This window comes from Faecousia sp. (assembly GCF_048519415.1).
In the GTDB taxonomy this organism is placed as follows: Bacteria; Bacillota; Clostridia; order Oscillospirales; family Oscillospiraceae; genus JAZOXB01.
Genome location: NZ_DBFZUT010000070.1, coordinates 1 through 45854, shown reverse-complemented (window position 1 = coordinate 45854; position 45854 = coordinate 1). Strand labels below are relative to the sequence as shown.

At 62.6% G+C, this 45854-nt stretch carries 39 protein-coding genes; 26 read left to right on the top strand and 13 right to left on the bottom strand.

All coding sequences use genetic code 11. From position 1 onward, the window contains the following. Window positions 1-605: 605 nt before the first annotated feature. The 15 genes from alaS to ACMKFF_RS07545 all read left to right on the top strand — a co-directional run bounded on the left by alaS (window position 606) and on the right by ACMKFF_RS07545 (window position 20643). Window positions 606-3245, top strand: coding sequence for an alanine--tRNA ligase (gene alaS, locus ACMKFF_RS07615; protein WP_419496560.1), 2640 nt, complete (start codon window positions 606-608; stop codon window positions 3243-3245). Window positions 3246-3261: 16 nt separating this feature from the next. After that, entirely contained in the window at window positions 3262-3600 is a 339-nt protein-coding gene (locus ACMKFF_RS07610) for a histidine triad nucleotide-binding protein (protein ID WP_349134833.1), read from the top strand. Between the two features lie 80 nt (window positions 3601-3680). Further along, window positions 3681-5903 (top strand): DNA internalization-related competence protein ComEC/Rec2, encoded by a 2223-nt coding sequence (locus ACMKFF_RS07605; protein WP_419496559.1) that lies wholly within the window; start codon window positions 3681-3683, stop codon window positions 5901-5903. Window positions 5904-5907: 4 nt separating this feature from the next. Continuing rightward, window positions 5908-6945: a DNA polymerase III subunit delta gene (gene holA, locus ACMKFF_RS07600; protein WP_419496558.1), complete on the top strand. Its 1038-nt coding sequence runs from the start codon at window positions 5908-5910 to the stop codon at window positions 6943-6945. Next, window positions 6938-7522 (top strand): toprim domain-containing protein, encoded by a 585-nt coding sequence (locus tag ACMKFF_RS07595; RefSeq protein ID WP_419496557.1) that lies wholly within the window; start codon window positions 6938-6940, stop codon window positions 7520-7522. The genes holA and ACMKFF_RS07595 overlap by 8 nt, the downstream gene beginning before the upstream one ends. Next, window positions 7519-9396: a ribosomal protection-like ABC-F family protein gene (gene abc-f / locus ACMKFF_RS07590; protein WP_419496556.1), complete on the top strand. Its 1878-nt coding sequence runs from the start codon at window positions 7519-7521 to the stop codon at window positions 9394-9396. The genes ACMKFF_RS07595 and abc-f overlap by 4 nt, the downstream gene beginning before the upstream one ends. Window positions 9397-9539: 143 nt before the next feature. Further along, the gene (locus ACMKFF_RS07585) at window positions 9540-10364 is read left to right on the top strand and encodes an Mrp/NBP35 family ATP-binding protein (RefSeq protein ID WP_349134838.1); all 825 of its coding nucleotides are present in this window, start codon (window positions 9540-9542) and stop codon (window positions 10362-10364) included. A 154-nt stretch (window positions 10365-10518) separates the two neighbouring features. Beyond that, window positions 10519-11862 carry an efflux RND transporter periplasmic adaptor subunit gene (locus tag ACMKFF_RS07580; RefSeq protein WP_419496555.1) on the top strand — a complete coding sequence of 448 codons (1344 nt, stop codon included), beginning with the start codon at window positions 10519-10521 and terminating at the stop codon, window positions 11860-11862. Beyond that, on the top strand, window positions 11852-12544 hold the full coding sequence (locus ACMKFF_RS07575) for an ABC transporter ATP-binding protein (protein ID WP_349134840.1): 693 nt from the start codon (window positions 11852-11854) through the stop codon (window positions 12542-12544). Before ACMKFF_RS07580 ends, ACMKFF_RS07575 begins: the two co-directional genes overlap by 11 nt. Next, window positions 12537-14147 carry a biotin/lipoyl-binding protein gene (locus ACMKFF_RS07570; RefSeq protein ID WP_419496554.1) on the top strand — a complete coding sequence of 537 codons (1611 nt, stop codon included), beginning with the start codon at window positions 12537-12539 and terminating at the stop codon, window positions 14145-14147. Before ACMKFF_RS07575 ends, ACMKFF_RS07570 begins: the two co-directional genes overlap by 8 nt. Window positions 14148-14161: 14 nt before the next feature. After that, the gene (locus ACMKFF_RS07565) at window positions 14162-15424 is read left to right on the top strand and encodes an ABC transporter permease (protein ID WP_419496553.1); all 1263 of its coding nucleotides are present in this window, start codon (window positions 14162-14164) and stop codon (window positions 15422-15424) included. A 126-nt stretch (window positions 15425-15550) separates the two neighbouring features. Then, complete coding sequence (gene coaD / locus ACMKFF_RS07560) at window positions 15551-16036, top strand: pantetheine-phosphate adenylyltransferase (protein WP_419496552.1); 486 nt, start codon at window positions 15551-15553, stop codon at window positions 16034-16036. 190 nt (window positions 16037-16226) lie between these two features. Next, a complete protein-coding gene (locus tag ACMKFF_RS07555) occupies window positions 16227-16523 on the top strand; it encodes a metal-sensing transcriptional repressor (RefSeq protein WP_349134793.1) in 297 nt (98 codons plus the stop codon). Between the two features lie 36 nt (window positions 16524-16559). Next, window positions 16560-19097 (top strand): heavy metal translocating P-type ATPase, encoded by a 2538-nt coding sequence (locus tag ACMKFF_RS07550; RefSeq protein ID WP_419496551.1) that lies wholly within the window; start codon window positions 16560-16562, stop codon window positions 19095-19097. Between the two features lie 565 nt (window positions 19098-19662). Continuing rightward, on the top strand, window positions 19663-20643 hold the full coding sequence (locus ACMKFF_RS07545) for a M23 family metallopeptidase (protein ID WP_419496550.1): 981 nt from the start codon (window positions 19663-19665) through the stop codon (window positions 20641-20643). Here the strand turns inward: ACMKFF_RS07545 and ACMKFF_RS07540 are convergent. Next, on the bottom strand, window positions 20621-21277 hold the full coding sequence (locus ACMKFF_RS07540; protein WP_349134419.1) for an HD domain-containing protein: 657 nt from the start codon (window positions 21275-21277) through the stop codon (window positions 20621-20623). The genes ACMKFF_RS07545 and ACMKFF_RS07540 overlap by 23 nt on opposite strands. A 185-nt stretch (window positions 21278-21462) precedes the next feature. Between ACMKFF_RS07540 and ACMKFF_RS07535 the strand changes: the two genes are divergently transcribed. Then, entirely contained in the window at window positions 21463-23502 is a 2040-nt protein-coding gene (locus tag ACMKFF_RS07535) for a zinc-ribbon domain-containing protein (RefSeq protein ID WP_419496549.1), read from the top strand. Window positions 23503-24152: 650 nt separating this feature from the next. After that, window positions 24153-24803: a hypothetical protein gene (locus ACMKFF_RS07530; protein ID WP_419496548.1), complete on the top strand. Its 651-nt coding sequence runs from the start codon at window positions 24153-24155 to the stop codon at window positions 24801-24803. A 204-nt stretch (window positions 24804-25007) separates the two neighbouring features. On the opposite strand, the gene ACMKFF_RS07525 is transcribed toward ACMKFF_RS07530, so the two are convergent. From ACMKFF_RS07525 to ACMKFF_RS07505, 5 genes are all read right to left on the bottom strand, one after another. After that, window positions 25008-26186: a DHHW family protein gene (locus tag ACMKFF_RS07525; protein WP_419496547.1), complete on the bottom strand. Its 1179-nt coding sequence runs from the start codon at window positions 26184-26186 to the stop codon at window positions 25008-25010. A gap of 15 nt (window positions 26187-26201) precedes the next feature. Continuing rightward, window positions 26202-27602 carry an MBOAT family O-acyltransferase gene (locus ACMKFF_RS07520; protein ID WP_419496546.1) on the bottom strand — a complete coding sequence of 467 codons (1401 nt, stop codon included), beginning with the start codon at window positions 27600-27602 and terminating at the stop codon, window positions 26202-26204. 12 nt (window positions 27603-27614) lie between these two features. Then, window positions 27615-28100, bottom strand: coding sequence for a DUF4358 domain-containing protein (locus tag ACMKFF_RS07515; RefSeq protein ID WP_418487045.1), 486 nt, complete (start codon window positions 28098-28100; stop codon window positions 27615-27617). Then, the gene (locus ACMKFF_RS07510; protein WP_349135401.1) at window positions 28075-28938 is read right to left on the bottom strand and encodes an SGNH/GDSL hydrolase family protein; all 864 of its coding nucleotides are present in this window, start codon (window positions 28936-28938) and stop codon (window positions 28075-28077) included. Before ACMKFF_RS07510 ends, ACMKFF_RS07515 begins: the two co-directional genes overlap by 26 nt. A gap of 124 nt (window positions 28939-29062) precedes the next feature. Continuing rightward, the gene (locus tag ACMKFF_RS07505) at window positions 29063-29332 is read right to left on the bottom strand and encodes a DUF1294 domain-containing protein (protein WP_419496545.1); all 270 of its coding nucleotides are present in this window, start codon (window positions 29330-29332) and stop codon (window positions 29063-29065) included. A 26-nt stretch (window positions 29333-29358) separates the two neighbouring features. On the opposite strand from ACMKFF_RS07505, the gene ACMKFF_RS07500 reads away from it, so the two are divergent. From ACMKFF_RS07500 to ACMKFF_RS07485, 4 genes are all read left to right on the top strand, one after another. Continuing rightward, on the top strand, window positions 29359-29871 hold the full coding sequence (locus tag ACMKFF_RS07500; RefSeq protein ID WP_419496544.1) for a hypothetical protein: 513 nt from the start codon (window positions 29359-29361) through the stop codon (window positions 29869-29871). 105 nt (window positions 29872-29976) lie between these two features. Then, entirely contained in the window at window positions 29977-30372 is a 396-nt protein-coding gene (locus tag ACMKFF_RS07495; protein WP_349135398.1) for a hypothetical protein, read from the top strand. Window positions 30373-30388: 16 nt separating this feature from the next. Next, the gene (locus ACMKFF_RS07490; protein WP_419496543.1) at window positions 30389-30814 is read left to right on the top strand and encodes a GtrA family protein; all 426 of its coding nucleotides are present in this window, start codon (window positions 30389-30391) and stop codon (window positions 30812-30814) included. Window positions 30815-31151: 337 nt separating this feature from the next. After that, entirely contained in the window at window positions 31152-31850 is a 699-nt protein-coding gene (locus ACMKFF_RS07485; protein WP_349135396.1) for a phosphatase PAP2 family protein, read from the top strand. A 329-nt stretch (window positions 31851-32179) separates the two neighbouring features. Here ACMKFF_RS07485 and ACMKFF_RS07480 read toward each other — a convergent pair whose 3' ends face one another. Next, a complete protein-coding gene (locus tag ACMKFF_RS07480) occupies window positions 32180-33466 on the bottom strand; it encodes an Ig-like domain-containing protein (RefSeq protein ID WP_419496542.1) in 1287 nt (428 codons plus the stop codon). Window positions 33467-33652: 186 nt separating this feature from the next. On the opposite strand from ACMKFF_RS07480, the gene ACMKFF_RS07475 reads away from it, so the two are divergent. The 5 genes from ACMKFF_RS07475 to ACMKFF_RS07455 all read left to right on the top strand — a co-directional run bounded on the left by ACMKFF_RS07475 (window position 33653) and on the right by ACMKFF_RS07455 (window position 40386). Further along, entirely contained in the window at window positions 33653-36646 is a 2994-nt protein-coding gene (locus tag ACMKFF_RS07475) for a fibronectin type III domain-containing protein (RefSeq protein ID WP_419496541.1), read from the top strand. Between the two features lie 260 nt (window positions 36647-36906). Beyond that, window positions 36907-37173 carry an OadG family protein gene (locus tag ACMKFF_RS07470; protein ID WP_367926703.1) on the top strand — a complete coding sequence of 89 codons (267 nt, stop codon included), beginning with the start codon at window positions 36907-36909 and terminating at the stop codon, window positions 37171-37173. A gap of 29 nt (window positions 37174-37202) precedes the next feature. Continuing rightward, a complete protein-coding gene (locus ACMKFF_RS07465) occupies window positions 37203-37523 on the top strand; it encodes an acetyl-CoA carboxylase biotin carboxyl carrier protein subunit (protein ID WP_419496540.1) in 321 nt (106 codons plus the stop codon). 265 nt (window positions 37524-37788) lie between these two features. Further along, window positions 37789-38940 carry a sodium ion-translocating decarboxylase subunit beta gene (locus ACMKFF_RS07460; RefSeq protein ID WP_417324309.1) on the top strand — a complete coding sequence of 384 codons (1152 nt, stop codon included), beginning with the start codon at window positions 37789-37791 and terminating at the stop codon, window positions 38938-38940. Window positions 38941-38958: 18 nt separating this feature from the next. Then, window positions 38959-40386, top strand: a complete 1428-nt coding sequence (locus tag ACMKFF_RS07455; protein ID WP_418465175.1) for an oxaloacetate decarboxylase subunit alpha — start codon at window positions 38959-38961, stop codon at window positions 40384-40386. Window positions 40387-40696: 310 nt separating this feature from the next. Here ACMKFF_RS07455 and ACMKFF_RS07450 read toward each other — a convergent pair whose 3' ends face one another. The 6 genes from ACMKFF_RS07450 to ACMKFF_RS07425 form a co-directional block, all read right to left on the bottom strand. Then, window positions 40697-41821, bottom strand: coding sequence for a metallophosphoesterase (locus ACMKFF_RS07450; RefSeq protein ID WP_419496539.1), 1125 nt, complete (start codon window positions 41819-41821; stop codon window positions 40697-40699). After that, a complete protein-coding gene (gene bsh / locus ACMKFF_RS07445; RefSeq protein WP_419496538.1) occupies window positions 41818-42807 on the bottom strand; it encodes a choloylglycine hydrolase in 990 nt (329 codons plus the stop codon). Before bsh ends, ACMKFF_RS07450 begins: the two co-directional genes overlap by 4 nt. A gap of 58 nt (window positions 42808-42865) precedes the next feature. Beyond that, window positions 42866-43624 carry an anti-sigma factor family protein gene (locus ACMKFF_RS07440; RefSeq protein WP_419496537.1) on the bottom strand — a complete coding sequence of 253 codons (759 nt, stop codon included), beginning with the start codon at window positions 43622-43624 and terminating at the stop codon, window positions 42866-42868. Further along, window positions 43614-44240 carry an RNA polymerase sigma factor gene (locus tag ACMKFF_RS07435; protein WP_418468945.1) on the bottom strand — a complete coding sequence of 209 codons (627 nt, stop codon included), beginning with the start codon at window positions 44238-44240 and terminating at the stop codon, window positions 43614-43616. The genes ACMKFF_RS07440 and ACMKFF_RS07435 overlap by 11 nt, the downstream gene beginning before the upstream one ends. After that, window positions 44237-45196 (bottom strand): tRNA dihydrouridine synthase DusB, encoded by a 960-nt coding sequence (dusB, locus tag ACMKFF_RS07430; RefSeq protein WP_417324295.1) that lies wholly within the window; start codon window positions 45194-45196, stop codon window positions 44237-44239. The genes ACMKFF_RS07435 and dusB overlap by 4 nt, the downstream gene beginning before the upstream one ends. A gap of 310 nt (window positions 45197-45506) precedes the next feature. Beyond that, entirely contained in the window at window positions 45507-45767 is a 261-nt protein-coding gene (locus tag ACMKFF_RS07425) for a translation initiation factor 2 (RefSeq protein ID WP_419496536.1), read from the bottom strand. Window positions 45768-45854: the final 87 nt, after the last annotated feature.

Below are 45854 nucleotides of genomic sequence, written 5' to 3'. Positions count from 1 at the left end.
ATCCATATTATATCCGGGAATTATTAAGAAGAAAACCAAGAAAATATTAAGTTTATTTGAAGTTGACGGCTCCCACGCCTAGGACGGGGCAGCCGATCTGGTTTAGCCTGGGATTTTTGGGGAAGAATCCCAAAAAGAATTGCAGGCAAGTGGCTGGCTTACCTGCAACTCCCGGTTTAAAGTAAGAGGGGGAAAATGAAAAAGATTAACTCAACGCTTCTGGTATTATTGTACCCCGGAGATATTAAAAATATAAGCCAGAAGAAATTAAGTTTGTATTAAGCGGGCGGGCCGTACCGGCGCGAAAAATGGTTGACAAATCACGCGTCCGCTGATAGAATAGTCCAAGAATCGTGAGAATTCGCGTTGAAGAAGCCAATCTGCGGCAGAACCGTCAGCGAGCAGGGGAGAGTGCAAGCCCTGCGGCCGATGCTGCAGACCGCCACTTCCGAGCGGCCCGCGACGAGCGGGACGGCCCATCCCCGTTATCCGATGACTAAGATGCCGCGCTGCGGTAATTAGGGTGGTACCGCGAGAAGCCTCGCCCCTATATCCGGGGGTGGGGTCTGCTTTTTATTCCGAGTATTTTCAGGAGGATGATTCCCATGGCCACAAAAAAGTATGGCGTCAATGAGCTGCGCGAGATGTTCCTCTCGTTCTTCGAGAGCAAGGGCCATCTGCGCCTGCCCAGCTTTTCTCTGATCCCGCAGAACGATGCGTCTCTGCTGCTGATCAACTCCGGCATGGCGCCGATGAAGCCCTATTTCAAGGGCGAGGTCACGCCGCCCCGCCGCCGTGTCTGCACCTGCCAGAAGTGCATCCGTACCGGCGATATCGACAACATCGGCCACACGGCGCGCCACGGCACCTATTTCGAGATGCTGGGCAACTTCTCATTCGGCGACTATTTCAAGCATGAGGCCATTGCCTGGTGCTGGGAATTCCTGACGAAGGTCTGCGGCCTCGAGGAGGACCGCCTGTATCCGTCCATCTATGAGAACGACGACGAGGCGTTCGAGATCTGGAACAAGGAGATCGGCATCCCGGCCGACCGCATTTTCCGCTTCGGCAAGGAGGACAACTTCTGGGAGCATGGCTCCGGCCCGTGCGGCCCCTGCTCCGAGGTCTATTATGACCGCGGCGAGAAGTATGGCTGCGGCAAGCCCGGCTGCACCGTCGGCTGCGACTGCGACCGCTATATGGAAATCTGGAACAACGTCTTCTCCCAGTTTGACAACGACGGCCACGGCAACTATACCGACCTCGTCCAGAAGAACATCGACACCGGCATGGGCCTCGAGCGTCTGGCCGTTGCCTGCCAGGACGTTGACTCCCTGTTCGATGTCGACACCGTCATGAACATCACCCACAAGGTCACGGAGATCACCGGCGCGCACTACGGCATGAGCCATGAGAAGGATGTCTCGCTGCGTGTCATCACGGACCACATCCGTGCATCCGTCTTTATGATCTCCGACGGCGTGCTGCCCTCGAATGAGGGCCGCGGCTATGTGCTGCGCCGCCTGCTCCGCCGCGCCGCCCGCCACGGCAAGCTGCTCGGCGTGGACCATCCGTTCCTGTGTGATGTCGTCGAGACCGTTATCCACGAGAACGAGGGCCACTATCCCGACCTTCGTGAGCGCGCCGCCTATATCACCCGCGTCGTCCGCGTGGAGGAGGAGAACTTCGCCCGCACGATCGACGGCGGCATGCGCATTTTCTCCGAGATGCTGGCGCAGCATAAGGAAAACAACGAATCCGTCTTCTCCGGCGCAGATGCCTTCAAGCTCTATGACACCTACGGCTTCCCGATCGACCTGACGGTCGAGATGGCGCGCGAGGAGGGCATGGAGGTCGACCTCGAAGCCTTCCGGAAGCTCATGCAGGAGCAGAAGGTCCGCGCGCGCGAGGCGCGCAAGGCCCTCGGCGACCTCGGCTGGGCCGGTATCGACTTCGGCCAGGATATCCCCGAGACGCAGTTCGTCGGCTATGACAAAAACGAGACCGAGGGCACCGTGCTTGCCATCGTGGCGGAGGACGAGTCCCGCAGCGAGATCGCCGCAGGCGTCGAGGCTATCGTGGTGCTCGACCGGACGACGATGTACGCCGAGATGGGCGGTCAGGTCGCCGACCACGGCACGATCACCGGCCCGGACGGCGTGTTCGAGGTCACGGACGTGCAGAAGAACAAGGGCGGCAAATTCATGCATTACGGCCGCGTCGTGAGCGGCACGATCAAGCTGGGCGAATCCTGCGAGATCATGATCGATCCTGAGCGCCGCGCCGCCATCCGCCGCGCTCATACGGCCACGCATCTGCTGCAGGCCGCGCTGTTGCGCGTGCTCGGCGAGCACTGCCATCAGGCCGGTTCTCTCGTGGAGCCGGATCACCTGCGCTTTGACTTCACGCACTTCTCCGCCGTCACGCCGGAGGAGCTGGTGGAGATCGGTAATCAGGTCTCCGAGATGGTGCTGCGCGGTGAGCCGGTCGAGACGATGGTCCTGCCGATCGCCGAGGCACAGAAGCTCGGCGCAACGGCCCTGTTCGGCGAGAAGTACGGCGAGACCGTGCGCGTTGTGAAGATGGGCGAGGATTCACTGGAGTTCTGCGGCGGCACGCATCTGGACAACACCGCAAAGGTCGGCCCGTTCCGCATCCTGTCCGAGGCCTCCGTTGCCTCCGGCGTGCGCCGCATCGAGGCCTACACCGGCAAGGAGGTCCTGCGCCAGACGGAGCAGATGAGCCGCCTGCTGCTGGATATCGCCCACGAGCTGAAGACGACGCCGAAGGAGCTCATGCAGCGCGCCCACGCCATGGTCGGCGAGGTCAAGGAGCTCAAGCAGCGTCTGGACGCCATGAAGGACAAGCTGTTCAGCGGCGAGATCGACCGCTGCCTGTTTGCAGCGCGCGAGGTCGGCGGCCTGAAGGTCCTGACCGTCATGCGCAATGACATCGCGCCGAACGACCTGCGCAAGATGGGCGACCAGATCCGTGACCGTGAGCCGGACGCCGTTGCCGTGCTGGCCAGCACGCAGGGCGAAAAGATCACGCTGCTTGCCGTCTGCGGCAAGAACGCGGTCGGCCGCGGCATCAAGGCCGGTCAGCTCATCAAAGAGGTTTCCGCAGCCTGCGGCGGCTCCGGCGGAGGCAAGCCCGATTCCGCCATGGGCGGCGGCCGCGACCTGCTGAAGCTGGACGACGCGCTGGCGGGCGTGGATGATTTTGTCACCACGCATCTGGCGTAAATCTGGGAGGAAAAATATGAACGACTGCATTTTCTGCCGCATTTTGGCAGGCGAGATCCCCTCGAAGAAACTGTATGAGGACGAGCAGTGCCTGGCGTTTTACGACATCCAGCCGCTGGCACCGCAGCATTTCCTTGTTATTCCGAAGGCCCACATCGCCTCGGCCGCAGAGCTGGGCGAGGAGCAGGCCGCGCTCGTCGGTCACATCTTCGCCGTCATTGCGAAGCTCACGAAGGAGCTCGGCTTCGCCGACGGCTTCCGTGTCGTGACGAACTGCGGCGAGGACGCCGGTCAGACCGTGAAGCACCTGCATTTCCATGTGCTCGGCGGCAAGACGCTCGGCTCTTTCAATTAAGAATAAAAACGAATCTGATCACCAACGCTGGGGCGGGCAATAGCCCGCCCCGGTTTTTTCGGCGGAAGGGAGGGCGGACCATGCGCATTCTCGCGATGTTCTCCGCGGCGTTTGCGACGGCAGCCGCGCTGTGCGCCTATGCGCTCCCGGCTGCGTGGGGCTGGCTGCCCGGTCTGTGCCTCGCGGCCCTTGCTGCCGTGCTCCTGTTCCTGCACGGCGACCCGGTCCGGCGCGTGCGCACGATCGCCCTCGGCCTTGCGGCCGGGGTTCTCTGGTGCTGGGCGGATGCCGGGCGGCTCGTGTCCGTCCGTGCCCTCTGCGGCGAGGGGCAGACCATCGAGGCCGAGGTCTGCAGCTTGCCGGAAAGGACACAATACGGCTATCGCTGCCTTGCCCTGCTGCAGGGGAACCGCATGCAGCTCTATCTCCGCAATGCGCCGGAGGATGCCGCGCTCGGCGACCGCGTGCGCGTCACGGCGGATGTGACGGAGACAGGGAATTCCCTGTATCTGGCTTCCAATGACACTCTCCTGCTCGGCTTTGCCCGCGGCGAGGCCGAATGGGAACATCCGGAGCAGGTGTCGCTGCGCTATGCGCCGCAGCGGGCTTTGCTGACCGTGCAGCGCACGATCACGAATTGCTTTCCGGCCGATACTGCGCCGCTTGCCATCGCTCTGGTGACGGGCGACACGTCCGGCCTGCACTATGCTCTGCAGACGGCCATGTCCGATGCGGGCATCTCCCACATCGTGGCGGTCTCCGGCATGCATGTGACGCTGCTGCTCGGCGTGGTGCGCCTGCTGTGTCTGCGGCGCAGGCGGCTGACGGCGGGCGTCGGCATTACGGTGATGGTCTTCTTTGCTGCCATGCTGGGCTTTCGGCCCTCCGTCACGCGCGCCGTGGTCATGAATGCCGTGCTGCTGCTCGCACCGCTGCTCGGGCGCGAGAACGACGGGCCGACGTCTCTGTGCTTCGCCCTGCTTCTGCTGCTCCTGCCGAATCCGCGCGCCATTGCAAACGTCGGCCTGCAGCTGTCGTTTGCCGCCGTGGCGGGTCTGCAGCTGTTTTCCGGCGATCTGAACGGCTGGCTGCAGGGCAGGCTGCATGTCGCGGCCCTGCGGGAGCGCCATCCGCTTCCGGCGCGGCTGCTGCGCGCGATCTGTGTGTCGCTTGCGGCAACGCTCGGTGCGCTGGCCTTCACGCTGCCGCTGGCGGCGTGGTATTTCCGGTCGATCTCGCTGGCCGCTCCGCTGACGAACCTGCTGGCCCTGCCGCTGTTCAGCCTTGCGTTCTCGCTCGGGTGCATCACGGCTGTGCTGGGCCTTGTGTGGCTGCCGCTCGGGCGGATCGCAGCGTGGCCCGCGGCGTGGCTGCTCCGGCTGGCGCGCGGCATCGTCACCACGGCGGCCGGGCTTCCCTATGCTGCCGTTTATCTCAACCGGACACTCCTGTGCGTCTGGCTCATTGCCGCGACCGGAATGTTTGTGATCTTTCTGCTCCAGCGGCGCAGGCAGCCCGGCGTGTTTGCGGCCTGCCTAGCCGTGACGCTGACGGCAGCGATCCTCGGCGCGGCCCTGTGGGAGACGGACCCCGTCTCCATGACGGCGCTGGACGTCGGGCAGGGCGCCTGCACCGTTCTGCGGGGCGGCGGTGCGACATTTGTGGTGGACTGCGGCGGCGAGGGCGGAGAGGCCGTCGGTGAGACGGCTGCACGCGAGCTTCGCATGGGCGGTGAAGCGTCCATCGACGGCCTCATTCTGACGCATCTGGATGCGGACCACTGCAACGGGGCCGCGCAGCTCATGGCGCGGGTGCAGGTAAGGCGGCTGTTCCTGCCGGAGCAGGAGAGCGACAGCCGCGAGGCGATCCTGACTGCGGCGGAGCGCTGCGGCACGGAGATCGTCTTTGTCACGGAGGACCTGACGCTTGATTTTTCCGGCGGCAGCCTGCGGCTGTTTGCGCCGGTCCTGCCCGGCTCGCGCAATTGCGGGCTTGCCGCATTGATGTCCGCGGGAGAATATGATATACTGATCCCGGGCGATATGCCGGCCGCCGCGGAGCGCGTGCTGGCCGATACGCACAGCCTGCCGCAGGTGGAGGTGCTCGTTGTCGGGCACCACGGCGCGGCCGGTTCCACCGCGCCGGAGCTGCTGCAGGCCGTTTCGCCGGAGATCGCAGTCATTTCCGTGGGCGCGGACAATTCCTACGGCCATCCCGCGCAGGCCGTGCTCGATCGCCTGACGGAGGCGGGCGCGGCCGTATACCGCACGGATCAGGCGGGCGATATTACGATCACGAGGTAAGGCTATGGCAAAAAAAGCGGAATCCGGCGGCTATGCGCGCCTGAAGGGCGACCTGGCGCAGAAGACGCCCGGCAGCTTCTATGTGCTCTACGGCGAGGAGGACTATCTTCGCCGCTACTATCTTTCCATGCTGCGCAGGCAGCTCGTCGACGGGCCGACGGAGGACTTCAACTTCCACCGCCTGACATCGGAGAATTTTTCGATGCAGGTCCTCTCGGAGAGCCTCGAGGCCCTGCCGATGATGGCGGAGCGCACGATGATCCAGGTCGACGACGTCGATCTGTTCGCCCTGCCGGAGGATGACCGCACGCAGCTGGCGGCGCTGTTTTCCGACATCCCGGACTATGCCTGCCTTGTACTCGTCTATGCGGACTTCAAGCCGGACAAGCGGAAGAAAAAGCTCTGGGACGCCATGGAGAAAAACGCCGTGCTGGCGGAGTTCGCCTACCAGACCGAGCGCGACCTCACGGCGTGGATCGTGCGGCACTTCCGTGCAGAGAAAAAGAATATTTCGCCCGCGCTCTGTAGCTATCTGCTGCAGCGCTGCGGCTCGTCCATGACACGGCTCGATGCCGAGATCGCAAAGATCTGCGCCTATTCCGGCGCGGACGACATCGTCCGCGCAGACATCGACGCCGTTGTGGAGCCGACGCTCGAGGCGGTCGTCTTTGAGATCACCGACGCGCTGGGCCAGCGGGAATTTGACCGCGCACTCGAGCGCCTGAGCGTCATGCTCAAGCTGCGGGCCGAGCCCATCGCCATGCTCGGCGCGGTCGGCAGCCATATGCGCAGGCTCCATGCCGCGCGCATCCTGCAGGCGGCCGGGAAGACCTCGCAGGACCTTGCCTCGCTCTGCGGCGTCGCGCCGTTTGCGGCCAACAAGTGCTTTGCGCAGGCGCGGCGGCTGTCGGACCGCTTCTGTGCGCAGGCCGTGCTGCTGTGCTGCGAGGCCGACCGGCAGATGAAGACGTCCTATGACGACCCGGCGCGGATTCTGGAGCTTCTGATCCTGCAGCTCGCCGAGGAGGCCCGCCATGATTAAGCTGCGGCAGGCCATCGTCGTCGAGGGGCGCTATGACAAAAATGCCCTGTGCCAGCTCGTCGATGCGCCCGTCATCGAGACGCATGGCTTCGGCGTGATGAAGGACAGGCGGCTGCTCGGCTTTCTGCGGCAGGTCGCCGCGGCGCGGGGCCTCATTATTTTAACGGACTCCGACGGTGCGGGCTTCGTCATCCGCAATTTCCTCAAGGGCGCACTGCCGCCGGAGCAGGTGCTGCACGCCTATATCCCCGATGTGCCGGGCAAGGAGCGCCGCAAACGCGCCCCCGGCAGGGAGGGCAAGCTCGGCGTGGAGGGCATGCCGCCGGAGGTGCTGCTCGAGGCGCTGCGGCGGGCCGGGGCACAGGCGGAGGACTCGCCGGAGCCGCCGGACCCCATCACAAAAACGGACCTGTATCTCGCCGGGCTTTCCGGCGGGGCGGACAGCGCGGCGCGCCGCCGCACGCTGCAGCAGGAGCTTGGCCTGCCGGAGCATCTCGGCAGCGCAGGGCTGCTGCAGGCGCTGAATCTGCTGATGACGCGCGAAGAATTTCAACACCGCTATGGAGAACTGCGATGATCGATATTTCGGTAAACGAGCTGGTCAAGTCCTTTGAGGTCGGCCAGACCCTGCTGGACGGACTGAGCTTTGACATTCACGAGGGCGAATGCGTCGGCATCATGGGCCGCAACGGCTGTGGCAAGACGACGCTGTTCCGCCTGCTGACGGGGGAGCTGTCCCCCGATTCCGGCGAGATCCATATCGCCGCCGGGAAGAAGCTGGGCCTCATCTCCCAGATCCCGGTCTATCCGGCCGGATTTTCCGTTGAGGACGTGCTGCGCACGGCCTTTGCTGCGCTGGCCTCTCTGAAGCGCCGGATGGAGGAACTGGAAAAAACGCTCGAAAAGGATGCTTCCCGAGCGAATCTAAGCGAATATGACCGCCTGAGCAACGCCTATCTGACGGGCGGCGGCTATGAGCAGGACACGGAAGTCGACAAGGTCTGCAACGGCCTTGGCATCCCGGCCGAAATGCGCGGCCGGGAATTCGACCGCCTGTCCGGCGGCGAAAAGACGCGCGTGAACCTGGCGCGCCTGCTGCTCGAGAAGACGGACATCTTGCTGCTCGACGAGCCGACGAACCATCTGGACCTGCGCAGCGTGGAGTGGCTGGAGGACTACATCCGTCACTTCAAGGGAACGGTCCTGACGATCTCGCATGACCGCTATTTCCTTGATCAGGTCGTGCAGCGCATCATTGAGATCTCTGCGGGCAGGGCCGAGTTCTACAGCGGCAACTACAGCTTCTATCTCGAGGAAAAGCAGGAGCGCTTCAACCATCAGCTCCGGCAGTATGAGCAGGAGCAGGCCAAGCTCAAGCAGCTCGGCTTCACCGTCGAGCGCATGAAGGGCTGGGGCATCAACAACCGCGTGCTCTACCGCCGCGCCATGTCCATCCAGCACCGCATGGAGCGCATCGAGAAGACGGAGCGGCCGACAAAGGAGAAGACGCTCCGCGCCCGCTTCGGCGAAAAGGAGTTCCACGGCGACGAAGTCCTCACCGTCAAGAATCTCAGCAAGCAGTTCGGCGGCCGGACGCTGTTTTCCGGTGTGGAGCTGACGGTGCGGGGCGGCGAACGAATCGCCCTGCTCGGCGACAACGGCACCGGCAAGACGACGTTCCTGCGCGTGCTGCTCGGCGAGCTGCCCGCGGAGGGAAAGATCAAGTTCGGCCCGTCCGTCAAGTCAGGCTATCTGCCGCAGGTCATTCACTTTGCCCACCCGGAGCGCACGCTCTATGACACGATGCTCTATGAGAAGAATTGCACGCCCCAGACGGCGCGCGACCGCCTCGGCGCATTCCTGTTCTCCGGCGAGGACGTGTTCAAGACCGTCGGCACGCTCTCCGGCGGCGAGCAGTCGCGGCTGCGGCTGTGCATGCTCATGGATGAAAAAATCAATCTGCTCGTGCTCGACGAGCCGACGAACCATCTGGACGTCGCCTCGCGCGAATGGATCGAATGCGCCCTCGAGGACTACGAGGGCACGCTGATCTTCGTCTCGCACGACCGCTATTTCGTCGATAAATTCGCTACCCGTATCTGGGAGCTTTCAGACGGGGCTATCCGCGACTTCCCGTGCGGCTATGCCAAATACCGCGCCATTCTGGAGCACGAGGCGGCTGCCCGTCAGCGGCCCGCCCAGCCAAAGAAGGAAAAGCAGGCCAAGCCGGTCTCCGGCAGCAAGGAGCTGGAAAAGCTCGTCCGCAGGCTCGAGCGGGAGATCGCTGCGAAGGAGGACGAGGCGGCGCAGCTCGAGCAGGCGCTGGCCGGGGCTGCGAGCGACTATCAGGAGCTGCTGCGCCTGACGGCGGAAAAGGAGCGCTGCGAGGCGGAGCTGGAGGACCTGATGGCTCGCTGGGAGGAGGCCGCGCAGGCGCTGGAGCAGGGGTGAGGCCTGCGCGCCGGATTTCTTAATGGAATATTCATGAATTCTGCGGCTTTCGGACTTGTGTCCGGAGGCCGCAGCGGCTATAATATACCATGACTATATCCGCTCCGTACACCCCGGAGCGGTCAAAAGGAGATTTTTGCATTATGAGTGAATCCTGCGGAGGCAACTGCTCGAGCTGCAGCGAAGCCTGCTCGGAGCGCAAGCCGGAGAGCCTGCAAGCGCAGCCCAATCCGAAGTCCAAGATCGGCAAGGTCATCGCCGTCGTGTCCGGCAAGGGCGGCGTCGGCAAGAGCACCGTTTCTGCCATGCTGGCAACGGCCATGCAGCGTACCGGCCGCCGCGCCGGTGTGCTGGACGCCGATATCACCGGCCCGTCCATCCCGAAGGCCTTCGGCGTCAGCGAATGCGCCAGTGCGGATGAGGAGGGCATTTACCCGGCCGTGACGGAAAGCGGCATCCAGATCATGTCCGTGAACCTGCTGCTCGAGCATGAGGATGACCCTGTTCTCTGGCGCGGACCCATCATCGCGGGCGCGGTCAAGCAGTTCTGGACGGACGTCGTGTGGGAAAATGTCGACTATCTGTTCGTCGATATGCCTCCCGGAACGGGCGACGTGCCCCTGACGGTCTTCCAGTCCCTGCCGGTGGACGGCATCGTGATCGTCACCTCGCCGCAGGAGCTTGTCTCCATGATCGTGGCCAAGGCCGTACGCATGGCCGAGATGATGCATGTGCCCGTCATCGGCCTTGTGGAGAACTACAGCTACTTCCGCTGCCCGGACTGCGGCAAGTGCCATCAGATCTTCGGCAAGAGTCATCTGGACGAGACGGCGCAGGCCTATCATCTGCCGGTGCTCGCGCGCCTGCCTATCGACCCCGCCGTGGCGGAGGCCTGCGATGCGGGCCGTGTCGAATCGCTCGACACGACGGAGCTCGAGCCTGCCCTGCAGGCCATCCTCGCGCGCTGAGGCACCTTTTCCACGGAATTATTTTCCGATACAAGGGAACGAACGGCGCACCGGCGCCGTCTATATAGAGGAAACAGTCCGGCGAAAAACCAGAGGGACTTTTTCGGCTGGCTGAGAGGAAGCGCCATTGCGGCGCAGAAACGGAGGATCTACGATGAAGAAACGAATGCTTTGCTGCCTGCTTGCGCTGGTGCTTGCGGTCGGGCTGCTGTCTGCCTGCGGCTCCGGGAAAGCGGCGGTTTATGTGCAGTCTGTGGCGGCGCTCACGGGCTATGGCTCGCTCGGCGGCGCGAACGCCAGCTCCGGCGTCGTCGTGGCGCAGAAGGAGATCAAGGTTGACCGCGATTCCAGCCGGAAGATCAAGCAGCTCAATGTCGAGGTCGGCCAGGAGGTCAAGTCCGGCGAGGTCCTGTTTACCTATGATATGGAGGATATGCAGCTCACCATCGACAAGGCCAAACTTGAGATTGAGCAGATGAAGAACAACGTCAAGGATCTGACGTCCCAGATCTCCCAGCTCGAGAAGGAAAAGAAGAGCGCGCCCACCTCGGAGCAGCTCTCCTACACCGTGCAGATCCAGGCACTTGAGGCCGACAAGAAGGAAGCGGAGTACAACATCACCGTCAAGCAGAAGGAACTCGATTCCATGACCTCCGGCTCCGGCACCGCGAATGTGACGGCTCCTGTGGACGGCAAGGTGCAGGCCATCAACGAGAACGGCACGGACAGCAGCGGCAATGCCGCAGCCTACATCACGCTGGTGCAGGACGGCGCTTACCGCGTCAAGGGCAAGATCAACGAGCTGAACCGCAGCGACATCGCCGTCGGCGTTCCCGTTGTCATCCGCTCCCGTGTGGACGATTCCGTCTGGTCCGGCACCATCACGGAGATCGATACGGAAAACCCGAGCTCCGGCAACGCCGACTTTTCCTATGGCTACGGCTATTCCAATTCCGACGACACAAGCAGCTCCAGCAACTATCCGTTCTATGTCGAGCTCGACAGCACGGACGGCCTGATGCTCGGTCAGCACGTCTATATCGAGCCGTCGGACGGCGGCACGGTCTCCGACACCATGAAGCTCGACGCCTCATTCCTGCAGGGCTCTGCGGAGGAGGGCTTCTGGGTCTGGGCCGAGAAGGACGGCAAGCTCGAGAAGCGCACCGTCACCGTCGGCACGTTCGACGAGACCTACAATACCTATGAGATCCTCGACGGCCTTGCGGCGGAGGACTACATCGCCTTCCCCGAGGACGGCATGGAGGAGGGCGACCCGACGACGCACACCATGCCGACGGAGGATCCGAGCGCAGAGCCGAGCGACGGCGTCGATGACAGCGGCATGATCGACAACGGCGGCATCGACGACGGCTATGTGGACAGCGGCGCTATCGGCGACAGCGCGGACACTGGTCTCATCGAGGGCGGCGAAGAGGAGTCTGCAGGCAGCGAGGACGGCGAGTCTTCTCAGACGGGAGGAGTCACCTATGCTCGTTGAAATGAAGGATATCTGCAAGGATTATCCGCAGGGCAAGGAGACCGTCCGCATTCTGAAAAACATCAACCTGCAGGTCGAGGAGGGCGACTATCTCGCCATCATGGGCCCGTCCGGCTCAGGCAAGACGACGCTCATGAATCTCATCGGCTGCCTTGACGTACCGACGAGCGGCGAATACCTGTTGACGGGCGAGAATGTCACCAAGGCCAACGAAAACCAGCTGGCGGAGATTCGCAACCGCCTGCTCGGCTTTGTGTTCCAGAGCTTCTATCTGCTGCCGAAGCTCTCGGCTGTGGATAATGTCGCCCTGCCGCTGCTGTACGCCGGTGTGAACAAGAAGGAGCGCCGCGAGCGCGCCATTGAGGCGCTGCAGATGATGGGCCTCGGTCAGCGGCTGAATTTCCGCCCGAACCAGCTCTCCGGCGGTCAGTGCCAGCGCGTCGCCATTGCGCGCGCCATCGTGGGCCGCCCGAAGCTGCTGCTGGCGGACGAGCCGACCGGCGCGCTGGACTCTGCTGCAGGCAACCAGATCATGGATATTTTCGACGCGCTGAACGACGCCGGCTCTACGATCATCATGATCACGCATGAGCAGGAGATCGCCGAGCGCGCAAAGCGGATCAATTATATCCGCGACGGCATCCTGTCAGACGGCAGAAGGGACGGTGAGAGCCTTGCATAAGAAAAAGAGTGTCAAAGCGATCGTAATTTCGGGCGTCAGCCTGCTGCTTGCCGCGGCGATCGTCGTGGGCGTGCTGTGGTACCTTGGGCATCGCAGCGACCCTGTCAAGGTCGCGCCCGTGTCCATGCTTATGGGCTGGCTCTCGAACGAGAGTACGCAGTCCGGCAACGTGACAGCGGATAACCTGCAGAAGATCTATGCCTCCGATACGCAGACCGTCACAGCCCTGCTCGTGCAGGAGGGTCAGACCGTCAAGAAGGGCGATCCGCTGTTCCGCTATGACACCACGCTCTCCGACATTCAGGTCGAGCGGCAGGAGATCGCAGTCAAGCAGGACGACCTGAACCTCAACAAGGCCAAAAAAGACCTTGCCAACATCAACCGCCTGCGCCCCTATGTGCCGACGCAGCCGACGGATCCCCCCACGGAGCCGACGGAGCCGGAGCCGACGGACGAGCCGACCCAGCCGCCTGAGCCGACGGAGCCGACCGTTCCCATTGCCCCGGAGGAGCTGCCCTATCTCATGGGCGGCGAGGGCACGCAGGCCTCTCCGCTGTTCTACCTCTGCGCGGCGGATATGCAGTACGATCAGTCCTATTTTGAAGAGCTCCTCGGCGAAAAAACGGAGCTGTGGGTCGTGTTCCAGGTGCGCGAGGGCAATGCCCTGCACGCCGAGCTGCTCAGTGAGCTTCCGCTGAAGCTTACGCGTGACGAGGAAACGCAGTCCATCCGTTTCACGGTGTTCATTCCCGAGCAGGACGACGTGAAGGAGGAGAACAAGACCCTGCGGGCAGCTGCGGCGGATGTCTCTGCCAGCCCGGATGTCACGGTCGTCGACTATGACGGCGAATACACTGCGGCGGAGATCGCAAAGATGCGCGCCGAGAAGCAGAAGGAAATCCGCGACCTTGACCTGAAGCTCCGCATGGACAAGGTCGAGCTGGAGCGCATGAAGCAGGAGGCGGCGAACGGCGTCGTAACGTCCAAGCTGGACGGCACGGTGCTCCGCGTGAATGACCCCGACACAGCCAAGCAGGAGGGAAGCCCCGTCGTGATCGTCTCGGGCGGCGGCGGTTATTACGTCAAGACCGGCGTGACGGAGCTTGACCGCGATAAATATCCGGTCGGCACCCAGATGCGCATCCAGTCGTGGGAGCACGGCGAGGTCTACGGTACGGTGGCGGAGATCTCCGATACCCCGGTGCCCTCCTCCAATAATCCCTATTACTCGTCCGGCAACCAGAACGTCAGCTTCTACACCATGCTCATTGCGCTCGATGCGGACAGCCCGCTGCGCGAGGACGAGTGGGTCGACGTCTACTTTAACGCTGCGTCGACGACCAGCGAGGATGCCCTGTGCATTGAGACACGCTTCATCCGGCAGGATGACGGCGGAAGCTATGTCTATCGCCGCGGTGAGGATCAGCTCCTGCACAAGCAGTATGTCACGACGGGCGTCGTGCAGTGGGGCTATACGGAGATCAAAAGCGGCCTGACGGTCGACGACTGGATCGCCTTCCCCTACGGGAAGGATGTGAAGGAGAACGCAGAGACCATTGAGAGCGACAACTCGGATGATTTCTACTACTACGGCAGCTATTAACGGGAGGCGAGAGCATGTTTGAAAATATCCAGCTTGCATTTCAGGGCGTTTTCGGCCATAAGCTCCGCTCGTTCCTGACGATGCTCGGCATCATCATCGGTATCGCTTCCATCATCACGATCATCTCGACCATCAAGGGCACGAATGAGCAGATCAAGCAGAATCTCATCGGTTCCGGCAGCAATATCGTCAATGTCCAGCTCTATCAGAATGACTGGGCCGTCGACATGTCCTATCAGACGCCGGACGGCATCCGCGTCCTGCAGGACGAGCAGCGCGATGAGATGATTGCCCTCGACGGCGTGGCAGATGTGACGCTCTACCGCAGCCGCGAGAATGTTGAGGGCTTCTATTACCGCAACACGGGCTTCAGCGGCAAGCTCTACGGCGTGGACGATCACTATTTCTCCGTCTACGGCTATGAGGTCCGCAGCGGCCGCGGCTTTACGGCCCGCGACTTTGCCTCGGCCAGTAAGAACGTCATCCTCGATGAGACGGCGGCCAAGACGCTCTTTAGCTCGGACGATCCCATCGGTAAGATCGTGGAGATCTCCGGCGAGCCGTTCATGGTCGTCGGCGTGGTGAGCCAGAAATCCAGCTTCGAGCCGAGGATCAACTCCGTGAAGGACTATGCGATGTATGTGCAGGAGTCCAGCGGCCTGGCCTTTGTGCCGACGTCCGTCTGGCCGGTGCTCTACCGCTTCGACGAGCCGCAGAACGTGGCCGTCCGCGCCACGTCGACCGACACCATGACCGACGCGGGCAAGGCTGTCGCGGACTATCTGACGAGCCATCAGATCATCGCCAGCAAAGCCACGGGCGACAACAGCTATTCCTACCGCAGCGACGATCTGCTCAAGCAGGCCCAGCAGCTGCAGGAAATGAGCAGCGCGACGAACAACCAGCTCATCTGGATCGCCAGCATCTCCCTGCTCGTCGGCGGCGTGGGCGTTATGAACATCATGCTCGTGACCGTCACGGAGCGCACGGCGGAGATCGGCCTGAAGAAGGCCATCGGCGCAAAGCGCCGCCGCATTCTGGCGCAGTTCCTGACGGAGGCGTCCGTGCTGACCGGCATCGGCGGCCTGCTCGGCGTGCTGGGCGGCATCGGCATGTCGCAGCTCATCTCGAAGTTCATGGATACGCCGACGGCGCTGAGTGTCCCCGCCATTCTCGTGGCGGTGGTGTTCTCCGTCCTCATCGGCCTGATCTTCGGCCTCGTCCCGGCCGTGAAGGCGTCGAAGCTCAACCCCATCGAAGCTCTTCGCCGCGAATAAGACGTTTTCTCATGCAGCCGCCCGAAAACCGGGCGGCTGCATTTTTCTGTTGCAATTTGCGGGCCGTTCCGCTACAATTACCGTGCCGGGCTTTCCGGCGCGACATCTGCAAAAGAGGGAACACGCATGGAGAAAAAAGCGGTCTATCCCGGGTCGTTCGACCCGTTTACCAACGGTCATATGGACATCGTGCGCAAGGCCTCGGCCATTTTTGACCGGGTCTATATCGTCATGGCCGTCAATTCCGAGAAGCGGCGCGCCTTTGACTGCCGCCGCATGCAGGAGGCCATGGAGCGCGCGCTGGCGGACAGCGGCATTACGAACTGCGAGGTCAGTATTTATGACGGCCTCATCGCTGAGTATACGAAGCATCACGGCATCGGCTATATGGTCCGCGGGCTGCGCAACAACATGGACTACAACTACGAGGAAAACATCGCCGAGGTCAACAAGCTCATCGATCCGTCGCTGGAATATGTCTACTTCCGCGCGGATAACGTCGCCGTGTCGTCCTCCATGGTCAAGGAGCTGCGCCACTACGGGCAGGATGTCTCGAGCTATGTCCCGCCCGCCATCGCCGCCCTGCTGGCGGATGGAAATACGGAGCGCTGAGGATTTGCAGCGGCTGTTGTTAAAACGGTAAACGCTCGCCGCGCCCGAACCGCCGGCCTTGCCGGCGGTTTTTTACGCGCAAAAACGGAAAAACTGAAAAAAGTTCTGCGCTCCATCTTGACAGAATACCCTGCAGGGGTATATAATCAAGATACCCCAATGGGGTATCTGAAAGAACGAGGTGACCGTCATGGAAGAATGCTGCTGCCAGAAGACCAAGGTCCGCACGGACGAGGAATACAAGAGCCTGATGAACCGGCTGAACCGGATCGAGGGCCAGATCCGCGGCCTGAAGGGCATGCTGGAGAAAAACGCCTACTGCCCCGACATTCTGACGCAGGCGGCCGCAGCCAACGCGGCGGTGAACGCCTTCTGCAAGGAGCTGCTGGCCGACCATATCCGCACCTGTGTCGCGGAGAATATCCGCGCCGGGAACGACGAGGTGATCGACGAGCTTGTGCGCACCATGCAGAAGCTCATGAAGTGATGCGATCCCGAAAATACATCGGAAAGGATGGGAACGATGGAACAATATCAAGTGACCGGAATGAGCTGCGCGGCCTGCAGTGCCCGCGTGGAAAAAGCCGTCTCCAAGGTGCCGGGTGTGACGTCGTGCAGTGTGAGCCTGCTGACGAACTCCATGGCCGTTGAGGGAACGGCGGACGAAGCCGCCATTGTCGCCGCCGTGACAGAGGCGGGCTATGGCGCAAAGCGCAAGGGCGCAGAGCCGTCGGCCGCCCGGCCGTCCGAGGCACTCGAGGCGCTGGAGGACCGTGAAACACCGAAGCTGAAGCGCCGCCTCATCGCCTCGGTCGGCTTTTTGGTCGTGCTGATGTACCTCTCCATGGGCCACATGATGTGGGGCTGGCCGCTGCCGGGCTTCCTGGCGGGCAACCATGTCGCCATGGGCCTTACCGAGCTGCTGCTGACGATCATCATCATGGTCATCAACCAGCGCTTCTTCCTCAGCGGCTTCCGCAGCCTGCTGCACCGCGCGCCGAATATGGACACCCTCGTGGCCCTCGGCTCGACGGCTGCCTTCGGCTACAGCACCTATGCGCTGTTTGCCATGACGGCCGCGCAGCTGCACGGCGATGCCGAGCTGGTCATGCACTATATGGACGAATTCTATTTTGAGTCCGCCGCCATGATCCTCACGCTCATCACCGTCGGCAAAATGCTCGAGGCCCGCTCAAAGGGCAAGACGACAGACGCCCTCAAGAGCCTCATGAAGCTCGCCCCGAAGACGGCGACTGTCGTCCGTTCCGGTAAGGAGACGCTCGTCCCCATCGAGCAGGTGCGCACCGGCGACATTTTTGTCGTCCGCCCCGGTGAGACCATCCCTGTGGACGGCGTCGTCGAGGAGGGCAGCAGCGCCGTGAACGAGGCCGCGCTGACCGGCGAGAGCATCCCTGTGGATAAGGCCGCGGGAGATGCCGTCTCCGCGGCGACCCTGAACCAGTCCGGCTTCCTGCGCTGCCGCGCCTCGCGCGTCGGCGAGGATACGACGCTCTCGCAGATCATCCGCATGGTCAGCGACGCCGCCGCGACAAAGGCCCCCATCGCCAAGGTGGCCGACCGTGTTTCCGGCGTGTTCGTCCCGGCGGTCATCGGCATCGCACTCGTCACATTTGCCGCCTGGATGCTTGTCGGCCAGACCGTGGGCTATGCGCTGGCGCGCGCCATCTCCGTGCTCGTCATCAGCTGCCCGTGCGCCCTCGGCCTTGCCACGCCGGTGGCCATCATGGTCGGCAACGGCGTCGGCGCAAGACACGGCATCCTGTTCAAGACGGCCGCTTCGCTGGAATCGGCCGGGCGCGTCGAGATCGTCGCGCTGGATAAGACCGGCACCATCACGCAGGGCGAGCCGGAGGTCACGGACCTGCTGCCCGCGCCGGGCGTGACGGAGGATGAGCTGCTGCGGCTGGCCAATGCGCTCGAGCAGCGCAGCGAGCATCCGCTGGCCCGTGCCGTGGTGCGCCGCGCGGCCGGCATGGACGCGCCGGAGGTCACAGACTTCCGCGCCGTGCCCGGCAACGGCCTGACGGCCGAGCTGGACGGGCAGAAGCTCGCGGGCGGCAATCTCGCCTTCGTGCAGAGCCTTGCCGCGATCCCGCAGGAGACGCAGGACCGCGCTGCCCGGCTGGCAGAGCAGGGCAAGACGCCGCTGTTCTTCTGCCGCAGCGGCAAGCTCCTCGGTGTGATCGCCGTGGCGGACATCATCAAGCCGGACAGCCCGCAGGCCGTCCGGGAGCTGCAGGGCATGGGCATCCGCGTCGTCATGCTGACGGGTGATAACGAGCGCACGGCAAAGGCCATCGGCGCACAGGCCGGTGTGGATGAGGTCATCGCGGGTGTCCTGCCGGACGGCAAGGAGGCCGTCATCCGCCGCCTGAAGGAGCAGGGCAAGGTTGCCATGGTCGGCGACGGCATCAACGATGCCCCCGCCCTGACGCGTGCGGACACCGGCATCGCCATCGGCGCGGGCACGGACGTCGCCATCGACGCGGCGGATGTTGTGCTCATGAAGAGCCGTCTGCTCGATGTTCCGGCTGCCATCCGCCTGAGCCGCGCCACGCTGCGCAATATCCACGAGAATCTGTTCTGGGCATTTTTCTACAACGTTATCGGTATTCCGCTTGCCGCCGGTGCGTGGATCCACCTGCTCGGCTGGGAGATGAACCCGATGTTCGGCGCGGCGGCGATGAGCCTTTCGAGCTTCTGCGTCGTGACGAACGCCCTGCGCCTGAACCTGTTCCGCATCCGCAGCACGAAGCACGACCACAAGCGGAAGAACCATGCAAAGCAGACCGTTGCAAAAACGGCTGAAGATCATAAGGAAAACAAGGAGGAAACATCCATGGAAAAGACGATGAAGATCGAAGGTATGATGTGCGGTCACTGCGAGGCCCGCGTGAAGAAGTGCCTCGAGGCCCTGCCGGGCGTGGAAAAGGCCGAGGTCAGCCATGTCAGCGGCACGGCCGTCCTGACGCTGTCCGCACCGGTCGACGACGCGCTCCTGAAGAAGACCGTCGAGGATCAGGGCTATCAGGTCATCTGAATCCGGAAAAATACTGCCGCAGGGGTTTGCTCCTGCGGCAGTATTTTTGTGGCGCAAGGCCACCGGATTTGTCATTGCGAGGAGGCCGAAGACCGACGTGGCGCCCTGAGCGCGAAGCGCGAGGAAGTGCCCTTGGGGTGCAATCTCGCAGTACCCGATTGGATGACAGGCAGACTTCGGCGAATTCGCAGGCTGTTGCGAAAGATTCCCACGTCGCTGCGCTCCTCGGAATGACAAGCCTGTTTACCTTGCGCCGTTGAATTACCGCTGCGATACCTGCAACTGCCTTAGGCGCTTACTAAGCGCCGCTACAGACGCAATCGGTGCATGCCATTTCAACGACAGCCATTACGAAGCGGTAGAGACGGCACGAGATTGCCACGGGCGCAAAGCGCCCTCGCAATGACAAATCGGGGCCTGTGCCATCATTTTAACGACAGCCTGTTGATTGCGCCGGTGCTTAGCCGCCACAGGCGGGCTTCTGGTTTCTGCCATTTGATCGGCGGCCTGTTTTTCGGCATAAAACGACCACCTCCCCGGCAGAATAACCGGAGAGGTGGTGCAGATGAAAAAAGTGCTGATCGCGATCCTGCTGCTGGGCCTGCTGCCGCATGCGTCGGCGGACTACATTCACTGGGTGGACTTCCGACTCAGTGCGCCGGTGCTCCGCAGCGCGCTGGAGCTGGACATGGCCTCGCAGGGCGGGGAGCAGCCCCTTGACTGGATCGATATTCTGGCGCTGGCCGCGGCATGGCGCGGCGGAACGGGTGTGACTGTGGCGGACACACAGCGGGCGGCGCAGATCCTGCGCGGCGATACGCCGCCGGAGCGGCTGCCCGGCATGGCGGGGCGCTGTTTTTCCTATTACCGCGCGGCCTACGGCGCGGCGCTCGGCGGGCTGGTCGGGCATTTTGCCATCCGGCGGACGGATCCGCAAACCGGCGAAGCGGAGTGGATCCCGGCCTACGGCCTCAAGGCGTTCTCGCCCATTGCGGCGGGCTATCCCTGGTCGCATTACCCGGACTTCGGAGCGCAGCGCAGCTATGGCTATGCACGGCCGCATCTCGGCAACGACATCCTCGGTGCGCTCGGCACGCCCATCTGCGCGGTGGAGGGCGGCACGGTCGAGGCGCTCGGCTGGAACCGCTACGGCGGCTGGCGCATCGGCATCCGCTCCGACGACCGGAAGCGCTATTATTACTATGCCCATCTTCGCAAAGACACGCCCTATGCCGAGGGACTTGCCGTCGGGCAGCGGGTGCAGGCGGGGGACGTCATCGGCTTTATGGGCCGCACGGGCTATTCTGCGCAGGAGAACGTCAACAATATCGAGACGGTGCACCTGCATTTCGGCCTGCAGCTGATCTTCGACGAGTCGCAGAAGGAGTGCGACAGCGAGATCTGGATCGACGTCTATCCCATTATCGAGCTGCTTGCCTCGCATTGCAGCAGCGTGGCCCGCGACCCGCAGACCGGGAGGTGGGAGCGGCTGTATCCCTACTGCGATCTGGATGCGGAGCCGCTCAGATCAGCTGCTGCTCGTTGATGATGAGCTTGAACTGCAGGCCGAGCTTTTCGGCCGCCTTGCGGCAGAGGATCATGCGCTGCATGAAAATTTCAAAATAGTCCATGACGGAGCCGAAGTGCGTGTCGACCGTCAGCTTCAGCTTGACGAGCGTGCGGTCCTCGTTGATCTTCAGCGTGGACTTTTTTACGGAGTAATTCACGCGGTCGTGGATGTCGAACGTCGTCGTGTCCTGATTGCGCACGCGGCTGCGGCGCACATCGGCCTTGTCCGCGAGGATGAGGGCGGCCGCGACGGCGTTGACCGGCACGCCGGTGCCCTCGTCGTGGTTGCCGATGGCTGTGACGATCGTCGCGACGTCCTCGGCCCCGAAGCCGAGCGACGTCAGGATCTGGAACGCCATGACGGCGCCGCTCTGCGAGTGTTCGATGCGGTTGACCAGATTGCCGATGTCGTGCAGATAGCCTGCGATCTTTGCCAGCTCGACGGTGTGGGCGTCGTAGCCGAGCGTTTCGAGCAGATAGCCCGCCATAGCCGCCACATGCGTCACATGGGCAAAGCTGTGCTCCGTGTAGCCCAGCGCCACGAGCGATTCGTCCGCCTTGGAAATATAGGCGCGGATCGTTTCATTTTTTTCGATCTCTTCAAAAGTCATAAGTCATACCTTCTTCCTGTTATCTCTGTCAGTATAGCAGCTTTTCCGGCCGGAATCAACGAAGTTTGTGTTAAAAATTCACAGATATTGATGCGCAAAACCGGGAACTTGCTTGACAGGCCCATCGTCTCATGATAGGATGAGAATGTTAACAAACCGTTATTTCGACAGAGAAAGGGAAAATTATGAAGTATTGTCATAACTGCGGCGCGCCGCTTGTCGATGACGTGCGCTTCTGCACCGCCTGCGGCAGCCCGCTCGACCCGCCGGAAACGGAACCGGCGATGCCCGAGTCGGCCGTAATGCCCGAAATGCCGGAGCCTGCGCCGGAAATGCCGGTCATGCCCGGAGAGGACCTGCCGCCGGAGCCGCCGAAAAAGCGCAAAAAGCGGATCTGGCTCTGGATCCTGCTCCCGGTCGTTGTGCTGGCGCTGGCCGCCGGAGCGCTGTATTACTTCCTCGTGTGGAATGCGCCCGAGGCCCGTGTGCAGCGCGCGTGGCAGAAGACTGCCGCTGCCCTCGAGACGGAGGTCGGCCGTCCGGAGAAGCTGATGGCCTTTGCCGAGACGCTGCGGGGCCCGCTGAGCGAGCAGCGCGCGCTGACGGCCTCGCTCACGTTCGAATCCGACGGCGAAACGCTCGCTGCCGAGATCTATTCGCAGCGCGACAATGCGGTGCGCCGCCTCGGCGGCACGGCCGAGCTGACCATGCCGTGGGGGGAGGGGACGCTGCCTATTTCGTTCTACGGTGATGCGGAGGAGCTGCAGCTCACGCTGCCCGGCATCACGGACGAGGTCTACAGCATCCCGGCGCACGGCGTTGCCGAGGCCTATGCCGATTCCGCCCTCGGCGAAATGCTGGGGGAGCTCGGCTCGGTGGAGGACCTTGATCTGTTCCCGGAGGAGACCGCCAGAGACCCGGCCCTGTCTGCTGATCTGCAGGATAAGCTCCGAACCTTCGGCGACAGCCTGAAGGTCACGAAGGCCGGGACGTCCGTCCTGACGCTCGACGGGCGCAGCGTGCCGGTCACGAATTACGACATCGATTTCAGCAAAAAGCAGCTCACGCGCCTGTGCAGAGCCTTCTGCGATGCCTATGAGATCGATTTCACCGTCAATATGGGCGTGAAGATGAGCACGGATACCGTGATCGGCGAGCTGATCGACAGCGTGCGCACGCCGCTGCACGTCTCGGTGGACGGCGACGGCATGGTCCGCGCGTGGGAGATGACGACCCGCGAATCCGGGACGGACATCACGATTCGCATCCAGCTTGCCGGAGAGGAGAACCCGTGGAGCCGCATCGAGGTCTGGACGGCCGAGGACGATGCGGAGCCGGAGGTCCTGTTTGTCTGCGGCCTTACCGGTCAGAATGGCCTTCTGACGCTCGCCGTCGGCGACGAGACCGGCAGCTATGGCCTGCAGCTCGTGCTGGATGACGCGGCGCAGAGCCTGACGGCGCGCCTGTCAATGGATTACGGTGCCGAGCAGATCGACCTGCTTACGGTAAGCTATGGCACCGCGGACGGCGGCGCGCAGCTTACGGCGACGCTTGACCTGACGGAGCAGCAGGGCCTGCTCGGAACGCTTGCAATGCACTGGACAGCGCTCGAGACGCAGCCCGAGGCCCTTTCGGACAGCCCCGTCGGCCTGTTCGACCTCTCCGAGGACGAGCTGACGGCGCTGGAGAAGCGCATCGGCGCACAGATCGCGCGGCTTCTCTACGGGGAAGACATGACGACGGGAGAGACGGATGCGGTACTTACCGGGACCTGGAAAATGCAGGTCGATCTGACGCCGAACCTGCTCGATGCGCTCAACGATGCGCTCGGCCTGGATCTGCAGATGGATGATCCCACGGTGATGACGATGCTCGTCACGTTCGAGGAGGACGGCAGTTATCACATGGACTATGACGCAAAGGCGCTCCGGGAAGAGCTCAATGCGCTGGAGGACGCGCTGTGTGAGAAGTATCCCGTTCAGGAGGCGATGCTGAAACAGGCTTTTGCCGGTTTGCAGCTCGATGTGGACGGCTCATCCGGGACCTATACGGCCTCGAACGGCATCCTCTACCTGACGCAGAGCGGGGAGGACTGGGAGGATATCCTCTACTATTCCGTGGAGGACAACAAGCTCTATCTGACGCCGCCGCAGGACGAGGAAAGCGGCGACTGGGGCGGAATGTTCGGCTCGGAATACCCGATGGTGTTCGAGCGCGTGGACTGAGGAGCAACGACTGCGCGCACCCTGTAGGGGAGCGGACAGCCGGACCCGGCACTGCTCCGACGCAAGAAGCGGGCTATCGTCAAAACGGTAAACACTCTCGATTTGTCATTGCGAGGCCCCAGCGGGGCCGTGGCAATCTCGGGAAGGCACTGCCGATGCGAACCAGCTGCCGATAAAATGGTATGCACCAATTGCGTCTGTAGCGGCGCTCATTGAGCGCCTATGGCAGCTGCAAATTTGGAGGCATGCCCGGCGATCGAGTAAGGCTCCCAGATTTGTCATTGCGAGGAGGCCAACGGCCGACGTGGCAATCTCGGGAAGGCAGTTACGTTTTCGCCATAGCCTACCTGTTATCCACCATGGTACTGCGAGATTCCCACGTCGCTTCGCTCCTCGGAATGACACGTCAGGGGAGTGCCACGGTGCACCAGTGCTCTTCTGCATTTGAATAGCCCCTTACAGGGCGCTCACTGAGCGCCGCTACATTGGCTTGTGCGCTCGGCGGAGTGCCACCAAACCTGCAGTCTGCAAGGCGCTCGCTGAGCGCCGCTACAGACGCAATCGGTTGGTGGGCTTCCACGATACCCATTACGGCCTGCAAGTGCCTGCCGCGAGTGCCAACCACGCCTTTGGAAACGGAGGTATCCTTCATGAAAAAAGCGATCCCGATTTTACTGATCGTATTTCTCTGCCTGCTTGTCGCTTTTTCCGCTGTCTGCGAATACCGGCAGCAGCACCCGGTGCCGGAGGAGATGCTGGTTTCGTTTGAGAGTCACGGAAAGTGTTGGTTCAAGAATGCAGAGGGAGAGACGCTGGAGTGCGAAGGTACGAATTACAGCGGAGATATGCAGGTCATAGATGCGTCGATCGGTGGTTTCAGCGCTTCATATTTTTCTCTGACAGTTCCATACAGCAAAAGGCTCGAGGCTTCCCTTGAGAATGCAGGTCCGGATTCTTTCATCAGCGTCGGCAGCGATCTGGGCGGGTGGGCCGTACTCGGGAGTGGGGTCCAAAGGACCATATTTACCGACTCTGGCGTTGAGACCACGGGCGAGAATATGGAATACAGCGTACGGTTTTTTTCCATCGAAGAGTTCTATCTGGAGGTGACCGGCAGTGGGGAAAGCCATATCCGCTGTGTGCGGAAAGGCGGGAAGCTGTATCTCACTGCGCAGGACGCGGCGTTTACCGTGGAGTTTAAAAGCTTTCTCGAAGAAGGGTCAATGGACTCTATGGATTTCTCTGCCGGAGAGACCTGCACCATCCGCATCCGCGACGGCGGTATGGAGTTCGTGCGCTAGATCGGAAACGGCCCCCAGATTGTCATTGCGAGGCCCCAGCTGGGCCGTGGCAATCTCGGGAAGGCAGTTACGTTTTTGACGTCAACCCGCGCGGCTCGGCAGTGCCGCGCCGGGCCTGACAGCCGTACTCCTGCAAGCGAAATTGCAGAACATGTTAAAAAACAGGGCGTGCAGCTTTCGAGCTGCACGCCCTTCGCGGTTTCTTCAGTTCTCCGAGACATTCAGCACATCGGCCAGCGAGGTATCCTCAAAATAGGTATTTGCGTTATAGAGGAACAGCACGTCCGTGACCTGCTCGCGGGAGATGACGGACTCGACATTGTCATAATAATACCGCGGATCGATGAGAATGATGTGGTCGTAATAGGGATAGAGGAACTGCATGAGGCAGTTGGCATAGGAGTCCTTGAACAGCAGCAGCGTCTTGCCGGTTTCGGCCGTCGTATAGACGTCCACGCGGGGGTAGTTGCCGCCGAAGAACACGGTGTATTTGTCCTTCTGGTCCAGCGCGCTGCGGTCGTAGATCGTGGCGGACGTCTCTGCGGCATCGCCGTAGGAAACGTAGTATTCCACGTCCGTCTGCGGGACATACAGCTCCACGGTGTCATAGGCGGCGTGGCTGCCGCTGCGGGAGGCCAGCGTGCCCTCGAACGTGGTGGAGACGGTATAGGTGTCGTAATTCCGGATGGGCTGCGAGATGCCGAGCTGGGCTGCCATGGCCTCAAAGGCATAGCGCGCGCCGAGGCTCGTCCAGTGGTGGTCCGTGCGGTAATAGAGCTGCTCGTCCGTGTGAGCGGAAAGTGCAGCCGAGACGTCAAGGTACGAGATGCTCTGCAGGCTGCCCGCCAGCGCAGTCAGGTCGGCGCTCTGGTCGCGGACCGGCGCATTTTTTGGGAGCTTGTCCGCCAGAATGCACGCGGCGTTCGGAATGACGGCCATGTTCAGCCGCAGGTCCGTGTGGCGCGCGGCAAAGGCGTTGATGGCCTCCACATTGCGGCTGTCCTGCGGCGGATCGGCGGGCGGCTCCATGAGATAGTCGCCGCTGCAGAGGTAGACGCCGTTGGATTCCTTTTGCCCCGTGAGCTTCAGGAAGCGGAGCCGCAGCGCGATCCAGAAATCGCGGCCGGCGAACTGATCGGCCGTGTAGGACTCCAGATCGGAAAACCAGCTGCCGTCCTTCACGGCGGACCAGCTCAGCTTCGGGAACTGGGCCAGCTTGCGGTTCTCGCTGTCGGAATAGGTGCGGTCCGGGGTGAGCAGGCTGCCGAGCGTCAGGCAGAGAATGGTCCCGAGCAGGATGACGCTCATAAGAAGGCCCTGCTGCAGCCGGGCGCGCTGGTAGGCAAGCCGCCGGGAGCGGCGCGGATTTCTGTGTTCTTCCAAAACCATCGCCTCCGATCAGAACTGGAAATACAGGAAGGTGGAATAGGTGTCGTTCATCATCAGGGCGATGCACAACAGCAGCAGCGCCAGGAACAGCACCACGGAGAAGGCCTGCCAGGCCTTGCTGCGGCGCAGCAGATTGGTGCCCACATGCGAGACGACGGGGAACGAGCCGATCGCGCCCACGAGCAGCAGGGGCCAGCAGCCTGCCAGATAATACTTCGCCGTGGCGTCGACGAGCGCACTGCCGCTGCCGAACATCCGCCCGATCCAGCCGAAGGCCGCAGCGGGCGAGGACGAGAAGAAGAACACCCAGCCGATGAGCACGAGCAGCAGCGTCAGCACATGGCGCAGCAGGCCGGGCAGGTGCTCCAGCGCGCGCCGCAGCACGAACTTTTCGAGGAGGAGCAGTATGCCGTAATAAACGCCCCAGAGTAGGAACGTCCAGTTTGCGCCGTGCCAGATGCCGGTCAGAAGCCAGACGAGCAGCAGGTTCGCGATGGTGCGTACCGTCCCGGCGCGGCTGCCGCCGCAGGGAATATAGACATAGTCGCGGAACCACGCGCCGAGCGAGATATGCCAGCGCCGCCAGAATTCCGTGATGCTCTGCGAGACATAGGGATAGTCAAAATTCTTGCCGAAGCGGAAGCCGAACATCGAGGCAAGGCCGATGGCCATGTCCGAATAGCCGCTGAAGTCAAAGTAGAGCATCAGCGCATAGCACACCGCGCCGAGCCACGCGCTCAGCGTGGAAAGCTGCGTCATCGGCAGGGCGGAGAGCGCATAGAACGTCGTGCCGAGCGTATTGGCCAGCAGGACCTTTTTTGCAAGGCCGATGAGGAACAGACGCGCGCCCGAGCCGAAGCCCTCGCGCGTGACGGGGTGGTCGCGCAGCTGCGGCTCCATCTCGGCATACTGCACGATGGGGCCGGAGACGAGTTTCGGGAAGAACGTGACATACAGGCTGAAGTCCAGCACATTGCGCGCAGCGGGCGCGCGGTCGCGGTAGACGTCGAACAGATAGGACAGCAGCGAGAACGTGAAGAACGACACGCCGATGGGCATCGGCAGCTCCCGGGCGCGCAGCGCCGTGCCGAGCAGGGCGTTGAGATTGTCCACAAGGAAGCCGTAGTATTTGAAGAAGCCCAGCAACAGAAGATTCACAAGCACGGACGAGACGAGCACGAACCGCCCGCTCCGGCCGCGCGCTTTCTGAAGCGCCAGCTCACGGCCCGCAAAATAGTGGAACGCGATGTCCAGCACCATGAGGACGAGGTATTCCGGCGTCCCCCAGGCGAAGAACACGAGGCTGCACACAACGAGGGCGGCATTTTTCAGCTGCTTCGGCAGCACAAAATACAGGATGAGGCTGACGGGCAGGAATACGAACGGGAAGACGAGTGTACTGAATGCCATAGCTTCCCCTCCTTACAGCGCGCCGCGGAACGCCTGCTGCACGGCAGCGGCGTCCTTATGGACGACGAACAGAACGTAGTTGCCCCGGATATCCAGAATGGAATGATTCGTCAGCAGGTCATACTGCTCCAGGCCGTAGCCGTCGAAGCTGGTCTTCTGCGTTTCGAGCCGGGCCTCCACGGCGGCGCGGACAGCCTCCTGCTGCGACGTATCGCGCAGCTTGAGCAGCAGAAGCTCCTCGGCCTCCATGTTTGTCTGCGGGTAATAGAGCAGGCAGCCGTCAAAATCGGACGGATTCAGGCCGTACAGGCGCTTGACCATCTGCACGCTGCCCTCCTGCAGGGCGCTCAGGTCGACGCTCGCCGTGACGGCGGAGGCCACATCCTCAAAGGCGGCCGAGCTGACCGGCTCCTGCCGGAAGCTCACCACGAGGAACACGACGGCAAGCCCTGCGCACAGCCAGCGCAGCAGCTCAAGCAGGATCGTTTTCTGTTTCATTTGTCGCATCCTCCGCTTCTGCAGGGCTGTCCAGCCCGGCAAGGATCAGATTGGCAGCCCAATAGGGGTAGAATTCCGGGCGGACGTGGATGCCGTCCGGCTGCCAGAGGTCGGCATAGGTCTGACAGATCTCGGTATTATCCGCAAAGGGAATGCCGTTTTCGGCGCAGGCCGCGCCGACGGCCTCGCTCCATTCGGGGATATTGCGCCATTTCGAGCTCTTCTCAAAAGCAGGGTCCTGCGCGGGCAGGATGGAGCTGACGACGACCGTCACGCCGGGCAGGGCCTCCTTCAGGTCGGCGACGACCTGCAGCAGCTCCGCGACATACTCCTCCTTTGTGTCCCAATAGCCAATGCTGATGTCGTTCAGACCGTAGCACAGGTAGACATAGTCCGGCTGCAGGGCGCGGATGTCGTCCATGTGCGCGGCAACGTCGCGGATGGTGTTTCCGCCGTCCGCCAGCACGCGGCTCTTTTCCAGAAAATCGAAGTAATAGAAGCCGACGGCGCGGGAATCGCCGAGGATGACGTAGCTGTCGAACATGGACCAGATGTCCAGCTCACCGCTCGTGATCTTTGCAACGAGGGCATCGCGCTCCTCCTTCTTCTGCTGGGCCAGCAGCTCCGCGCGGCGCTGCTTCTCCCGCTCGCGCAGCGTTTCGGCGATGGCGGAGGCGTCCTTTGCGGCCGCGCTGTCCAGATAGGCCGTGCCAGCGGCGACGGCCGCGCCCTCCTTCGGGGCGGCGGGCATACTGCCGAGCACCCATACCGTGAGAAGTACGGCGCACAGCAGCGTCAGGATCCACGGCATCAGACCGCGGCTTTGTCTTTGTTTCATGCTCTCTGCTCCTGTTCAGCGGCTGCGCCCGGAGAGCACAGCCAGAGTAATTATATTCTATCGTATAGACGGATATTTTGCAACCGAAATCCCGTATATAAGACGGCAGTGCGTGCCGGATGTTTCACAGCCAGAGCTGGACCGCTGCGCCAAGCAGGAGCTGCACGGCCAGCATTACGGGCATGCCGACGGAAAAATGGCGGTGGAGCGTTTTGTGGCGGAACAGCTGCATGGCGAGAACACCGCCGAGCGCGCCCCCGGCCGCCGCCCAGCTGAGCAGCACGCGCTCGGGGATACGCCTGCGGCGGCAGCGGGCGAGATGCTTATCCCATCCCATAAGAAAAAACGTGACGGCACTCATGAGAAGCAGCCAGCACACATAGTATTTCAGCATCAGGATCATCCTTTCGGAGGTGGAATATGAAACGGATTCCATGCATTGCAATTGTCTGCCTGATTTTAACATTGAGCGGCTGCGCTGTCAAGAGCGCAGCGGATGCGGAGACGGTCTGTGACCCCGGCTCCGGCCCGGAGCCGCCGCAGTTCTGCCTGACGGCCGAGCTCCCGTCAGAGCTGCAGCGCTCGGCGGAGGACTCCGCAGAGGGACGCAGCGTCTATACGCGCGCGGACGGGGCCTATGAGGTCGTCATCGAGACGGCAGCCGGGGCGCCCGATGCGGTGCTGCGGCAGCTGACGGGCCGAGAGACGGCTGCGCTGGACCCGGTCTATCTGGCCTGGCCGCAGGCAGATCAGTACCAGTTCGCGTGGACGGGCGCGGACGACGAGGGAGAGCTTGCCTGCTGCGGCACGCTGCTCTATGACGGCACGACGTGCTACACTCTGACCATCCGCTGCGCGGCAGAGCTGGAGAAGAACTATCATGCCGAGTTTGCCCGCATTCTGGCACACACAAGGCTGACGGACGCCGCATGACCGGCCTGCGATTCTTTTTTGCTTGCGTTTTCCCGGCCTTTGCGGTATGATAGGGCATACGGTCCGCAGAATGCGCGCCGATTTTTGTTGTTGGAGGCGCTGCCTGTGAGATCTGTTTCCTGTTTTCTGGCCATTGTCCTGGCCACCTTCCTGCTGTGCGCCTGCGGCGCGAAGGACGAGCCGAGAGCCTCAGTCGAGTCCGTCGTGCAGGAGAACTGGCCGCAGTTTTCCGATGCCGAATATGACGAGACGGCCGGAACGCTCCGCCTGACGCAGGAGAGCACCATGACCTATGCCTCCGCGCAGAAGTTCGGCGGTGAGGTCTACAAGGACGACCTGTCGCTCGAGAGCTACCTCGATATCGTCGGCGTCATTTCCTATGATGTCCGCAGTGCCTGCGGCCTGCAGGAGCTGACGGTCACGCTCGAGGGCGTCAGCAGCGACGGACAGACGATTTACACCGTCAGCAGCGATGGAACGATCACGTCCTGTTGGCAATAAAGAAAGAAGAATCCGTATGAAAGAAAAGCTCCGAATGCTGTTTGACGAAAAACTGTGGAAGTTCCTGCTCGTGGGCGTGCTCAACACGCTCGTTGGCAACGGCCTGATGTTCCTGCTGTATAACCTTGCCGGGTTTTCCTACTGGCCGGCGACGGGCCTGAGCTATGCGCTTGCAAGCGTGATGAGCTATTTCCTCAACCGGTATTTCACGTTCAAATATCAGGGCAGCGGCTGGGGGACGGCCCTGCGCTTCGCGCTGAATATCGCCGTGTGCTACGGCCTTGCCTATGGCCTTGCCAAGCCGCTCGTGCGGCTGATCTTCTCCGGCCTGTCGAAGAAATGGGCGGAGAATCTGGCCATGCTGGCGGGCATGGGCCTCTTTGTGGTGTTCAACTACTTCGGCCAGCGCTTTTTTGCCTTCCGCGAGAAGAAGGCGGAGTAAGGAACGCTGGTGGAGGGAGCCAGCAGATTCCCGGGCATTCCCACCGGCCGCACGCGTTATGTAGGGGAGGGGCATGCCCCTCCCGGCGCTGTACTGTCGACTTGTGTAGGCTCTCGTTAAAATAGGGATGACTCCCGAATTGTCATTGCGAGGAGGCGCAGCCGACGTGGCAATCTCGCAGTGCTTGGTTGGATAACAGGGTACTCCCGGCGAAAACGCAACTGCCTACCCGAGATCGCCGCGTCAGGTGGTGCGGCAGTGGATCAGTGCCCTTCTGCGGTTGACTTTATCCCGGCGGTTTGCTATAATCTCCCTATTCTGTTCTGGAGGTGGTAGCTTGCTGCGCAGACTCCTGCATAAGATCGTCCCGCCGGAAAACAGCCTTCCGCTTGCCATCACGGGCCTGATGAACCTCATCGCGTTCAGCGGCCCGAAGCTGCTGCAGGTCCTGGGTTGGAGCCTTCCCATGCACGATATGACGGCGGCCTTCGACCGTGCGTTCCCGTTTTCCCCGGTCTGGGTCTTCGTCTATGTCGCGGCGTTCCCGTTCTGGATCTATCAGTATTCCGTCGTGGCCAAGGAGAGCCGCTCTCTGTGCTATCGCCTTGTGGCGGCCGATTTTGCGGCCAAGGTGATCTGTCTCCTGTTTTTCGTCCTGCTGCCGACGCACAATGTCCGCCCATCGCTGGAAACGGGCGGCTTTACGGGCTGGGCCATGCGGACGATCTGGCTGCTGGACACGCCGACAAATCTGTTCCCCTCCATCCACTGCTTTGTCTCGTGGCTCGGCACACGCTATATCTATGAGTGCCGCAGTCTCCGCCATCGCGGCCTGACGTGCACGCTGTGCACCGTCGGCTCCGTGCTCGTGTTCCTTGCGACGATGTTCACAAAGCAGCATGTGTTCTACGATGTCATTAGCGGCGTGGCTGTGGCTGAGATTGGCTGGCTTGTCGCGCGCTATACCGGATTACCGCGTCTGTTCGAGCGCCTGAACGGGCGCTTCCTCCGCACAAAACTTGCCCAAATGATCTGAGGCAGCGCTGCACGATTGCATCTCGCTGAATTGTGAGGTGTTGCCTTGCCGTCTCCGCGTCAATAAGAGCGCAAAAAGCGAAAGAAGCCCGCTGCGGTCCCGCAGCGGGCGAATATTTTAATTCCGGAAATACGATCCGTCCTGCCGGGCAGGGCGCGGCATGCGTGCTCCGCAAGCAGCGTGCTGCCTTCGCCGCAGCAGCCCGGTTCAAGCGCCGCAGAGGGCGGCTGCGCGGCGGAACGCGGCGTCATGCGCTCCGCACTTCCACCCATAGAATAGCATACGGCGGCGTACCGTACCAGCACGCCGCCGTAAATTCTTTGTTAAATTTACTTTACACGGATGATGCACTCGAAGCTCTCGCCGTAGTAGGTGACGGTCACGCGCGGGACGCCGCTGGCCTTGCCCGTGATCTTCGAGCCGTCTGCCGTGCAGACGGTCGTGTCCTTCACACTGTAGCTTGCGCCTTCGACGCGCTCGTCGTTTTCATCGAGCAGCCGCAGGTTGAAGCTCTCGCCTACGCTGAGCGTGACGTCCGTCAGGGAGAGGTGATAGCCGCCCTCGGCTGTGTCCTCGAAGCTGCAGCGCACGATGAGCTCGGCCGTCTTGCCGCCCACGTCGGCGATGATGGTCGTTACGCCGGGGCCTTTGGCCGTGACAAGGCCGTCCTCGTCCACGATGGCGACCTTCTCGTCCTTGCTCGACCACTTCACGGCCTTCCCGGCGGGCAGGTTCGTGACCTTGACGCGGAGCGTCTCGTTGTGCAGGCTCATGGTCACGTCGCTGTAGTTCAGCTCCGGCTTGAAGCTGGCGGCGGTTGTCGGCTCGCTCGGCTCCGTGGCGTCCGTATCCGGCTCCGTGGAGGCGTCCGTGGGACTGCCGCTGAAATCGCAGGTGACGGCACAGGTCATTTTCCGTTCGCCGCACGTCACGGTGATCGTGGCCTGCCCCTCGCCGACGGCGACGATCTGGGCCAGTACCTCGGTCTGGTCGTAGTCCGGCGCGCTCACAACGGGGTCGCCGGAGATGCGGACGATGCTCTCATCCGAGCTCTTGAACGACACGGGCTGCTCGCAGCTTGCGTTGATGGCGACCTGCAGCTGCAGCGTCTCGTCCGCGGCGGAGAACCTCAGATGATCGGGCGTCAAATTCAGGAAGGTGCAGGAGGAATCGTCCTGCGCGGCGGCCGTCTCGCTCGGCGTGGTCGCCCGGAGCACATCCTCCAGGCCGGGCCACCAGCCGATCATGTCGCCGATGAAGAACAGCACGACGAGCACGGCCATCGTCAAAAAGACCACGGCGGCGCGCAGATAGCCGCGCGGGATGCCGCCCTGCGTCTCGGGTGCCTTGGAGCTGCGCTGCTTCTGCGGAACGCGGCGGCGCTCCTCCAGCCGGGCCTGACGGTCCTCCTCACGCCTAGCACGCTGCGCATCCTGCTGCGCGCGCTGCTCCTCCTGCTGGGTGCGGCGGCGGGCTTTGCGCTCCTCCTCGGTCAGGCGGCGGCGCGGCGCGGCGGGCGCGGCCTCGGCGCGGGTGGTGCTGCCACAGAGCGGGCACTTTTCGCGCGAACCGTCGTAGATCGTGCCACAGTAGTCACAAACAACTTTATTTTCCATATCTCAACGCATATCGTGCTATGCTTGGTCTCCTTTCCTCCGGCATACGACAGGAATCGCCTCCGCCGGTTTTTCCTATCATACCATTTTCCGAAGAATATGACAAGAATGTTCTTGCATTTTTTGCAAAAATATCATAGTATATACTAGAAATAATTTGAGTTCTTGATTTAGGAGGCGAACCCGATGTCCGAACTGAAACTTGTCTCCCCTCTGCTGGATCAGATGTCCGTTGAGGAGGAGATCGCCGGGCACAATGGCTGTACCTGCTACGCCCTCCGCCACGTCCAGTCGGGCGAGCGCTTTGTCGTAAAGCGGATCTCCGTCCCCGCGTCTGACCTGCAGGTGCGGGCGCTGATCCTCTCCGGCGCTTACCCGGATGACGCCGCCGTCCATGCCTATTACGGCAGTGTTGCCGAGGATATCAAAAACGAGCTCGACACCGGCATGCGTCTGGCAGAGAACGGCTATTTTGCGGGCGCGAGCTCTTACCAGATCGAGCCGAAGGAGAGCGGCATCGGCTACGATGTCTATATCCTCTATCCGCGCATGGTCTCGCTGCGCGCCTTCCTCGACCACAGCGCCATGACCGGCCTGCGCGCCGTGAACCTCGGCATCGACCTGTGCGACGCGCTCACGGCCTGCCGCGATGCGGGCTATCTGTTTGAAAACCTCAAGCCGGAGAACGTGTTCCTCACGCAGTCCGGGCGGTTCCTGCTCGGGGACCTCGGCCTTGCGCCGCTGGAGGACCTGCAGTATGCCTCGGTGCCGGAGAATTACCTCGGTCCGTATTCCGCGCCGGAGCTTTCCGCCATCACGGCGTCCCCAAACCCCACGATCGACCTGTATGCCGTCGGCATGCTGCTCTACCGCATCTACAACGGCAACCACGGCCCGTTTGAAGACGAGGCCACGGGCGAGGCCATGGCGGACAAGCTCCGCCTGACCGGCAAGGCCATGCCGACACCGATCTATGCCGATTATGAGCTGGCTGCCATCATCCTGAAGACCTGCGCTCCGCGTCCGGAGGACCGCTTCCAGACCCCGGCGGAGCTGAAGCAGGCGCTGGTCTATTATATGCAGCGCAACGAGGTGTCGGACACGCTCATCGTGCCGCCCATCGTCACGCCGGAGGCGCCGCTCGCGCCCGAGGCGGAGACGGACGGGGAGGACGCGCCTGCCCGCATGACGGACGCGGAGCAGCTCGACGAGAAGTTCCGCACGAGCTTTGCCCCGGACCTTTCCGGCGCGGGCACGGAAAAGGACATCGATCCCGATGCCGTGCCGGACGCACCGAAGCCGGAGCAGAAGGCCGAAGAAAAGCCGCAGCCGCCTGCCGAGCCAGAAAAACCGGCGGAGCCGGTCAAGGAGGCAGAGCCGGTCAAAGATACCGAGCCGGAAGCGGACGAGCCTGCAGAAGAGACCGGACCGGCGGAGGAAGCCGGACCTGCCCCGGCAGAGCCGGAGGACGAGGACCCGGATCAGATGGACCTCGACGCTTTCCTCGCCTCGGTGAATGCGGCCGTCGGCGACGTACCGCCGCAGACGGAGGAACCGGAGCAGGAAGCGTCCCCGGACGAGCCTGACCGGCCCGCCGAGCCGGAGGCGACCTATGTCGATAACGACGCGGAGAGCACACTCCCGCCCGAACCGGTGAAAAAGCCGAAGAAAAAGCGCCGTGCCGTCACGATCGGCATCGTGACTGCGCTCGTCGTCCTGCTGGGCGCGGCGGCGTGGTTCCTGCTTTCGTATTACTTTGTGCGGGCCGATGCCCTGCGCGTCGTGCGCTGCACGACGGAGGAGCTGACGGTCGCGCTGGAGAGCGGCGACAAGGCGGCGGACTTCCGCCTGACCTGCTCCGACATGTATGGCAATTCCTATCCCGCCACGGCGGCCGACGGTCAGTATGTCTTCACCGGCCTGTCGGAAAACACGCAGTATACCATCACCGTCACGGCGGCCGACGGCCACCGCCTGAGCAGCCGCGGCGTCAGCACCCTCTCCGTCACGACGCCGGAGGCCACGGAGATCACGGATCTGACCGCCTCGCTCGGCGATGCCGACGGCAGCGTGGTGCTGAGCTTCAGCGCCAACGGCCCGACGCCTGCCCAGTGGACCGTGTCCTATGCGGCGGGCGACGGCCAAAAGCAGTCGCAGCAGTTCACCGGCAATACCGTCACGGTCACCGGCCTGACGCTGCAGCAGAATTACACGTTCACGCTCGAGGGAACGGATACCGTCTTCCTCACCGGCACGACGACGACGGAGTTCACGCCCATCCCCGTTGTGCAGGTCGATAAGCTGAATGTCAGCAGCATCGAGGGAAACACCGTCACCGTGACATGGGAGACGGGCGAAAACATTCCCGCAGGCTGGACGGTCACCTGCGAGGCACGTCAGTTCACGACGGTCACGCAGACCGTCACGGAGAGCAGCTGCGTCTTTGAGCTGCCCGACCTCAAGCGCGATTATACCTTCACCGTCTCGGCCGAGGGTATGCCCGCGCCCGCCGTGCTCACGCTGCCCGCCAACCCGCTCGTTGTGACGGGTCTGCAGGCCACGGCCAATGAGGACGGCACCATCACCGCCTCGTGGCAGACGGCCTCCGGTGCGCCCGCCGGCGGCTGGTATGTGACCTACGGCGTGCCGACGAGCAATCACGAGCCGCGTCTGCAGGAGTGCACGGAAAACTCCGTCACGCTCAAGGGCCTCATCCCCGATGCGGATTACACGATCTCCCTGACGCCTGCAGACGGTGCGGATGTGTTCGGTACCGTCGAGGCCAGCGCCAAAACGCCGTCCGGCGGCCGCTTCGACCGCTACGGCGCAACGCCCTCCACGACCTATATTTCCCTGTGGGAGACGCCGGCGGAGGTCAACTGGGATTACCGCTCCCTGACGACGTCCAAGACCTCCTTCTCAGCGGATGAGGACATCGCTCTGTGCCTGGAGCTGACGCGCAAGGAGGACTCCGACGACGAGATCACCCTGCTTTATGTCATTCGCAATGCCAACGGCGAGCCAGTGAGCGATGCCTCGGCGCAGCTCACCTGGGACCAGATGTGGCATGAGCGCCGCCATACCAGCACGATCCCGAATCCGGGCGCGGCAGGGGAGTACACGCTGGAGGTCTATGTGAACCGCCAGCTGCTGAAATCCATCGATTTCGCGATCTCCTGATTCTCTTTCGTTAACTATCCGGCCGGAGCAGGAAACCCCGGCCGGGAGTACAAGGCAACACCGCATCGTTCCCCTTCGGCCTTCGCCGGACATTTTTCGCCGCTCCATCGGTTCGAAACGCTTGAGGTGCACAAAGCACATCTGCACATTTCGAACCTCGGCTCGACAAAAAATCTCTCGCCGAATGCTCTTGCTGAATTGTGCGGCGCTGCTCTAAATCAAATAAGACGGCTCTGCCGTCCAAAGCGAGGAGGCAAATAATGCAAAACTGGTTTGTTGTAGTCATGGGACTGGTGACGGTGTTCGTCGTCCTGATCCTCATCATCGGACTGTGCTGGCTGCTGGGTCTGGCATGCCGCGGCAGCTCGAAGAAGGAGGAACTGCAGGCCGCTGCCGCTGCTGCGCCTGCTCAGGAAAGCAGCATTCCCAACCGCGCAGAGTTCCTTGCCGCCGTTTCGGCAGCCATTGCCGAGGCAAGCGGTACGGATGCATCTGCGATCCGCATTCTTTCCGTCAAGAAGCTGTAAAAACATATTGAGAAAGGTGAACAAGAAGTATGAAAAAGTATCGTGTGAACGTCAACGGCTCCCTCTATGAGATCGAGATCGAAGAAATGGCTGCTCCCGCGAAGATGAGCGCCGCCGCTCCCGCTCCTGCCGGTGCAGGCGCTCAGGTCAAGGCTCCGATGCCCGGCACCATTCTGGATGTCAAGGTCCAGGCCGGTCAGTCCGTGAAGAAGGGCGACGTTCTCGTCATTCTGGAAGCCATGAAGATGGAGAACGAGATCTGCGCTCCCTCCGACGGCAAGATCACCGGTGTGAACGTCCGCAAGGGCGACTCCGTCGAGACTCAGGCTCTCCTCTGCACCATCGCGTAAGCGGGTAAGGAGATGCCGTATGTTCAAGAAAAAGAATAAGAACCTGCACCGCGCGCTCATTGCGCTCATGGTGCTGGGGCTTCTGGTGTGCCTGTGCTTCACCCTCGCCTCCGCCGCCACCGCTGAGCCGGACTCCTCGTCAGCCGCGGAGACCACCGCTGTAGAGGAGCAGGGCGCACAGTCCAATACGGAAGCAATGACGAATTTCCTGAATCAGGCTGGCATCGCCACCCTGATCCACAATGCGGACTGGAAATCGATCGTCATGATCCTCATTTCCTTCGTCCTAATGTATCTGGCCATCGGTAAGGGCTTTGAGCCGCTGCTGCTCCTGCCGATCGCCTTCGGTATGCTGCTGACGAACCTGCCCGGCGCAGGTATGTTCCACTCCGAGATTTTTGAGGGCGGTCATATCCACTGGGACCTCATCAAGAACGGCGTCACGCTCTCGAATGGTGCGAATGAAGCCGCCGGCCTCATCGACATCCTCTACCTCGGCGTAAAGCTGGGTATCTACCCCTGCCTGATCTTCATCGGTGTCGGCGCCATGACGGACTTCGGCCCGCTGATCGCCAACCCGAAGAGCCTGCTGCTCGGCGCTGCCGCACAGCTCGGTATTTTCATCGCCTATCTCGGCGCGCTCGGCCTGAGCAAGCTGGGTATCCCGGGCCTTGAGTTCACGCAGAAGATGGCTGCCTCCATCGGCATCATCGGCGGCGCGGACGGCCCCACCGCAATCTATGTCACGTCCCGGCTGGCCTCCGAGCTGCTCGGCCCGATCGCCATTGCCGCTTATTCCTACATGGCGCTCGTCCCGGTCATCCAGCCGCCCATCATGCGCGGCCTGACCACGAAGAAGGAGCGCATGATCCGCATGGACGCCCTGCGTACGGTTTCCAAGAAGGAAAAGATCGTTTTCCCGATTGCCGTCACCGCGTTCGTCGCTCTGCTCGTTCCGAGCGCAGCTCCGCTGGTCGGCAGCCTGATGCTCGGCAACCTGTTCCGTGAGTGCGGCGTGGTCGACCGTCTGTCCAAGACCGCGCAGAACGAGCTCATGAACATCGTCGTCATTTTCCTCGGCGTCTCCGTCGGCGCTACGGCGAAGGCAGAGTCCTTCCTCAGCCCGATGACGCTCGGCATCCTCGCCATGGGCATTGTCGCCTTCATGTGCGGCACGGCCGGCGGCGTCCTGCTTGCCAAGTTCATGAACATTTTCCTGCCGGAAGGCAAGAAGATCAACCCGCTCATCGGCTCTGCCGGTGTGTCCGCCGTTCCGATGGCCGCGCGTGTCTCCCAGAAGGAAGGCCAGCGCGAGGATCCCAGCAACTTCCTGCTCATGCACGCCATGGGCCCGAATGTCGCCGGTGTCATCGGCTCCGCCGTCGCCGCGGGCGTGTTCATCGCCCTGTTCGGCTGATAAGGAGGTATGTCCGTTATGGAAAAGAAGAATCCGCTGCGAATTACAGAAACCATCCTCCGCGACGCGCACCAGTCTCAGGCTGCCACGCGTATGCGCATCGAGGATATGCTCCCTGCCTGCGAGCTCCTGGACAATATGGGCTACTGGTCGCTGGAGTGCTGGGGCGGTGCGACGTTTGACGTCTGCATGCGCTTCCTGAACGAGGACCCGTGGGAGCGCCTGCGCACCCTGAAGGCCCACATGCCCAAGACGAAGCTGCAGATGCTCTTCCGCGGCCAGAACATCCTGGGCTACAAGCACTATGCCGACGATGTCGTCGAGGAATTCTGCCAGAAGTCCATCGAAAACGGCATCGACGTCGTCCGCGTGTTCGACGCGCTGAACGACATCCGCAACCTGCGCAAGGCTGTTGAGTCCGTGAAGAAGTACGGCGGCTGGGCCGAGGTCGCGCTGAGCTACACCGTCAGCCCCGTGCATAACGACGATTACTTTGTCGGCCTCGCCAAGGACCTCGAGAAGATGGGCGCAGATTCCATCTGCATCAAGGATATGGCGAACCTGCTGCTGCCGCTGCACGCCTATGACCTCGTGCGCAAGCTGAAGGACAGCGTCTCCGTGCCCATCCACCTGCACACGCACAACACGGCCGGTACCGGCGACATGGTCAACCTCATGGCCTGTCAGGCCGGTGTGGACATCGTGGACTGCGCGCTGTCTCCGCTTGCCAACGGCACGTCCCAGCCCGCAACCGAGTCCCTCGTGGCGACGCTGCAGGGCTCCGACCGCGACACCGGGCTGGACCTTGCCAAGCTGAACGAGGCTGCCACGCACTTCCGCAAGGTCGCCGACAAGCTGAAGAAGGAAGGCTTCCTCGATCCGAAGGTCCTGCAGGTCGATACGAAGGCCCTGATGTATCAGGTCCCCGGCGGCATGCTCTCGAACATGCTCGGCCAGCTCAAGCAGGCAGGCCAGGAGGATCGCTATTACGACGTGCTGGCCGAGGTGCCCCGCGTCCGCAAGGACTTCGGCTATCCTCCGCTCGTCACCCCGACGAGCCAGATCGTCGGCACGCAGGCCGTTATGAACATCGTCGCCGGTGAGCGCTACAAGATGGTCCCGAAGGAATCCAAGGGCCTGCTCCGCGGCGAGTACGGCAAGCTGCCGGGCAAGGTGAATGAGGAAGTCCGCCGCAAGTGCATCGGCGATGACAAGGTCATCACCTGCCGCCCGGCTGACCTGCTCAAGCCGGAGCTGGCGCAGTACCGCGAGGAGTCCAAGGACATCGCCCGCTGCGAGGAGGACGTTCTGTCCTACGCCCTGTTCCCGCAGGTCGCGCGCAAGTTCATGGAAGCCCGCAACAACCCGAAGCCCGCAGAGCCCGAGAAGAAGGCCGCCGATCCCAATGCGGTCCGCGAGCTCTATGTCGAGGACCTCGGCAGATAAGCCAACAAACAGCAAAGGACCCTCCCGCCGCCCGGCGGGAGGGTTTGTTTATGTCGTCGCAAGAGAGCCGGTTGGCTGCCGGTACTACCCTGATGTGTCATTGCGAGGAGCGAAGCGACGTGGCAATCTCGGGGAGGAAGTTGCGTTTTCGCCGATGGCTTTCTCACGATTCAACCGGGTACGGCGAGATTGCCACGGCCCCTTTGGGGCCTCGCAATGACAAATCTGAGGGCATTGCGCCATTGAATTCATGCCGCAAATATTGCCAGCCTGCATGGCGCTCAGGGAGCGCCGCTACAGGCTGCCGTATTTATGTCCCCTGAATTTCGATGATCACATATTCCGACCGGCAGCCGGTCTTGAACAGGATGGCCCAGTCCGAAATGCCGGACGTGACGAGGAAGTCCGTATCCCCGCGCCGCTCCTGTCCGTAGACGGCGTCGTCGCCATGCAGGTGGAACCAGCGGATGAGCTGCACAAGGGGGATGAGCTGCCCGCCGTGGGTGTGGCCGGAGAGCACGAGATCGACGCCTGAAGCCGCCTCGGCATCATAGTCATGCGGCTGATGGTCCAGCACGATGGAGTAGCGCGCCGTATCCAGCCCCCGTGTCAGCTCAGCCATGGATGCGCGGCCGCCGCCGAGGCCCAGCTCCTCTGAGGCGTCCTGACGGCCGATGAGCCAGAAGGCATCGCCGATCGGCACGATCTCGTCCTCCAGCACATGCACGCCGTTTGCCGTCAGTTCAGCGGCGAGGTCGTCGCCCGTGAAGCCGCGGGTGCACTTGCTGTCATACAGGCCCTTGTCATGATTGCCGAAGACGTAGTAGACCGGCATATCCAGCTGCCCGAGCGCCCTGCAGGCGGCGAGCATGTCTTCCTTCTCCGTATCCTCGTCGACAAAGTCGCCCGCGATTACGAGCAGGTCGGGCTTCTGCGCCGCGATGCGGTCCAGCTCGCGGGCAAAGCCGTCTGCGTGGAACGTGGTGCCCATGTGGGAATCGGCGAGCAGCGCGACGCGGAGCGTGCCAACAGGCTTGTCCGTATGAATGATATAGTTTGTCTGCCAGACATGGTGCGCCTGCACCCAGCCCGCCGAAAGATAGGCGGCCGTGAGCAGCAGGGCCGTGAGCCCGGCATAATACCGCCGCCACGGCTTGCCGTGCAGCCGCTTCAGCAGGGCGAACAGCGCGTCGCTCAGCAGCCAGAACAGCGCCAGATGGAGCAGGCAGATGATGGCGTTCATATAGCCCCACGCCAGCCAGATCGCGGCGGAAGGAAGCAGCACAGCCAGCGCGGAGATCACCCAGCTCCAGCCGCGCCTGCCGCGGGCCAGCGCCAGCGAGAAACGGAAGCGATGCACGCGCGAGACAAGGTAAAACAGTGCTGCGCACCCGGCCAGCACCAGACCGATCAGGATCAGAAGCCTGGGGATCATGTGCCCGCGCCCCCGTTCTGCATGAGAATGTCCTCCGCCGTCAGCATGGGGTACCGGCGCAGCGCCGTGCCGTCCAGCGGCTCGCGGTGCAGGTCGACGGCCGTGATGCGGCGGTTGCCGTAGGTCGTGTAGTAATAGATGCCGCGCGCGGCATTCCAGCACGAGGTGTAGATCGTGCGCTCAAATTCTCCCGGTGCGACCTCACAGCAGCCGCGCGTCTGCGAGACCGTCTCCATGATGTGGAAAAACTGCCCGACGCAGTCGGCCTCGCTCTCGCCGCAGACGGAGTGGAGCTTCGTGAAGGCGGCGCGCACGAAGCGCGAGCCGGAGGACAGGTCGCCCGGCAGACCGAGCGCACCCATGCCGCGGCTGTAGGCCTGCAGCGGCACGTCCGGCGCAAAGGTATTCTCCGGCTGTCTCGGCGACAGATGCATATAGTTGTTCAGCGCGAAGAGCTGCTGCGGGAACGGTGGGTTATTCGTCAGCACGCCGACGGGATTTTCGTAGATCTGCAGCCCCTCGGCAGTCGGCTCCAGCGTGAGGGCGCCGGTCGCGTCCGCGAGCAGCCAGTGCAGCTGGGCGGCAGGGAAGTGCGCACTGAACGGCGTTCCCATCAGGTTGACGGCCTGCAGCAGCTGCCGGGCCTCCGCCAGCGTGGCGCACTGCCGCAGCAGCCACGGAATGAATTCGAACTGCGCCACGTTCTGCCGCCCGTCCTGCGGCGCGGCATAGCGGGCGTTGCCGACAAAGTTCAGCCCGGCAATGCCGAGGCCTTTTTCGTTTACAGCATCGTAATACAGCGGATAGCCGTCCGCCACATGGGCCGTGCCGAGGATGGCATAGCCCTGCTCCGAGCCGCCGCCGTGGCGGAAGCGGAGCGGGAACCGGCGGGGGAGTACCACAAGCTCCTCCCCGTAGGATGCCTCGTAATCCAGCGAGCGGCCCATATAGAGCTCACGCGGCTGATAGGTGATCGCAGTGCACATAATACCTCCTGATAATATGATACCGCTGCAGAGCAATCCGTTCTGCAGCGGTATCGGTTCAATCCTCTGCGGCCAGCAGAATGATGCATTCCGCTGCCTCCTTCACCGGAGCGGAGAGCGTGAAGGCGTAGATCCCGCTGCAGTCTGCCAGAAGCTTTGGCAGCGCTTCCGCCGGCAGGCGATATGCGGCGCGGACGTCCTCCGGCCAAAGCCCGGCCGTCTCGCTCCAGCTGACGCGCTCCTCCTCGGACAGCAGCTCGCTGCTCTCCGGCAGAACGTCGGCGTGCGCGCCCTTCAGCACGACGAGCACCGGCTCTGCCGCCTTGCCATACACGGTCTCTGCACCGTCCGTATCCGCTGCCATGCACTCGGGCGCCTCAACACCGGATGTTGCGGCATCGTGGTAAAATGACGTGACATTGCCGCTGTATCCCATCACGACGTCGCCGTGCGCGGCAGTAGCGGCAGTATCGTTGGCCTTCTGCTGCGCAAAGCCCTTCAGTGGACCGAGCAGAGTGAAGACGACCAGCGCGGCAGCGGCAAGGCCTGTGGCAAGCCCGCCCCAGTAGGCGCGGCGCGGCTTTTTGACCGGCCGCTGCGGTGTTTTGGCGGCGGCTGCCAGAATGGAGGCTGTCAGCCCGGCGGGCGGGACGGCAGTGTCTGCCCGCAGCAGACGGTCGCCGCGTTCGAAGGCCTGCAGCCGTGCGCGGCAGTTTGCACACTGCGCCAGATGCGCCTGCAGCCGCTGCTCTTCCTCCGGCGAGTTTTCGCCGTCGAGATGTCCGCTCAAAAGTGAAAGATAATCGTTACAGTTCATGGCCCCGACCTCCTTTCTGCGGATTAGACGAGGCGGCGGCCGCTTTGTTCCCGCTCTGGGACAGCTTTTTTCGCAGCTGGTCGCGGGCGCGGGCTAGGCGGGATTTGACCGTTCCCTCCCGCACGCCAAGCACAGCGGCGATGTCCGTATAGCTCAGGTCATTTTCCACGCGCAGCGACAGGATCAGCCGCTGCTCCGGGGCCAGCAGGTCCATGGCGGCCCGCAGCTCCTCCCGCTCCTCGCGCGCAAGCAGCTCCTCCTCCGGCAGCTTGGCCGGGTCGGGTGCATCGAGGGTATATTCCTCCCCGTCGGCGTCCAGCCCGGAGATGGGAACGACCAGGTGGCGGCGCGCAGCACGCAGAAAGTCGATGCAGACGTTGGACGTCAGCCGGAACAGCCAGGTGGACAGGCTGGAATCGGCCTGAAAGCTGCCAAGCCCGCGCCACGCGCGCAGGAAGGCCTCCTGCGTCATGTCGGCGGCATCCTCCGGATTGCCGGTCATGCGCAGCGCGAGCCGGTAGATGGCGGGCTGATGCGTCGTGACGAGCTGCTCAAACGCCGCCATATCGCCGTCGGCTGCCAGCCGGATCATGTGCTTTTCGTCGATGGGGATCACCTCAGATCACGCTTGATCTCTTTTGCCAGACGTTCTATGTCGGAAAAGGCGGAAATGTTGGAGATTTGTTCCTTATAAAATCCGCTGTGCGGCACGCCGCGCAGGTACCATGCAAAATGCTTGCGCGCCTCGAGGCAGGCAATATGCTCGCCCTTGTCCTCGAGCGCCAGTGCGAATTGCTGCAGAGCCGTGTCCACGCGGTCGGCGAGTGGCGGCAGCTCCGGGGGTGTCTTGCCGCGCAGGGCAGCGCGCAGCCGCTCGAAAAGCCACGGGTCGCCGAAGGCGGCGCGTCCCGCCATGAACAGCGAAGCGCCGCTGTGCGCCCGGCAGCGCAGCAGCTGCTCGGGGTCGGAGATATCGCCGTTTGCGATAACGGGGATGGAGACAGCGCGCACGACCTCGCCGATGGCGTCCCAGTCTGCGCGGCCGGAATAGAGCATGGCCTTCGTGCGTCCGTGGACCGTGATGGCGGCTGCACCGTTTTCCTCCGCCGCGCGGGCCAGCGCGACGGCGCTCGGGCAGCTCCGGTCCCAGCCAAGGCGGGTCTTTACGGTCACGGGGACGGAAACGGCGTCCGCCACGGCGCGGATGATGCGCCCGGCCAGCGGGATGTCGCGCATGAGGGCGCTGCCGTCGCCGTTGTTGGCGATCTTCGGCATGGGGCAGCCCATATTGATGTCCAGAAAGTCGCACCCGCTGATGCCGACGGCGATCTGCGCGGCCTCGGCCATCATGGCTGGGTCGTTGCCGAAGATCTGCGCGCCGCACAGCGAGCCCTCGTTCCGGCGGAGCAGGCCGCGGCTCTTGCGGTCCTGATAGACGAGCGCGCGGGAGGAGACCATCTCCGTTACGGTCACGTCCGCGCCATGCTGCGCGCAGACCGTGCGGAAGGCGTAGTCCGTTACGCCGGCCATCGGTGCGAGAAAAAGCGGCGTATCGCCGGAAAACAGCTGCATGGGTCCATCCCTCCTGACCCATACTGTACCATAAAGCGCGAAAAAAAGCAACTCTGCCCGTTCGTCTTTTTGAGCGGGCGGAGAAGCCTCAGGGCAGCGCCGCATCATTGCGTCTTCGGCCTTCGCCGGATATTTTCTGCCGATCCATCGGCTTGAAAAGTTTGAGGTATTGCGCAGCCGTTGGCGGCTTTGCCGCCTTACGGATGCGGCATGCCCCTTGCGGGTACACAAAGTACATCTGCACTTTTCAAGCCTTGTCTCGACAAAAAATCTCTAGCCGAATGCTCTCGCCGAATGATGTGGTGCTGCCTTAAAAAAACAGCACACAGGAGAGCCACGCCAGCCCCACAGATGCCGCGCCCATCGCGGCGTACAGGAGAGCCGGGATGCGGCGGTGCGGGCGTGCGGATGGCGGTGCGGCAGCAAGGCGGCGCGCCTCCTCCAGCAGGGCCTGCTCCGTCACACCGTGCTGCTCGAGCGCCTCCTCGCGCAGCAGAAAAATGGCCTGCTCAAACAGGTCGGACTCCTGCGGCCGCACCACGAGGACCTGCCGCGTCGTTCCCTTGACCATTGCGCTCCCTCCCTTAGCCGGACATTGTCCGGTATCTGGAGAGATTCTACCCGCCCGGAGCAGGTCACAAACGGCTGTCGATAAAAA

Coding starts and splice junctions, on each gene's coding strand:
- alaS (WP_419496560.1), top strand. CDS start 606: ATGGCCACAAAAAAGTATGGCGTCAATGAGCTGCGCGAGATGTTCCTC.
- ACMKFF_RS07610 (WP_349134833.1), top strand. CDS start 3,262: ATGAACGACTGCATTTTCTGCCGCATTTTGGCAGGCGAGATCCCCTCG.
- ACMKFF_RS07605 (WP_419496559.1), top strand. CDS start 3,681: ATGCGCATTCTCGCGATGTTCTCCGCGGCGTTTGCGACGGCAGCCGCG.
- holA (WP_419496558.1), top strand. CDS start 5,908: ATGGCAAAAAAAGCGGAATCCGGCGGCTATGCGCGCCTGAAGGGCGAC.
- ACMKFF_RS07595 (WP_419496557.1), top strand. CDS start 6,938: ATGATTAAGCTGCGGCAGGCCATCGTCGTCGAGGGGCGCTATGACAAA.
- abc-f (WP_419496556.1), top strand. CDS start 7,519: ATGATCGATATTTCGGTAAACGAGCTGGTCAAGTCCTTTGAGGTCGGC.
- ACMKFF_RS07585 (WP_349134838.1), top strand. CDS start 9,540: ATGAGTGAATCCTGCGGAGGCAACTGCTCGAGCTGCAGCGAAGCCTGC.
- ACMKFF_RS07580 (WP_419496555.1), top strand. CDS start 10,519: ATGAAGAAACGAATGCTTTGCTGCCTGCTTGCGCTGGTGCTTGCGGTC.
- ACMKFF_RS07575 (WP_349134840.1), top strand. CDS start 11,852: ATGCTCGTTGAAATGAAGGATATCTGCAAGGATTATCCGCAGGGCAAG.
- ACMKFF_RS07565 (WP_419496553.1), top strand. CDS start 14,162: ATGTTTGAAAATATCCAGCTTGCATTTCAGGGCGTTTTCGGCCATAAG.
- coaD (WP_419496552.1), top strand. CDS start 15,551: ATGGAGAAAAAAGCGGTCTATCCCGGGTCGTTCGACCCGTTTACCAAC.
- ACMKFF_RS07555 (WP_349134793.1), top strand. CDS start 16,227: ATGGAAGAATGCTGCTGCCAGAAGACCAAGGTCCGCACGGACGAGGAA.
- ACMKFF_RS07550 (WP_419496551.1), top strand. CDS start 16,560: ATGGAACAATATCAAGTGACCGGAATGAGCTGCGCGGCCTGCAGTGCC.
- ACMKFF_RS07545 (WP_419496550.1), top strand. CDS start 19,663: ATGAAAAAAGTGCTGATCGCGATCCTGCTGCTGGGCCTGCTGCCGCAT.
- ACMKFF_RS07540 (WP_349134419.1), bottom strand. CDS start 21,277: ATGACTTTTGAAGAGATCGAAAAAAATGAAACGATCCGCGCCTATATT.
- ACMKFF_RS07535 (WP_419496549.1), top strand. CDS start 21,463: ATGAAGTATTGTCATAACTGCGGCGCGCCGCTTGTCGATGACGTGCGC.
- ACMKFF_RS07530 (WP_419496548.1), top strand. CDS start 24,153: ATGAAAAAAGCGATCCCGATTTTACTGATCGTATTTCTCTGCCTGCTT.
- ACMKFF_RS07520 (WP_419496546.1), bottom strand. CDS start 27,602: ATGGCATTCAGTACACTCGTCTTCCCGTTCGTATTCCTGCCCGTCAGC.
- ACMKFF_RS07515 (WP_418487045.1), bottom strand. CDS start 28,100: ATGAAACAGAAAACGATCCTGCTTGAGCTGCTGCGCTGGCTGTGCGCA.
- ACMKFF_RS07510 (WP_349135401.1), bottom strand. CDS start 28,938: ATGAAACAAAGACAAAGCCGCGGTCTGATGCCGTGGATCCTGACGCTG.
- ACMKFF_RS07505 (WP_419496545.1), bottom strand. CDS start 29,332: ATGCTGAAATACTATGTGTGCTGGCTGCTTCTCATGAGTGCCGTCACG.
- ACMKFF_RS07500 (WP_419496544.1), top strand. CDS start 29,359: ATGAAACGGATTCCATGCATTGCAATTGTCTGCCTGATTTTAACATTG.
- ACMKFF_RS07490 (WP_419496543.1), top strand. CDS start 30,389: ATGAAAGAAAAGCTCCGAATGCTGTTTGACGAAAAACTGTGGAAGTTC.
- ACMKFF_RS07480 (WP_419496542.1), bottom strand. CDS start 33,466: ATGGAAAATAAAGTTGTTTGTGACTACTGTGGCACGATCTACGACGGT.
- ACMKFF_RS07475 (WP_419496541.1), top strand. CDS start 33,653: ATGTCCGAACTGAAACTTGTCTCCCCTCTGCTGGATCAGATGTCCGTT.
- ACMKFF_RS07470 (WP_367926703.1), top strand. CDS start 36,907: ATGCAAAACTGGTTTGTTGTAGTCATGGGACTGGTGACGGTGTTCGTC.
- ACMKFF_RS07465 (WP_419496540.1), top strand. CDS start 37,203: ATGAAAAAGTATCGTGTGAACGTCAACGGCTCCCTCTATGAGATCGAG.
- ACMKFF_RS07460 (WP_417324309.1), top strand. CDS start 37,789: ATGATCCTCATTTCCTTCGTCCTAATGTATCTGGCCATCGGTAAGGGC.
- ACMKFF_RS07455 (WP_418465175.1), top strand. CDS start 38,959: ATGGAAAAGAAGAATCCGCTGCGAATTACAGAAACCATCCTCCGCGAC.
- ACMKFF_RS07450 (WP_419496539.1), bottom strand. CDS start 41,821: ATGATCCCCAGGCTTCTGATCCTGATCGGTCTGGTGCTGGCCGGGTGC.
- bsh (WP_419496538.1), bottom strand. CDS start 42,807: ATGTGCACTGCGATCACCTATCAGCCGCGTGAGCTCTATATGGGCCGC.
- ACMKFF_RS07440 (WP_419496537.1), bottom strand. CDS start 43,624: ATGAACTGTAACGATTATCTTTCACTTTTGAGCGGACATCTCGACGGC.
- dusB (WP_417324295.1), bottom strand. CDS start 45,196: ATGCAGCTGTTTTCCGGCGATACGCCGCTTTTTCTCGCACCGATGGCC.
- ACMKFF_RS07425 (WP_419496536.1), bottom strand. CDS start 45,767: ATGGTCAAGGGAACGACGCGGCAGGTCCTCGTGGTGCGGCCGCAGGAG.